The sequence below is a fragment of the Streptomyces sp. MMG1533 genome, assembly GCF_001279775.1.
GTDB lineage: Bacteria > Actinomycetota > Actinomycetes > Streptomycetales > Streptomycetaceae > Streptomyces.
This window is the reverse complement of sequence record NZ_LGDG01000189.1, coordinates 56872-104598: the sequence shown is the minus strand read 5'-3', so window position 1 is coordinate 104598 and position 47727 is coordinate 56872. Positions and strand designations below refer to the sequence as shown.

At 71.5% G+C, this 47727-nt stretch carries 47 protein-coding genes and 2 rRNA genes (1 of these 49 only partly in view); 37 read left to right on the top strand and 12 right to left on the bottom strand.

The genetic code is table 11. The features are described 5' to 3' along the window. The 5 genes from ADK57_RS19300 to ADK57_RS50490 form a co-directional block, all read left to right on the top strand. Positions 1–77: ribosomal RNA gene (locus tag ADK57_RS19300) — 23S ribosomal RNA — on the top strand; the annotation flags it as partial. A gap of 103 nt (positions 78–180) precedes the next feature. Further along, positions 181–297 (top strand): 5S ribosomal RNA (rrf, locus tag ADK57_RS19295). A gap of 391 nt (positions 298–688) precedes the next feature. Beyond that, positions 689–1123: a hypothetical protein gene (locus tag ADK57_RS52270; protein WP_199830624.1), complete on the top strand. Its 435-nt coding sequence runs from the start codon at positions 689–691 to the stop codon at positions 1121–1123. A gap of 123 nt (positions 1124–1246) precedes the next feature. After that, positions 1247–1810 carry a hypothetical protein gene (locus tag ADK57_RS50495; RefSeq protein WP_199830623.1) on the top strand — a complete coding sequence of 188 codons (564 nt, stop codon included), beginning with the start codon at positions 1247–1249 and terminating at the stop codon, positions 1808–1810. Then, positions 1702–2508, top strand: coding sequence for a hypothetical protein (locus ADK57_RS50490; RefSeq protein ID WP_234390297.1), 807 nt, complete (start codon positions 1702–1704; stop codon positions 2506–2508). The genes ADK57_RS50495 and ADK57_RS50490 overlap by 109 nt, the downstream gene beginning before the upstream one ends. A 53-nt stretch (positions 2509–2561) precedes the next feature. On the opposite strand, the gene ADK57_RS19275 is transcribed toward ADK57_RS50490, so the two are convergent. Beyond that, complete coding sequence (locus tag ADK57_RS19275; protein WP_053750718.1) at positions 2562–3854, bottom strand: DUF1015 domain-containing protein; 1293 nt, start codon at positions 3852–3854, stop codon at positions 2562–2564. 72 nt (positions 3855–3926) lie between these two features. Between ADK57_RS19275 and ADK57_RS19270 the strand changes: the two genes are divergently transcribed. From ADK57_RS19270 to ADK57_RS19255, 4 genes are all read left to right on the top strand, one after another. Continuing rightward, a complete protein-coding gene (locus tag ADK57_RS19270; RefSeq protein ID WP_053750717.1) occupies positions 3927–4955 on the top strand; it encodes an HAD-IIA family hydrolase in 1029 nt (342 codons plus the stop codon). 113 nt (positions 4956–5068) lie between these two features. Next, positions 5069–6112 carry a FecCD family ABC transporter permease gene (locus ADK57_RS19265; RefSeq protein WP_053750716.1) on the top strand — a complete coding sequence of 348 codons (1044 nt, stop codon included), beginning with the start codon at positions 5069–5071 and terminating at the stop codon, positions 6110–6112. Continuing rightward, positions 6109–7146, top strand: a complete 1038-nt coding sequence (locus ADK57_RS19260) for a FecCD family ABC transporter permease (RefSeq protein ID WP_053750715.1) — start codon at positions 6109–6111, stop codon at positions 7144–7146. The genes ADK57_RS19265 and ADK57_RS19260 overlap by 4 nt, the downstream gene beginning before the upstream one ends. Beyond that, complete coding sequence (locus tag ADK57_RS19255; RefSeq protein WP_053750714.1) at positions 7143–8054, top strand: ABC transporter ATP-binding protein; 912 nt, start codon at positions 7143–7145, stop codon at positions 8052–8054. Before ADK57_RS19260 ends, ADK57_RS19255 begins: the two co-directional genes overlap by 4 nt. Here the strand turns inward: ADK57_RS19255 and ADK57_RS19250 are convergent. Beyond that, entirely contained in the window at positions 8038–8385 is a 348-nt protein-coding gene (locus tag ADK57_RS19250; RefSeq protein WP_053750713.1) for an SCP2 sterol-binding domain-containing protein, read from the bottom strand. The two genes, ADK57_RS19255 and ADK57_RS19250, sit on opposite strands and share 17 nt — an antisense overlap. Before the next feature lie 42 nt (positions 8386–8427). Here ADK57_RS19250 and ADK57_RS19245 point away from each other — a divergent pair, with 42 nt between their 5' ends. From ADK57_RS19245 to ADK57_RS19220, 6 genes are all read left to right on the top strand, one after another. Further along, positions 8428–8736 carry a hypothetical protein gene (locus ADK57_RS19245; protein ID WP_053750712.1) on the top strand — a complete coding sequence of 103 codons (309 nt, stop codon included), beginning with the start codon at positions 8428–8430 and terminating at the stop codon, positions 8734–8736. Between the two features lie 7 nt (positions 8737–8743). After that, positions 8744–9559: a TlyA family RNA methyltransferase gene (locus ADK57_RS19240; RefSeq protein WP_053750711.1), complete on the top strand. Its 816-nt coding sequence runs from the start codon at positions 8744–8746 to the stop codon at positions 9557–9559. Beyond that, a complete protein-coding gene (locus tag ADK57_RS19235) occupies positions 9556–10461 on the top strand; it encodes an NAD kinase (RefSeq protein ID WP_053750710.1) in 906 nt (301 codons plus the stop codon). The genes ADK57_RS19240 and ADK57_RS19235 overlap by 4 nt, the downstream gene beginning before the upstream one ends. A 235-nt stretch (positions 10462–10696) precedes the next feature. Continuing rightward, positions 10697–12415 carry a DNA repair protein RecN gene (gene recN / locus ADK57_RS19230; RefSeq protein WP_053750709.1) on the top strand — a complete coding sequence of 573 codons (1719 nt, stop codon included), beginning with the start codon at positions 10697–10699 and terminating at the stop codon, positions 12413–12415. 48 nt (positions 12416–12463) lie between these two features. After that, positions 12464–13228 (top strand): hypothetical protein, encoded by a 765-nt coding sequence (locus tag ADK57_RS19225; RefSeq protein ID WP_053750708.1) that lies wholly within the window; start codon positions 12464–12466, stop codon positions 13226–13228. Positions 13229–13492: 264 nt separating this feature from the next. Then, on the top strand, positions 13493–14629 hold the full coding sequence (locus tag ADK57_RS19220) for a glycosyltransferase family 4 protein (protein WP_053750707.1): 1137 nt from the start codon (positions 13493–13495) through the stop codon (positions 14627–14629). 40 nt (positions 14630–14669) lie between these two features. On the opposite strand, the gene ADK57_RS19215 is transcribed toward ADK57_RS19220, so the two are convergent. Then, positions 14670–16310: a PucR family transcriptional regulator gene (locus ADK57_RS19215; RefSeq protein ID WP_053750706.1), complete on the bottom strand. Its 1641-nt coding sequence runs from the start codon at positions 16308–16310 to the stop codon at positions 14670–14672. 115 nt (positions 16311–16425) lie between these two features. On the opposite strand from ADK57_RS19215, the gene ADK57_RS19210 reads away from it, so the two are divergent. Beyond that, entirely contained in the window at positions 16426–17436 is a 1011-nt protein-coding gene (locus tag ADK57_RS19210) for an LLM class F420-dependent oxidoreductase (RefSeq protein ID WP_053750705.1), read from the top strand. Here the strand turns inward: ADK57_RS19210 and ADK57_RS19205 are convergent. After that, on the bottom strand, positions 17423–18805 hold the full coding sequence (locus ADK57_RS19205; RefSeq protein WP_053750704.1) for an FAD-binding oxidoreductase: 1383 nt from the start codon (positions 18803–18805) through the stop codon (positions 17423–17425). The genes ADK57_RS19210 and ADK57_RS19205 overlap by 14 nt on opposite strands. Before the next feature lie 66 nt (positions 18806–18871). Further along, positions 18872–20674, bottom strand: a complete 1803-nt coding sequence (locus ADK57_RS19200; RefSeq protein WP_053750703.1) for a glycoside hydrolase family 15 protein — start codon at positions 20672–20674, stop codon at positions 18872–18874. A 544-nt stretch (positions 20675–21218) separates the two neighbouring features. Here ADK57_RS19200 and ADK57_RS19195 point away from each other — a divergent pair. The 14 genes from ADK57_RS19195 to ADK57_RS19130 all read left to right on the top strand — a co-directional run bounded on the left by ADK57_RS19195 (position 21219) and on the right by ADK57_RS19130 (position 37057). Beyond that, positions 21219–22901, top strand: coding sequence for a CTP synthase (locus ADK57_RS19195; protein ID WP_053750702.1), 1683 nt, complete (start codon positions 21219–21221; stop codon positions 22899–22901). Positions 22902–22983: 82 nt separating this feature from the next. Beyond that, a complete protein-coding gene (locus tag ADK57_RS19190) occupies positions 22984–23610 on the top strand; it encodes an NUDIX domain-containing protein (RefSeq protein WP_053750701.1) in 627 nt (208 codons plus the stop codon). A gap of 161 nt (positions 23611–23771) precedes the next feature. Next, positions 23772–25874, top strand: a complete 2103-nt coding sequence (locus tag ADK57_RS19185; RefSeq protein WP_053750700.1) for a tetratricopeptide repeat protein — start codon at positions 23772–23774, stop codon at positions 25872–25874. A gap of 135 nt (positions 25875–26009) precedes the next feature. After that, complete coding sequence (ald, locus tag ADK57_RS19180; RefSeq protein WP_199830620.1) at positions 26010–27134, top strand: alanine dehydrogenase; 1125 nt, start codon at positions 26010–26012, stop codon at positions 27132–27134. A gap of 401 nt (positions 27135–27535) precedes the next feature. Next, positions 27536–28672: a ParA family protein gene (locus ADK57_RS19175; RefSeq protein ID WP_078973211.1), complete on the top strand. Its 1137-nt coding sequence runs from the start codon at positions 27536–27538 to the stop codon at positions 28670–28672. After that, positions 28657–29244: a hypothetical protein gene (locus ADK57_RS19170; protein WP_078973210.1), complete on the top strand. Its 588-nt coding sequence runs from the start codon at positions 28657–28659 to the stop codon at positions 29242–29244. Before ADK57_RS19175 ends, ADK57_RS19170 begins: the two co-directional genes overlap by 16 nt. A gap of 18 nt (positions 29245–29262) precedes the next feature. Beyond that, positions 29263–30339 (top strand): segregation and condensation protein A, encoded by a 1077-nt coding sequence (locus ADK57_RS19165; protein WP_053750697.1) that lies wholly within the window; start codon positions 29263–29265, stop codon positions 30337–30339. Continuing rightward, positions 30336–31010, top strand: a complete 675-nt coding sequence (scpB, locus tag ADK57_RS19160) for an SMC-Scp complex subunit ScpB (RefSeq protein ID WP_053750696.1) — start codon at positions 30336–30338, stop codon at positions 31008–31010. Before ADK57_RS19165 ends, scpB begins: the two co-directional genes overlap by 4 nt. Further along, a complete protein-coding gene (locus tag ADK57_RS19155) occupies positions 31010–32107 on the top strand; it encodes a pseudouridine synthase (protein WP_053750695.1) in 1098 nt (365 codons plus the stop codon). Before scpB ends, ADK57_RS19155 begins: the two co-directional genes overlap by 1 nt. A 136-nt stretch (positions 32108–32243) precedes the next feature. Continuing rightward, complete coding sequence (locus tag ADK57_RS19150; protein WP_053750694.1) at positions 32244–33206, top strand: sigma-70 family RNA polymerase sigma factor; 963 nt, start codon at positions 32244–32246, stop codon at positions 33204–33206. Next, positions 33203–33757: a TIGR03086 family metal-binding protein gene (locus ADK57_RS19145; RefSeq protein WP_053750693.1), complete on the top strand. Its 555-nt coding sequence runs from the start codon at positions 33203–33205 to the stop codon at positions 33755–33757. The genes ADK57_RS19150 and ADK57_RS19145 overlap by 4 nt, the downstream gene beginning before the upstream one ends. 52 nt (positions 33758–33809) lie before the next feature. Beyond that, positions 33810–35249: an MFS transporter gene (locus ADK57_RS19140; protein WP_078973214.1), complete on the top strand. Its 1440-nt coding sequence runs from the start codon at positions 33810–33812 to the stop codon at positions 35247–35249. A gap of 63 nt (positions 35250–35312) precedes the next feature. After that, a complete protein-coding gene (locus ADK57_RS19135) occupies positions 35313–36044 on the top strand; it encodes an NUDIX hydrolase (protein ID WP_053750725.1) in 732 nt (243 codons plus the stop codon). Continuing rightward, positions 36041–37057, top strand: coding sequence for an ADP-ribosylglycohydrolase family protein (locus tag ADK57_RS19130; RefSeq protein WP_053750692.1), 1017 nt, complete (start codon positions 36041–36043; stop codon positions 37055–37057). The genes ADK57_RS19135 and ADK57_RS19130 overlap by 4 nt, the downstream gene beginning before the upstream one ends. Positions 37058–37061: 4 nt before the next feature. On the opposite strand, the gene ADK57_RS19125 is transcribed toward ADK57_RS19130, so the two are convergent. Genes ADK57_RS19125 through ADK57_RS19115 form a run of 3 tightly spaced genes read right to left on the bottom strand, consistent with a single transcriptional unit; the run spans position 37062 to position 38740 of the window. After that, entirely contained in the window at positions 37062–37472 is a 411-nt protein-coding gene (locus tag ADK57_RS19125) for a Rieske (2Fe-2S) protein (RefSeq protein ID WP_053750691.1), read from the bottom strand. Further along, entirely contained in the window at positions 37469–38053 is a 585-nt protein-coding gene (locus ADK57_RS19120; protein WP_053750690.1) for a DUF6529 family protein, read from the bottom strand. The genes ADK57_RS19125 and ADK57_RS19120 overlap by 4 nt, the downstream gene beginning before the upstream one ends. A gap of 18 nt (positions 38054–38071) precedes the next feature. Then, the gene (locus tag ADK57_RS19115) at positions 38072–38740 is read right to left on the bottom strand and encodes a hypothetical protein (protein ID WP_053750689.1); all 669 of its coding nucleotides are present in this window, start codon (positions 38738–38740) and stop codon (positions 38072–38074) included. A 242-nt stretch (positions 38741–38982) separates the two neighbouring features. Between ADK57_RS19115 and aroH the strand changes: the two genes are divergently transcribed. The 5 genes from aroH (at position 38983) to der (ending at position 43431) form a co-directional block, all read left to right on the top strand. Further along, positions 38983–39345, top strand: a complete 363-nt coding sequence (gene aroH, locus ADK57_RS19110; protein WP_053750688.1) for a chorismate mutase — start codon at positions 38983–38985, stop codon at positions 39343–39345. Beyond that, positions 39342–40427 (top strand): prephenate dehydrogenase, encoded by a 1086-nt coding sequence (locus ADK57_RS19105; protein ID WP_053750687.1) that lies wholly within the window; start codon positions 39342–39344, stop codon positions 40425–40427. Before aroH ends, ADK57_RS19105 begins: the two co-directional genes overlap by 4 nt. Positions 40428–40538: 111 nt before the next feature. Next, positions 40539–41225 carry a (d)CMP kinase gene (cmk, locus tag ADK57_RS19100; RefSeq protein ID WP_053750686.1) on the top strand — a complete coding sequence of 229 codons (687 nt, stop codon included), beginning with the start codon at positions 40539–40541 and terminating at the stop codon, positions 41223–41225. Continuing rightward, positions 41183–41875 carry a lysophospholipid acyltransferase family protein gene (locus ADK57_RS19095; RefSeq protein WP_078973209.1) on the top strand — a complete coding sequence of 231 codons (693 nt, stop codon included), beginning with the start codon at positions 41183–41185 and terminating at the stop codon, positions 41873–41875. The genes cmk and ADK57_RS19095 overlap by 43 nt, the downstream gene beginning before the upstream one ends. A gap of 80 nt (positions 41876–41955) precedes the next feature. Beyond that, a complete protein-coding gene (gene der / locus ADK57_RS19090) occupies positions 41956–43431 on the top strand; it encodes a ribosome biogenesis GTPase Der (RefSeq protein ID WP_053750684.1) in 1476 nt (491 codons plus the stop codon). Between the two features lie 51 nt (positions 43432–43482). Here der and ADK57_RS19085 read toward each other — a convergent pair whose 3' ends face one another. Beyond that, complete coding sequence (locus tag ADK57_RS19085; RefSeq protein ID WP_053750683.1) at positions 43483–43848, bottom strand: hypothetical protein; 366 nt, start codon at positions 43846–43848, stop codon at positions 43483–43485. A 157-nt stretch (positions 43849–44005) separates the two neighbouring features. Beyond that, on the bottom strand, positions 44006–44788 hold the full coding sequence (locus tag ADK57_RS19080; protein WP_053750682.1) for a hypothetical protein: 783 nt from the start codon (positions 44786–44788) through the stop codon (positions 44006–44008). A 538-nt stretch (positions 44789–45326) separates the two neighbouring features. Here ADK57_RS19080 and ADK57_RS19075 point away from each other — a divergent pair. Together ADK57_RS19075 and ADK57_RS19070 are read left to right on the top strand one after the other, a co-directional pair. Beyond that, entirely contained in the window at positions 45327–46007 is a 681-nt protein-coding gene (locus ADK57_RS19075) for a transglycosylase family protein (protein ID WP_053750681.1), read from the top strand. Between the two features lie 115 nt (positions 46008–46122). Continuing rightward, positions 46123–46758, top strand: coding sequence for a transglycosylase family protein (locus ADK57_RS19070; RefSeq protein ID WP_053750680.1), 636 nt, complete (start codon positions 46123–46125; stop codon positions 46756–46758). Here ADK57_RS19070 and ADK57_RS19065 read toward each other — a convergent pair. Further along, positions 46676–47371 carry an ATP-binding cassette domain-containing protein gene (locus ADK57_RS19065; protein ID WP_053750679.1) on the bottom strand — a complete coding sequence of 232 codons (696 nt, stop codon included), beginning with the start codon at positions 47369–47371 and terminating at the stop codon, positions 46676–46678. The genes ADK57_RS19070 and ADK57_RS19065 overlap by 83 nt on opposite strands. Continuing rightward, positions 47368–47727, bottom strand: the end of a protein-coding gene (locus ADK57_RS19060; RefSeq protein WP_053750678.1) for an ABC transporter permease subunit. 2298 nt of this gene lie beyond the right edge of the window; the window shows 360 of its 2658 coding nt (coding positions 2299–2658); the start codon falls outside the window, past its right edge; the stop codon is at positions 47368–47370. Before ADK57_RS19060 ends, ADK57_RS19065 begins: the two co-directional genes overlap by 4 nt.

Genomic DNA, 47727 nt, shown 5'->3' with positions numbered 1-47727 from the left:
CTGGGTTGATAGGCCGGATCTGGAAGCACGGTAACGTGTGGAGGTGACCGGTACTAATAGGCCGAGGGCTTGTCCTCAGTTGCTCGCGTCCACTGTGTTAGTTCTGAGGCAACGACCGTTGCCGGCTTAGAGCAGAACACCAACTGAAAAGTGTGCTTGTTCGCTCGAAACCAATAGGGTTTCGGTGGTTATAGCGTGAGGGAAACGCCCGGTTACATTTCGAACCCGGAAGCTAAGCCTTACAGCGCCGATGGTACTGCAGGGGGGACCCTGTGGGAGAGTAGGACGCCGCCGAACAATCTTTGGAAGGACCCCTGGTCCCCAGCGTTCAGCTGGGGCCAGGGGTCCTTTTTGTTTTTCCGGAGCGCGCCGGGTACCCGGCTGCGCGAGAATGACTTGCAGTACCGAAGACAGGAGTCACCGATGTCCACCAACTCTCCCGACGACCGACCGGAGCGCGACCCGCGGCGACGGGACAGTGGTGACCGCGGCGACCGGGGCGGCTACCGCGGAGACCGTGGCGGCTTCCGTCGCGACAACGACCGCCGGGACAATGATCGTGGCGGTTCGGACCGTGCCAGTAGCGACCGTGCCAGTAGCGACCGCGGTAGTAACGACCGCGGTAGTTACGGCCGTCGCGATGATCGTCGTGATGGCGGGGACCGTGGGGACCGCGGTGGTTTCCGCCGTGACGACAATCGCGGAGGGGCCCCGCGTCGGGACGACCGCCGCGATGACCGTCGGGGCGATGACCGTGGGGATCGCGGTGGGTTCCGTCGCGACGACAACCGTGGTGGGTACAGCGGCGGTCGGCGTGACGATCGGCGTGATGACCGGCGAGAGGGCGACCGTGGGCCTCGTCCGGCGTTCCGTCGTGACGACCGTCCTGCGGGTCCGCGTCGTGACGACCGTCCTGCGGGTCCGCGTCGTGACGACCGTCCTGCGGGTCCGCGTCGTGACGACCGTCCTGCGGGTCCGCGTCGCGATGACCGTCCTGCGGGTCCGCGTCGCGATGACCGTCCTGCGGGTCCGCGTCGCGACGACCGCGATCGTGGCTTCCGGCGTGATGGTGACCGTCCCACCTTCCGACGTGACGACCGTGGCGATCGTGGGGAGCGAGTAGAGCGTCGGGACGACAACCGCGGTGGGTTCCGTCGCGACGACAATCGTGGTGGGTTCGGCGGCCGGCGTGACGACGACCGTGGTGGCCATGGTCGTCGTGATGACCGGCGGGACGACCGTCGTGATGACCGGCGGGATGATCGCCGTGATGGTGGTGACCGAGGCGGTTTCCGCCGTGACGACCGTGACCGTCCCTCCCTCCGCAGCGACGACCGGGACCGCGGTTTCCGCCGTGACGATCGTGGCGATCGCGGCGATCGCGGCGATCGCGGTGGTTTCCGCCGTGATGACCGTCGGGACGACCACCGTGGTGACGACCGTGGGGACCGCGGTGGTTTCCGTCGGGACGATCGGCGCGACGACAGCCGTGGAGACCGGGGCGGCGAGCGCGGTGGGTTCCGTGGTCGGGACGACCGCGGCGGCCCTCGTGGACCGCGGCGTGACGACCGTGGGCGTGACGACCGTGGTGGACGTCCCGGCGGCTTCCGTGGCCGTGACGACCGGCGCGGCGGCGACGACCGGCGTGGTGGCGGGCGTTTCCGGGACGAGCGCGACCGCGACCGGGAGCCGATCAGGCGGCTGCCGATCCCGGAGGACGTCACGGGCGAGGAGATCGACAAGGACGTACGGCAGGAACTGCAGAGTCTGCCGAAGGGGCTCGCTGAGGATGTCGCCAAGAACCTGGTGATGGTGGCGCGGCTCATCGACGAGGACCCCGAGACGGCGTACGCGTACTCGAAGGTGGCCCTGCGGCTGGCGTCGCGCGTCGCCGCGGTACGGGAGGCCGGCGGGTTCGCGGCGTACGCGAACCAGAAGTACAGCGAGGCGCTTGCGGAGTTCCGGGCCGCGCGACGGATGACCGGCAGTGTCGACCTGTGGCCCGTCATGGCGGACTGCGAGCGCGGGCTCGGGAGGCCGGAGAAGGCGCTGGACATGGCCGGCGCGCCCGAGGTGCACAAGCTGGACAAGGCCGGGCAGGTCGAGATGCGGCTCGTCGCGGCCGGCGCTCGGCGTGACATGGAGCAGATCGACGCGGCCATCGTGACGCTGCAGAGCCCCGAGCTGGCGTCCAACTCCGTGCAGCCGTGGACCGCGCGGCTGCGGTACGCGTACGCGGACGCACTGCTGGCTGCCGGGCGCGAGGGTGAGGCGCGGGAGTGGTTCGCGAAGGCCGTGGAGGCCGACAAGGACAGCAGCACGGACGCGTCGGACCGGCTTGCCGAGCTGGACGGTGTGGCGTTCGTCGATGCCTTCGACGAGAGCGAGAGCGAGAGCGAGGGTGAGGGTGCGGACGACGCTGAGTCCCACGACGCACCCGCGCAGGCTGTCGAGGCCGCTGAGGACACCGAGGCCGCTGAGGACGACAAGGACGACACCAAGGACTGACGTCCGTGAGTGAAAGGGCGGGACCCCATGACCGGGTCCCGCCCTTTCGTGTGTCACACGTCCAGTGCGCGCAGCACCAGGCCCGAGGCCGGTTTCGGGCCGAACGACGTCGACTTGCGGGGCATCGTGACGCCCTGGCGGGCGAGGTCGCGTACGACCTCCTCGCGGACGGGGTGCATCAGGATCGCCGTACCGCCGTCGCGTTCCGCCTTCTCGACTGTGGCGGCCGTGTCGTGGATGTAGGCGATGTGGGCGGGGGAGTCCTCGGGGATGTGCCAGACGTGATCGAGGAGGGTGGAGTGCAGGACCGTCGCGTCCAGAGTGCGCCAGGCCGCCGGGCGGTCCGTGGGGATGGTGCGGGCGAGCAGGGCCGGGTCCGGGCGGTCGACGAGGTGGAAGGTGCCGTCGCCGGCCAGCAGGAAGGCGTTGCCCGCGCAGGCCGCGTCGGCCAGGGCGTCCAGGGCCTCGGTCAGCGGGACGTCCAGGTGGCGGACGCGGAAGAGTCCCTCCAGCGGCGCCACGGCCTCCGCGACCGGCAGGCCGTGCAGGAGGCGGTGGATGGCGCGGACGCGCAGGGGGTAGCGGGCCGTGTCGACGAGGAGGACCAGGCCGTAGTCCCAGGGGCTGGGGGAAGGGTGCTCCGCGCGTAGACGCCGGTAGGTGGCCCAGCGGTGGTGGCCGTCGGCGATCAGGGCCTGATGGTGGGCCAGGTCGGAGCGGATACGGGCCAGGTCGGCGGGGTCGGCGACCGACCACAGCCGGTGGCTGAAGCCGTCCTCCGTGGTGGTGGCGAGCAACGGGGGCTGTGCTGCGGTGCGCTCGATGACGTCGGCTGTGGCGGAGGCTGAACCATTTCCGCGGTACGTCAGGAGCAGGGGCTCCAGGTTCGCGGAAGTGGCACGCATCAGCCCGGCGCGGTCTGCGACCACGTGCGGCATGACGTCCTCGTGGGGCAGGACGACGCCCTCAGAGGGCTCCGACAGGCGCAGGGCGCCTATGATGCCGCGCTGGAGCAGGCCGTGGCCGTCGCGCTGCTCGTAGACGTACAGGCCCGGCTCGGCGTCGGCGGTCAGGACGCCCTCGGACAGCCAGCGGCGCAGGGTGTCCGCGGCCTGTTCATTGCGGACGCTGGGAGTGGCGGCCTGGGGCAGGATCAGCCTGACGATGTTGTACGGGTCGGCGGACTGGAGGTGGTGCAGGCCGTCGGGGCGGACCACGACGTCATACGGCGGGGAGGTCACGGCGGCCAGGCTGCCGACCCGGTCGGGGTCGTAGCGCAGGCCTCGGAACGGGGTGAGTTCCAGGCCTCGGCGCGCCGTTGCTTCCGAGTGACCCGCTGTGTTCATCCCGGCATCGTACGTGTGTCAGTGGTATGCGCGATGATCGGGGGAAAGCGAGCGAACGAGGAGCGATGCGGAATGAGCCAGGGCGTCAGGACGAAGCCCGAGGGCAGTGGGCAGGCCCTGAGCGAGGCGTACGACACGGCGCTGCTCGACCTGGACGGGGTGGTGTACGCGGGCGGGAACGCGATCGCGTATGCGGTGGAGTCGCTCGCCACCGCGCGCGCGGGCGGGATGCATCTCGCGTACGTCACCAACAACGCGCTGCGGACGCCTGATGCCGTGGCCGACCACCTCACCGAGTTGGGCATACCGACGGGGGCGTCGGACGTCATCACCTCCGCGCAGGCGGTCGCCCGGCTGATCGCCGAGCAGGTGCCGGCGGGTGCGCGCGTGCTGGTGATCGGCGGGGAAGGGCTGCGGGTGGCGCTGCGCGAGCGCGGGCTCGAGCCGGTGGAGTCGGCGGACGACGATCCGGTGGCGGTCGTACAGGGGTACGGCGGGCCCGAGTTGGCGTGGGGGCGTTTCGCGGAGGCGTGTTACGCCATCGCGCGCGGGGTGCCGTGGTTCGCGTCCAACACCGACCTGACGATTCCCAGTGCGCGCGGGATCGCTCCGGGCAACGGCGCGGCCGTGCAGGTCGTGCGGATCGCCACGGGTGCCGAGCCGCAGGTGGCGGGCAAGCCGTTGCCGCCCATGCACCGGGAGACGGTCCTGCGGACCGGTGCCGAGCGCCCGCTGGTGGTCGGGGACCGGCTGGACACGGACATCGAGGGCGCGTTCAACGGAGGCGTGGACTCGCTGCTCGTCCTGACCGGGGTGACGGACGGACCGCAGTTGCTCGCCGCGCCGCCGCAGCACCGGCCGACGTATGTCGACGCCGATCTGCGGGGGATGCTCACCGGGCAGCCGGAGGTCACCGGAGAGGGCGACGGTTTCGGGTGTGGTGGCTGGACGGCGCGGGCCGGTGCCGAGCGGCTGGAACTCGACGGTGGCGGCGAGGCCCTGGACGGGTTGCGCGCGCTGTGCGCGGCGGCCTGGACGGCGGCCGGAGAGGGTGTGTGCGAGCTGGACGGGGGGAAGGCGCTGGCACGACTGGGTTTGTGAACCGTCGGGCCGGCCACCCGGGGCGGGGCTCCGCTCAGGCGTGTACCCGTGAGCGCGGGAACGTTCGAGACACGGGATCGTGGCTGAATGCGAGGGTAGGCTAACCTAACTGCGTGTTGGTCGACAGTCCTCCCGAACAGCGCGCGGAGACCGCCCCCGCGCCCCCAACCCGCCGGGCGATACGAGCCATTGGGCTGCTCGGCTCCGTGGTGATCCTGGTGCTCGTCGCGCTGGCGAGCATCGCGATCGGAGCGAAGGCGTTGTCCATGGGGCAGGTCTGGCACGGCTTGTTCCAGGACACGGGCACGTACGGCGACGTCGTGGTCGCGGACCGGCTGTCGCGGACCGTGCTGGGGCTGCTCGCCGGCGCCGCGCTCGGCCTGTCCGGGGCCGTGCTCCAGGCGCTCACCCGCAATCCGCTGGCCGACCCCGGACTGCTCGGCATCAACGCGGGCGCGTCCGCCGCGGTCGTCACCGCCATCACGTTCTTCGGCGTCACCTCGCTGAGCGGGTATGTCTGGTTCGCGTTCGTCGGCGCGGCCGCGGTCGGGGCGCTGGTCTGGTTCCTCGGCGGCAGTCGCGGAGCGACTCCGGTGCGGCTGGCGCTCGCCGGCACCGCGATCAGTGCCGCGCTCTACGGCTACCTCCAAGCTGTGATGATCATGGACGATGCGGCGCTCGCCAGGATGCGTTTCTGGACCGTCGGTTCCCTGGCCTCGGCGAGCAACTCGGCCATCCTCCAGGTGCTGCCGTTCCTCGCGGTGGGCACCGTCCTCGCGCTCTCGCTGGCCCGGCCGCTGAACGCCATGGAGATGGGGGACGACACCGCCAAGGCCCTCGGCGCCAACCTGAACCTCACCCGGGCGCTGGCCATGCTCTCCGCGACCGTGCTGTGCGGGGCGGCGACCGCCGCGTGCGGGCCGATCATGTTCGTCGGGCTGATGGTTCCGCACGTCGTACGGTCCTTCACCGGGCCCGACCTGCGCTGGATCCTGCCGTACGCGACCGTCCTGTCGCCGGTGCTGCTGCTCGGTGCCGACGTCCTCGGCCGGGTCGTCGCCCGGCCCTCGGAGCTCCAGGTCGGCATCGTCACCGCGATCATCGGCGGCCCGGTCTTCATCTATCTCGTACGACGGCGGAGGACGGCGCAGCTGTGAGGACCAACCGTGCCATCAGGACGCCGGGCGGGCTCTCGCTCCGTCTGGACGTCCGTACCGTCACCGTCGTCGCCCTGCTGCTGCTCGCCGCGCTCGCCGCGAGCGTCGTGCTGATCGGCACCGGCGACTTCCCGATCCCGGCCGCCGACGTGCTCAAGACGCTCTTCGGCGACGGCAACGCGGGACAGGAGTTCATCGTCAACGAGCTGCGGCTGCCGCGGGTCCTCGTCGGGCTCCTGGTCGGCGCCTCGCTGGGGCTCGGAGGCGCGTTGTTCCAGGCCATCTCCCGCAATCCGCTGGGCAGTCCGGACGTGCTCGGGCTCGGGCAGGGAGCGACCGCCGGCGCGCTCGTGATGATCGTGCTGTTCTCCGGAAGCGCCGCCCAGGTCACTCTCGGCGCGCTCGTGGGTGGCCTGGTGACCGGAATGGCCATCTATCTGCTCGCCTGGAAGCGGGGTGTGCACGGGTACCGACTGGTCCTGGTCGGTATCGGTGTCTCCGCGATCGTCACCGCGATCAACGGCTATCTGCTCACCGTGTCCGACATCGTCGACGCCGCCCGCGCGGTCGTCTGGATGACCGGATCGCTCAACGGGCGTGACTGGGACCAGGTCTGGCCGCTGCTCGTGCTGTGCGCCCTGCTCGTGCCGCTCGTCCTCGCCAACGGGCGCGGGCTGCGGATGACGGAGATGGGCGACGACGTGTCGTACGCCCTCGGGGTGCGCGTCGAGCGCGTACGGCTGCTGCTGTTGGTGGCCGCCGTCCTGCTCACCGCGACCGCCACCGCGGCCGCCGGCCCCGTCAGCTTCGTGGCGCTCACCGCGCCGCAGCTGGCCCGCCGCCTGACCCGCTCGCCCGGCCCGAACCTGGTGCCGTCCCTGTGCATGGGCGCCGCCCTCCTGGTCATCGCCGACTGGATCTCGCAGCGCACGTTCGGCGCCGACCAGCTGCCCGTGGGCGTGGTCACCGGTGTCCTCGGCGGCGTCTATCTGCTGTGGCTGCTGGTCACCGAGCGCAAGGCGGGCCGGATATGAGCCCGCAGAAGGAACTCCGGCCCGAGACGCGCGGCACGGCGAACGAGAACACCCGAAGGAGCACTGTGAACCGCCTCTCCGCCGAGAACGTGACCCTCGCCTACGACCAGCGGGTCATCGCCGAGGAGCTGTCGGTCGAGATACCCGACAACTCCTTCACCGTGATCGTCGGCCCGAACGCGTGCGGCAAGTCCACGCTGCTGCGGGCGCTGTCGCGGATGCTCAAGCCGCACCAGGGCCGGGTGCTGCTCGACGGCAACGTCATCCAGTCGATGCCGGCGAAGAAGGTCGCGCGCACCCTCGGGCTGCTCCCGCAGTCGTCGATCGCGCCCGACGGCATCACCGTCGCCGACCTCGTCGGCCGCGGCCGCTACCCGCACCAGGGCATCCTCCGCCAGTGGTCCACCGAGGACGAGCGGGTCGTACAGGAGTCGATGACCCAGACCGGGGTCGCCGAGCTCGCCGACCGGTATGTCGACGAGCTGTCCGGCGGTCAGCGCCAGCGCGTGTGGATCGCGATGGCGCTCGCCCAGCAGACGCCCCTGCTGCTGCTCGACGAGCCGACGACCTACCTGGACATCCAGCACCAGATCGACGTCCTCGACCTGTGCGCCGAGCTGCACGAGGAGCAGGGCCGCACGCTGGTCGCCGTGCTGCACGACCTCAACCACGCCGCCCGGTACGCCACGCACCTGATCGCCCTGAAGGACGGCAGGATCATCGCCGAGGGTGCTCCGAACGACATCGTCACCGCGGACCTGGTCGAGGAGGTCTTCGGACTGCGCTGCCAGGTCATCGACGACCCGGAGACGGCGACGCCGCTGGTGGTGCCGGCGGCGAGGAAGGCGCGTACGGCGACGAAGCTCGTGGCACCGGAAGCGAAGGTCGCCGCTAAAGAAGCTTCCTGAGACGGAGCAGGTCGCGTAGACCCGCCTCCAGTTTCACCCGGCCCGAACCCCAGGCCTTGGCGAAGTTCAGTTCGCCGTTCACCAGGGCCACCAGGTCGTCACCGGCCAGGGTCAGTCTGATCTGGGCCTTCTCCGGCGGCGTGCCCTGCAGCGTGTCCTGCACCACGATCCGGCCGCCCGTCATGCGGCCGACGAACGTGATGTCCAGGTCGGTGATGCGGCAGCTGACCGAGCGGTCCAGGGCGGCGGCCGTCGCGACGTCGCCTTCGGCGGTCTGCATGTTGTCCGAGAGCTTCTCGAGTGCGGCGCGGCACTCCTCGATCGTGGCCATCGCGATCGACGGTACCGCAGCGGTTCGGGGTAGCGTCTGGGCATGAGCGACACAGTGCCGGAGAACGAGGCACCGCAGGACGCGGTGGTGGAGCCCGAGGACGACCCCGCCGCCCCCGCCCCGCTGAACGTGCCCCGCACGCCCACCGGCAACGCCGAGGTCGACGCCCAGCTGGAGCGGCTCGCCGATGCCGACCACCTCGCCGCCGACGGACACGTCGAGGTGTACGAGGATGTACACCGGGGGCTGCGCGACGCGCTCACCGCGCTCGACGCCCGCCCGGGACCTCCGGCGCCCCTCAACGAGGCCCTTCGGGCCACACCTTCCAGTCAGTACCAGAGCAGGAGCTGAACCGAACGTGGCAGGAGTCGCACGCCGCCGTCTCGATGCGGAGCTGGTCCGCCGGAAGCTGGCGCGCTCGCGCGAGCACGCGAGCCAGCTGATCGCCGCCGGGCGGGTCAGCGTCGGCAAGACCGTCGCGACCAAGCCCGCCACGCAGGTGGAGACCGCCGCGGCGATCGTGGTCTCGGCCGACGAGGGTGATCCCGACTACGTCTCGCGCGGCGGCCACAAGCTCGCCGGCGCGCTGAAGGCGTTCGTACCGGAGGGGCTGGTCGTCGAGGGGCGGCGGGCGCTGGACGCCGGCGCGTCCACCGGGGGTTTCACGGATGTGCTGCTGCGGGCCGGGGCCGCTCATGTCGTCGCCGTCGACGTCGGATACGGGCAACTCGCGTGGTCTCTGCAGAGCGATGAACGCGTCACCGTCAAGGACCGTACGAACGTACGCGAGTTGACGCTTGAAGCGATCGATGGGGAGCCTGTGGAGCTTGTCGTGGGGGATTTGTCCTTCATCCCGCTCGGCCTGGTACTGCCCGCCCTGGTGCGGTGCGTGAAGCCGGATGCCGATCTGGTGATGATGGTCAAGCCGCAGTTCGAGGTGGGGAAGGAACGGTTGGGCAGTGGGGGAGTCGTACGGAGTCCGCAGCTGCGCGCCGCGGCCGTGAGCGCGGTGGCCCGGCGGGCGTGGGAACTGGGGCTCGGCGTGAAGGGTGTCACCGCCAGCCCGTTGCCCGGACCGTCCGGGAATGTCGAGTATTTTCTGTGGCTGCGGTCGGGTGCACCCGAACTGGACCCGGCCGACGTTGACCGTGCAGTGGCGGAGGGGCCGCGTTGACACAGAACCGAGCTCGTACTGTTTTCCTGCTCGCCCACACCGGGCGGCCCGCGGCGATCCGCAGCGCCGAGCTGGTGGTGAAGGGGCTGCTGCGCGAGGGGATCGGCGTGCGCGTCCTGGAGGCGGAGGCACTGGATCTGCCGCTGCCGGACGAGGTGGAGCTGGTCAAGGAGGCGACTCCGCAGTGCCTCGACGGGTGCGAGTTGCTGATCGTGCTCGGGGGTGACGGGACGCTGCTGCGGGGCGCCGAGTTCGCGCGGGCGTCCGGGGTGCCGATGCTGGGCGTCAATCTGGGGCGGGTGGGCTTCCTCGCGGAGGCCGAGCGCGACGACCTCGACAAGGTTGTCGAACGGGTGGCGACGAAGGCGTACGAGGTCGAGGAGCGGATGACCGTCGACGTCGTCGTGCATCGCAACGGCGACATCGTGCACACCGACTGGGCCTTGAACGAGGCCGCCGTGCAGAAGGTCTCCGCCGAGAAGCTGCTCGAAGTCGTGCTGGAGATCGATGGGCGGCCGGTCACCGGGTTCGGGTGCGACGGGATTGTTCTGTCCACTCCGACCGGGTCCACGGCCTACGCGTTTTCGGCGGGCGGGCCTGTGGTGTGGCCCGAGGTCGAGGCGTTGTTGATGGTGCCGATCAGTGCGCATGCGTTGTTCGCGAAGCCGTTGGTGACGTCGCCGGACTCCGTGCTGGCGGTGGAGGTTCTGCCGCACATTCCGCCGGGGGTGTTGTGGTGTGACGGGCGGCGGACCGTGGAGTTGCCGCCGGGGGCTCGGGTCGAGGTGCGGCGGGGGGCTGTGCCAGTGCGGTTGGCTCGGCTGCATCACGCTTCGTTCACGGATCGGTTGGTCGCGAAGTTCGCGTTGCCGGTTTCTGGATGGCGAGGGGCGCCTCACTAGCCGTCTGTGGGGAGTGTCTGAGGAGCGTCGGGGGCTGCGGGTCCGTTGCGGCTTGTCGCGCAACACGCGGCGGAGCCGCAGATCGACACAGCCCCGCGCCCCCGAGGCAGGTCCACTCGCCAGGGTGACAAATGAGGCCTGTGCTCATTCGTTACCTGCACCTTCACACAACAGGGGCGGGGGCCGTCGCACTTCCCCTCCCCGACCTCGTAAGGTCGTGTCCGTGTTGGAGGAGATGCGGATACGGTCGCTCGGAGTCATCGACGACGCGGTCGTCGAGCTGTCACCCGGCTTCACCGCCGTCACGGGTGAGACGGGTGCGGGCAAGACCATGGTGGTCACCAGCCTGGGTCTGTTGCTCGGTGGGCGGGCCGACCCGGCGCTCGTGCGGATCGGGGCCAAGAACGCGGTCGTGGAGGGGCGGATCAGTGTGTCCGCGGGCGACTCTGCCGTCGTACGGGCCGAGGAGGCCGGAGCGGAGCTCGACGACGGTGCGCTGCTGATCAGCCGTACCGTTTCCGCCGAAGGGCGTTCCCGGGCGCACTTGGGTGGACGCAGTGTGCCCGTGGGGGTGCTGGCAGAGCTCGCCGACGATCTCGTGGCGGTGCACGGGCAGACCGACCAGCAGGGGCTGCTCAAGCTGTCCCGGCAGCGGCAGGCGCTCGACCGGTACGCGGGTGGTGCGGTGGCCGGGCCGCTGGCCAAGTACACCGAGGCGTATCGGCGGCTGCGGGCCGTCTCCGTCGAGCTCGACGAGATCACCACGCGCGCGCGTGAGCGGGCCCAGGAGGCCGACATGCTGCGCTACGGCCTCGACGAGATCGCCGGCGTCGAGCCGCGCGCCGGAGAGGACGTGGAGCTGGCGGAGGAGGCGGAGCGGCTCGGGCACGCGGAGGCCCTGTCGTCCGCCGCCACGGCCGCTCACGCCGCCGTCGCCGGTAATCCGGAGGACCCCGAGGGCATCGACGCCGCCACGCTCGTCGCGGGCGCGCAGCGGGCGCTGGACGCCGTGCGGTCGTACGACCCGGCGCTGGCCGGGCTCGCCGACCGGATCGGGGAGATCGGGATCCTGCTGGGCGATGTGGCGGGGGAGCTCGCCGGGTACGCCGACGACCTGGACGCCGATCCGCTGCGGCTCGCGGCCGTCGAGGAGCGCCGGGCCGCACTGACCGCGCTGACGCGGAAGTACGGCGAGAACGTCGCCTCGGTGCTGGACTGGGCCGAGCGCAGTGCCGCGCGGCTGACCGAGTTGGACGGCGACGACGAGCGGATAGGGGAGCTGACCGTCGAGCGGGACGCGCTGCGGGCCGAACTGGGCGGGCTGGCGCAGGCCCTGACGGACGCGCGGACGGAGGCTGCCGAGCGGTTCGCCGCCGCCGTGACCGCCGAGCTGGCCTCCCTGGCGATGCCGCACGCGCGCGTGTCCTTCGACATCCGGCAGACCGAGGACCCGGAGGGCGTCGAGGTGGGCGGGCGTACGGTCGCGTACGGGCCGGCCGGTGCCGACGAGGTCGAGCTGCTGCTGGCCCCGCATCCCGGTGCCCCGGCCCGGCCCATCGCCAAGGGCGCGTCCGGGGGTGAGCTGTCGCGCGTGATGCTGGCGGTGGAGGTCGTCTTCGCCGGGACCGACCCCGTGCCGACCTATCTCTTCGACGAGGTCGACGCCGGTGTCGGTGGCAAGGCCGCCGTGGAGATCGGGCGGCGGCTGGCCCGGCTCGCGAGGACCGCGCAGGTCGTGGTCGTGACGCATCTTCCTCAGGTGGCCGCCTTCGCGGACCGGCAGTTGCTCGTGGAGAAGACCAACGACGGGTCCGTGACCCGGTCCGGTGTGAAGGTGCTGGAGGGCGAGGAGCGGGTCCGGGAGCTGTCCCGGATGCTCGCCGGGCAGGAGGACTCCGAGACCGCCCGGGCGCATGCGGAGGAGTTGCTGGCGACGGCTCGTGCGGACCTCTAGGGCGACGGGCCCTCGGCCGGCTGTGCAGGATCCTCGTAGGGTGGGCGAATGATCAATCGCGCTCGCAGGGCCACCTCGTTCGCAATCGCCGCCGGCCTCACTCGGGCCGCTGCCGTCGCCCTTCGCGCGAAGAAGCCCGGCGGTCGTGAGCGTTGGGAGCGGAAGAACTACGCGGGGCGGACCGTCGAGTTGTACGCCGGACCCGCGTCCGCGCTGGCCGCGGCCGTAGGGGCCGGGCGGGTGCGTCCCGCCGCCGGGTTCGCCGTGCTGACCGCCGGGATGTGCGGGGCGTACGACGACGTTGCCGGGGCGGCTGACGCCCGGAGCGGGTTCCGTGCGCACCTGGCCGCTCTCGGGGACGGAGAGGTCACCAGCGGGGCCGTGAAGCTGTTCGGGATCTCCGCCGCGGGGCTCGTCGCGGGATGCCTGCTGAAGGAGCGGGCGGTCGACAAGGTGCTCGCGGGGGTCGTGATCGCCGGGGCCGCGCATTTCGTGAACCTCGTGGACGTACGTCCGGGGCGGGCCGCCGCGGCGGTCGTCGTGCTCGGCGCGCCCGGGTTGCTGAAGGAAGGGCCCGGGGCTGAGCTGGCGGCGGCCGCCATGGGGGCCGCGGCGGCCGTGCTGCCCGACGACCTCGGTGAGCGCGCGATGATCGGCGACACGGGCGCGCACGCGCTGGGTGCGGCCCTGGGCGCCGCCATGGTCGCGGGCAAGGGGCGGGCCGGGCTGCTCGCGCACGCTGCCGCGGTGGTCGGCGCGGCCGTGTACGGGGACAAGGTGAGCGAGATGGCGCGTTCGGCGGGCGGGTGGTGACGGGACGCGGAGGCGCGCGCTCCTGGGACCGACCTGTGCGGGCACATACGTGCGGAACCAGGCCCTCCCTCACTCGTGTGGGTGACCCTGCTCACCGTGCCGCCGGGCCGGCCGCCTCCCGGCGTTCCCGGAACACCCGTACGTGCTGGCATCCTTGGCGTAGAACGCAGTAACGCGTAGGAAGCGCGCGGTACACCCCTCCGCTCGACACCTTCTGTACGTTTCCTCGTGACCGCCCGACGCCGAACCAGGAGCCCCGGCCACGTGACCCCCGTGAGCAGCCACTCACCGCACGGCCAGTCGCCGCTGCGCACCGTACAGGTGCTGGGCGGAGGCAATGCCGGCAGTAGCGCGCACGTGCGCTCCCTGACCTCGGGGCTGGTCGCGCGGGGCGTGCGGGTCACGGTGTGCGCCCCTTTCGAGGCGGATCGCACCTACGACTTCACCGGGGCCGGCGCCGAACACGTGCACGTGCCGCGCAGCAGCGACCCGGGCTCCGTGGCCGCCCTGCGCCAGGCGTGCACCAACGCCGACCTGGTGCACGCGCACGGGCTGCACGCCTCCTTCCGCGCGGTGCTCGCGCTGAGCGGGCGGCGCACCCCGCTCATCGTCACCTGGCACGACCGGGCGTACGCCGAGGGTGCACGCGCCCATTTCCTGCGCTTGTTGGAGCGGCGGGTGGTGAAGGCCGCCGCCGTGGTGCTCGGCACCACCTCGGCCCTCGTCGACCGGGCGCGCCGGACGGGCGCGCGGGACGCCCGGCTCGCCGCCGTGGCGCTGCCCGGGCCCCGTAAAGCCGTCGAGCAGGAGGACCCGGACCGGCTGCACCCCAAGGTCCGGGCCGAACTCGGCGCCACCGGACGCCCGTTGCTGATGGCGGTCGGCTCCCTCGACCGGCACCGGGGCTACGACCTGCTGTTGGACGCCACGCGCGCGTGGCGCGGCCTCGACCCCGCACCACTGGTCGTGATCGCGGGGGAGGGGCCGCTGCGCGCGGAGTTGCAGCGGCGGATCGAGGACGAGGGACTGCCGGTCCGGCTCATCGGCCGGCGGGACGACGTGACCGAGCTGCTCGCCGCCGCCGACCTCGCGCTGCTGCCGAGCAGCGGGGAGTCACGGGACGTCCTTGCCCAGGAAGCCCTCCACGCGCGTGTGCCGCTCGTCGCCACCGACGCGGGCGGCATCCCCGAACTCGTCGGCGACGCGGCCGAACTCGTTCCGGACGGGGACGCGGAGGCCTTCTCCGGCGCCGTCCTGGGGCTGCTCGGTGATCCCGAGCGGCAGGAGCTGCTCAGGGAGAAGGGCCTGAGGCAGGCGGCCACTTGGCCCACCGAGGACGAGACGGTCGCCCAAGTGCTCAGCGTCTACGACGAGTTGACCCAGCCGCGGCCCCTGATCTAGGAAGCCGGGGCCTGTCGCGGCACTGGGGCCAGTCGCGGCACTAGGGCACCAGCCTCCGCGCCCGCAGCGCCAGGCTCAACGCCAGCACCGTCTGCGGGTCGTCGAGGTCGGTGCCCAGCAACTCGCCGATGCGGGCCAGGCGGTTGTACAGCGTCTGCCGGTTGAGGTGGAGTTCGCGGGCCGTCTCCGCCTTGCGGCCCGCGTGCGCCAGGTACGTCTGCAGGGTGGGCAGCAGCGGTGGCTTGGAGCGGTTGTCGTGGTCGCGGACGGGCCCGATCGCACGGTCCACGAAGGCCGCCAGGTCCGGATGGTCGCGCAGTCGCCACAGGAGCAGGTCGATGTCCAGGCGGCGGGCGTCGTACCAGGGCCGGTCCGACAGCCCCTGTGCCGCCGTCGCCGTCTCCGCCGCGTGCCTCAGACCCGCCGAGGCCGCAGCCCAGCCGCCCGCCACCCCGACGACCACCACCGGCGGCTGCGCCCCGGGCCGCTGCATCCCGGCCCGCTCCACGCCCGCCCTGAGCGCCGCCGCGACCCGGTCCGCGACCGCCGACCGCTCCGACTCCGAACGCAGGCCCAGCAGCAGGGGGACACGGCCTTCGACGGGTCGTACGCCCAGCAGGACCGGCACTCCCACGGACGCGAGCTCCTCCGCGACCGCACGCGCCAGGACCGCCCAGCCGCCGCCGGGGGAGAGCGCGTCGCCCAGCCGCATCACCACCGGCAGCAGCGGGCTGTCGCCCGGCTTGAAGCCCAGCACACGCGCCTGCGCGGGCGCGTCCTCCGCCGCGATGCGCCCCTCGGCGAGGTCGGTCAGGAAATCCCCCCGCCCCCGCGCCGCCAGTTCCTCCTCCTGCCGTGCCTGCATGAGGACCACGGCCAGGATGCCCGCGGCCCGCTCGGCGGCCATCCGGTGCACCGGCGCGAGCGGAGCCCGTACGGGCAGCAGGACGAGGCGGGCACGGACGGAGCCGGTCCCGGGCCCGCCGCCCGGCACGTCCACCAGGACCGAGCCCGTCGGCGGGGCCTCCTTGTGCTGGCCGCGCAGCCCCTCCCACACCTGGAGCGGGTCCGCGCCCTCGGGGCCGGCCCCGGCGGCGTAGAGGAGCAGGCCCTCCGTCGTCTCCAGGAAGACGGGGTTGGCGCTGAAGTCGGCCAGGATGCCGAGCACCTGGGGGATCCCGCCGCCGCCCAGCAGGGCCTCCGTGCATCGGCGGTGCACCTCCTCCGCGCGCTGGAGCAGGGCGTAGTGGCCGTTGACGATCTCGGTGTGGATCTCCTCGGTGACTGCCACGAAGGGCACCTCGCGGTGCAGTTGGACCAGCGGCAGACCGGCCGCGCGTGCCGTGTCGACGAGGGCGGCGGGCAGCCGGGTGAAGCGCGGGCCGAGCTCCACGACGAGGGCGGCGATGCCGCGCTCGGCGAGGGTGCGCACGAACGCGCGCTGTTCGGCCGGACGGGTGCCGAGGCCGTAGCCCGTGGTCAACAGCAGCTCGCCGCCCTTGAGTAGCGAGGCGATGTTGGGCACCTCGCCCGCGTGCACCCAGCGCACGGTACGCCCCAGCCGGTCCGCGCCCGCGAGGATCTCGGGCAGCCCGCTGCGCAGTCCGGGCAGCTCCAGAGCGCGCCGAACGGTGATCCCGGCGCCCTGGCTCTCGAATCGGTGGTCCGTGCGGCTGTCCATACAGCGGACGCTACCTGCGCACACGTTCCGGCAACATCCTCGAGCGGTCGCAGGGACGATCACCGGTGATCGACGCCCTTGATTGGGGCGGGCGCCGCCGGGTAGCGGCCGGGACATGGACATCAGCGTGGTCGCCGTGGGGCGGGAAGACGACAGTCCGGTCGACGAGCCGTTGCGGGTGGCGGTGCTCGCCGACCGGCTCGGATATCGCGAGGTGTGGGCGGGTGAGGGCCCGACCTGGGACTCCTTCGTCCTGGCCACGGCGATCGGGCGGGCCACCGAGCGGGTCGCGCTGACGGCCGGGCCGGTGCCGGTGTCCGTGCGCGACCCGTTCACGATCGCCCGGGGTACCGCGGGCGTCGCGGCCGTCACCGGCCGCCCGGCCGGGGTGGCGCTGGGCACGTCCAGCAAGCGCGTGGTGGAGGGTGTGCACGGGCGGCCCCGGATCCGGCCGGCGGCCGTGATGGAGGAGAGCGCGGCGGCCGTACGGCGCTTTCTGCACGGTGTGCCGGGGGAGCCGGTCGTGCCGGGCAGCTCCTTCCGGCGCCGGCTTGCGCCGCCCGGCGGGCAGCTCACGGTGGCGGCGTTCGGGGACCGTGCGATCGCGACGGCCGCCGCGCACGCCGACCGGATGCTGCTGGACATCGTCTCGCCGGAGCAGGTGAGCGCGCTGCGGGCCAAACTGCTCGCGGCGGCCGAGCGGGCGGGCCGTCCGGCCCCCACGTTGGCCGCCTGGCTGCCCGCCGCCGTCGATCCGGAGCCGGAGTCCCTCGCCCAGGTCCTGGGGAGCATCGCCGGGTATCTGACCGTGCCGGGATACAGCGACATGTTCACCGCGGCGGGTCTCGGCGAGGCGGTGGAGCTGGCCGCGGCCGGCGCCGACCGCGACACCCTGCTGCGCGCGCTCCCGCCCACGGCCGCGGGCGCGGTCGGTCTGGTCGGGGACCTCGACGCCGTACGGGCCCGGATCGACGCCTATGCCGAGGCCGGGCTCGACGAGATCGCGCTGGTCCCGGCCACGGCAGGCGATCCGGCGGGGGAGCGGACGCTGACGGCGCTCAGGGCATGTGTCACATCCCGCGCTGATCCGGCCGGGGATGGGACACAGGCCCTCAGGCCGGCCTGATGTTGTGGTTGAAGCGGAAGACGTTGTCCGGGTCGTACTCGCGCTTCACCGCCGCCATCCGACGGGCGTTCTCGGCACCCAGGCCGGCCACCACGCGCTCCGCGCCCTCGTCGCCGATGAAGTTGAGGTAGACCGCGCCGGTGCTCCACGGGAGGACGTCGGCGCGCACATCCCGGACCCACTGCGTGCACCGTTCGTCGTCGGCCGGGTCCTGCCAGGCCGCGAAGGGGTGCACGGCCCACGGCGCGTCCCGGTACGGCACGGGGTACTCGTGCGGCCCGTCGGCGATCGCGCCGCCCTGCGGGAACAGCACGTGCTGGGTGTTGGACGGTACGGGCATGGAGCGCGCGCGCTCGCAGAAGACGCCCACGAAGTCGTCGGGCGCGTCCGAGATGTACTCCGCCGACCAGTAGTTCCGCAGCCCGGGCGGATCGTCGATCATGCACTGGACGTCGGCGTACGGCATCGCCCCGACGATCTCCGCCTCGTGCGGCAGCGCGAGCAGCGGCTCGGCCAGCTTGCGCATGTCCTCCTCGCCGCCGGCGTACGTCAGCAGCACCCCGCACAGCAGCGTGCCGACCAGGTGCGGCGGTACGAACTCCTCGGGCGGGCCGGTGAGATAGATGACTCCGCCGGCCGCCTCGACCGGCGCGACCGAGATCAGGTCGCGGTAGGTGCGGACGGCCTCGGGACCGTGCTCCGGCAGGTACAGGACCAAGGCGATGGAGAACTCGGGCAGTTCGTACAGCTTCAGCGTGATCGCGGTGGCGATGCCGAAGTTGCCGCCGCCGCCGTGCAGGGCCCAGAACAGCTCGGGGTTCTCGTCGGCGCTCGCATGGATCCGGTCGGCGTCGGCGGTGACCAGCTCGACGCCGAGCAGATTGTCCACGGCGAGTCCGCAGCAGCGGTCCAGCCAGCCGGTGCCGCCGCCGAGGACGAAGCCGCCGACGCCGGTCGTGGAGGCCCGGCCGCCGGTGGTCGCGAGGCCGTACGGCTGGGTGGCGCGGTCGAGGTGGCTCATCGTGGCACCGCCCCCGACCCGTACCGCCTCGGCCGCCGGGTGGACGGTCACCTCGTGCATCCGCCGCAGGTCGACGACCAGCCCGCCGTCGTTCAGCGCCATGCCCGCCACGCTGTGCCCGCCACCGCGGACCGCGATCTTCAGGTCCAGGTCCCGCCCGAAGGACACGGCCCGTACGACGTCGTCCTCGTCCACGCACTGCGCGATCACCGCGGGCCGCCGGTCGATCATGCCGTTGTAGACGGCCCGGGCCTCGTCATAACCCGGATCCCCGGGCGCGAGCACTTCACCGGTCAGATCCTCGCGCAGCGCAGCAAGAGCCGCGCCCGCCTTCGAGAGGGAAGCCATGGCCGCCCCCTTCCGTGCGGGGGTTGGTGGCTTCCAGCCTAGGCGGGCGCGGTGGGCCGGTCCTGTTCAGCCGCCGTACGCCCCCGACGCCGTCAGACGCAGGGCCGTGTCGATGAGCGGGACGTGGCTGAAGGCCTGCGGGAAGTTGCCGACCTGGCGTTGCAGGCGCGGGTCCCACTCCTCGGCCAGGAGGCCGAGGTCGTTGCGCAGGGCCAGCAGCTTCTCGAAGAGTTTGCGGGCCTCGTCCACGCGGCCGATCATCGCGAGGTCGTCCGCCATCCAGAACGAGCACGCGAGGAAGGCGCCCTCGTCGCCGGGCAGGCCGTCGACACCCTCGGCCTCCCCGTCCGTCGGGTAGCGCAGGATGAAGCCGTCCGACGTGGACAGCTCGCGCTGGATCGCCTCGATCGTGCCGATCACGCGCTTGTCGTCGGGGGGCAGGAAGCCCATCTGGGGAATGAGGAGCAGAGAGGCGTCCAGCTCCTTCGAGCCGTACGACTGTGTGAAGGTGTTGCGCTCCTTGTCGTAGCCCCGCTCGCACACGTCACGGTGGATGTCGTCGCGCAGTTCGCGCCACTTCTCCAGCGGGCCGTCCGCGTCACCGGACTCGATCAGCTTGATGGTGCGGTCGACGGCGACCCAGGCCATCACCTTGGAGTGCACGAAGTGGCGGCGCGGGCCGCGCACCTCCCAGATGCCCTCGTCCGGCTCGTCCCAGTGGTCCTCCAGGTAGCGGATGAGCTTCAGCTGGAGCAGGGACGCGTAGTCGTTGCGGGCCAGGCCCGTCATGTGGGCCAGGTGCAGGGCCTCGGTGACCTCGCCGTACACGTCCAGCTGGAGCTGGTGTGCGGCGCCGTTGCCGACCCGGACCGGCCCGGAGTTCTCGTAGCCGGGCAGCCAGTCCAGCTCGGCCTCGCCCAGCTCGCGCTCGCCCGCGATGCCGTACATGATCTGCAGGTTCTCCGGGTCGCCGGCGACGGCCCGCAGCAGCCACTCGCGCCAGGCGCGGGCTTCCTCGCGGTAGCCGGTGCGCAGCAGCGAGGAGAGGGTGATCGCCGCGTCCCGCAGCCAGGTGTAGCGGTAGTCCCAGTTGCGGACGCCGCCGATCTCCTCCGGCAGGGAGGTGGTGGGGGCGGCGACGATGCCGCCCGTCGGGGCGTACGTCAGCGCCTTCAGCGTGATCAGCGAGCGGACCACCGCCTCGCGGTACGGGCCGTGGTACGTACAGTGCTCCACCCAGTCCCGCCAGAAGTCCTCCGTCGCCTCCAGCGACTGCTCGGGCTCCGGCAGCGGCGGCGGCTGCTTGTGCGAGGGCTCCCAGGAGATGGTGAAGGCGATCCGCTCACCCGGGGCGACCGTGAAGTCCGCGTACGTCGTCAGCGACTTGCCGTAGGTCTCGGCCTCTGTGTCGAACCACACGGAGTCCGGACCGGCGACGGCCACCGTACGGCCCTCGTGCTTGTGCACCCACGGGACGACCCGGCCGTAGGAGAAGCGCATCCGGAGCGCCGAGCGCATCGGGACGCGGCCCGAGACGCCCTCCACGATCCGGATCAGCTGCGGGGCGCCGTCACGCGGGGGCATGAAGTCCGTCACACGGACCGTGCCGCGCGGGGTGTCCCACTCGGATTCCAGGATCAGGGAGTCGCCGCGGTAGCTGCGCCGCGCAGCGGTGGGCGGTTCGGAGTCGGCCGCGTGCGCCGGTCCGAGCCGCCAGAAGCCGTGTTCCTCGGTGCCCAGCAGACCGGCGAAGATGGCATGCGAGTCGAAGCGGGGCAGGCACAGCCAGTCCACTGTGCCGTCCCGGCAGACCAGGGCAGCGGTCTGCATGTCTCCGATGAGTGCGTAGTCTTCGATGCGCCCGGCCACGTGCAACTCCAGTCGAACGGCCACGTCACCCCCAGGGAATAGGGGGCTGTCGCTAGTGCGGTCAAGGGGTCTTTGTCATGCGTCGTTGAGCGATGAAGCAAAACAGTCCGTGCTGCTGTGAGGCAAAACGACATCTGTTACTCAACGAACTGACGAGCTCTCGTTGTTCCGGAGCTTACGGGCGGGGGTGGTGCCGTGTTGCCGGCCTGGCTCGCCGTGTTGCCGGCCTGGCTCGGTCAGCGAGTGTCCGAGCAGGATACGACGCACGTAGATGATCTGCGTGCCGCTCCCGACAACGCGAGTGAGCCGAACGGGTGAGCAACGGGTGAGGAACACGTGAGCCTGTGCGGGTCCGTGTCGGCGTGTGTGCAGAGCGTGGCCGGAAGCCATCCCGTCCGGGCGCTGATACCCTGGTAGCCCGTGGACCGGTGGGCACGAAACCCCCGAACCGCAGCGACGGCACCTCCAGAAAAACCCGGGTTCTCCGGGCCGGACATGCCGCACCGCACCCACAGACCGCGACCACGGGAGCCCCCTCTTGGCCATGCCGCCCGCTGCTTTTCGAAACAGCACAGCCACGACGACCAAGCACATCTTCGTCACCGGGGGTGTCGCCTCCTCGCTCGGCAAGGGCCTCACCGCCTCCAGCCTCGGCATGCTGCTCAAGGCCCGCGGCCTGCGGGTGGTCATGCAGAAGCTCGACCCTTACCTGAACGTCGACCCGGGCACGATGAACCCCTTCCAGCACGGTGAGGTGTTCGTCACGAACGACGGCGCCGAGACCGACCTGGACATCGGCCACTACGAGCGCTTCCTCGACCGCGACCTGGACGGCTCCGCCAACGTCACCACGGGTCAGATCTACTCGACGGTGATCGCCAAGGAGCGGCGCGGCGAGTACCTGGGCGACACCGTCCAGGTCATCCCGCACATCACCAACGAGATCAAGCACCGCATCCGCCGCATGGCGACGGACGAGGTCGACGTCGTGATCACCGAGGTCGGCGGCACCGTCGGCGACATCGAGTCGCTGCCGTTCCTGGAGACGGTCCGCCAGGTCCGTCACGAGGTCGGCCGTGACAACGTCTTCGTCGTCCACATCTCGCTCCTGCCGTACATCGGTCCCTCGGGTGAGCTGAAGACGAAGCCGACCCAGCACTCGGTTGCGGCCCTCAGGAACATCGGTATCCAGCCGGACGCGATCGTGCTGCGCTGCGACCGCGAGGTGCCGACCGCGATCAAGCGCAAGATCTCGCTGATGTGCGACGTCGACGAGGCCGCCGTGGTCGCCTGCCCCGACGCCCGCTCCATCTACGACATCCCGAAGACCGTGCACGGTGAGGGCCTGGACGCCTATGTCGTCCGCAAGCTGGACCTCGCGTTCCGCGATGTGGACTGGACGACCTGGGACGACCTGCTCGACCGCGTCCACAACCCCGACCACGAGGTCACCCTCGCCCTGGTGGGCAAGTACATCGACCTGCCCGACGCCTACCTCTCGGTCACCGAGGCGCTGCGCGCCGGCGGCTTCGCCAACAAGGCCCGCGTGAAGATCAAGTGGGTCACCTCGGACGACTGCAAGACCCAGGCCGGCGCCGCCCAGCAGCTCGGTGACGTCGACGGCATCTGCATCCCGGGCGGCTTCGGCGACCGCGGTGTGCTCGGCAAGGTCGGCGCCATCCGCTACGCCCGCGAGAACAGGATCCCGCTGCTCGGCCTGTGCCTGGGCCTGCAGTGCATCGTGATCGAGGCCGCGCGCAACCTGGCCGACATCCCCGACGCCAACTCCACCGAGTTCGACGCGGCCACCGGCCACCCGGTCATCTCCACCATGGCCGAGCAGCTCGACATCGTCGCCGGCGAGGGCGACATGGGCGGCACCATGCGCCTGGGCATGTACCCGGCCAAGCTGGCCGAGGGCTCGATCGTGCGTGAGGTGTACGACGGCAAGGAGTACGTCGAGGAGCGCCACCGGCACCGCTACGAGGTGAACAACGCCTACCGCGCGGAGCTCGAGAAGAAGGCGGGCATCGTGTTCTCCGGCACGTCGCCGGACGGCAAGCTCGTCGAGTACGTCGAGTACCCGCGCGATGTCCACCCGTACCTGGTCGCGACCCAGGCGCACCCGGAGCTGCGCTCGCGTCCGACGCGTCCGCACCCGCTGTTCGCCGGTCTCGTGAAGGCGGCGGTCCAGCGGACAGAGGCCGCGAGGAAGAATTCGAAGTAGCACAACAGTTGTACGTTGGCCGGGGCGTCCGCATTCAAAAGGTGGGCGTCCCGGCCTCTTCGCGCACGTGGAAGGACAGGGCATGACGATCAAGGACACTCCCGAGGCGTGGGAGATCCGGTCCACCGAGACCCCCTTCGTGGGCAACAAGACCTCCGTCCGCACGGACGAGGTGGTCATGCCCGACGGTTCGGTGGTCGGCCGTGACTACCAGGTCCACCCCGGCTCCGTGGCCGTTCTCGCCCTCGACGGCGAGGACCGTGTCCTGCTCATCAAGCAGTACCGGCACCCGGTGCGGCAGAAGCTGTGGGAGATCCCGGCCGGACTGCTCGACGTCCCCGGCGAGAACCCGCTGCACGCCGCCCAGCGCGAGCTGTACGAGGAGGCGCACGTCAAGGCCGAGGACTGGCGGGTGCTGACCGACGTCTACACCACGCCCGGCGGCTGCGACGAGGCCGTACGGATCTTCCTCGCCCGCGATCTGTCCGAGGCCGACGGGGAGCGCTTCGTGGTCGAGGACGAGGAGGCCGACATGGAGCACGCGCGCGTGCCGGTCGACGAGCTCGTCCGGAAGGTGCTCGCGGGGGAGCTGCACAACAACTGCCTCGTCGTGGGCGTGCTTTCGCTGGTCGCCGCGCGCGCCGGGGACGGGCTCGACGCCCTGCGCCCGGCGGAGGCACCCTGGCCCGCGCGACCGTTCGAGTCCTGAACCCACGCACCCCGCCACTGATGTGACCATCGGCTGATCCGATCGGGGGATGTGCCCGCCGTGGTCCACACGGAACGTAGCAGAGCGTGAACTAGGCTCTGGAAACGCCCGAACCGGAGTCCCGGCGGGCTTGCGCGTGCGGTGGGACGGGAGTGTGGCCCGTGACGGATCAGGCGGTGGACGCAGGCGGCGTGCAGCTGTCCTCAGACGCTGCTGCGGGGACTCGATTCCTGGGCCGTACAAGGGAGTTGAAAGAACTCCGCGCCGACATCGAGCGCGCCGGCCTGGACACCATCTCGGGCCGCAAGGCTCCCCGCGCGCGGGTGCTTCTCATCGCGGGCAAACCCGGCTCGGGCCGTACGGCGCTCGCCGAGGAACTCGTACGGCAGGTCGCCGACCGTTACCGGGACGGGGTGCTCCGGGCCCGGCTCAGCGAGCCCGACGGCACGCCCGTCCCGATCGAGCTCGCCGCCCGCGAACTGCTCGTCGCGCTGGAGCTGCCGACGCCCGCCGGAGCCGCCGAGGACGACCTGACCGCGGCGCTCCGCGAGGCCCTCGCCGACCGCCGGATGCTGCTCCTGCTCGACGACGCGGCCAGCGCCGAACAGGTCGACGCCCTGCTGCCGGACACCCCCCAGTGCCTGGTCGTGGCCGTCTCCGGGGGCCCGCTGACCGGGATCGCGGACGTCCGTCCGTGCACTCTGGGCGGCCTCGACACCAAGTCCGCCGTCGAACTGCTGTCCCGGCACGCCGGCTCGGTCCGCATCACCGTCGACCCCCGTGCCGCCGAGGGGCTGGTCGAGGAGTGCCAGGGCCAGCCCGCCGCGCTGACGCTGGCCGGGGGCTGGCTCGCCGCCCGTCCCAAGGCGGCCGTCGCCGACCTCGCCAAGCACCTGCACGCCGACGGTGACGAAGGGAAGACCCCGCTCAGCAGGGTCTTCCGGCTCGCCTACACGTCCCTGCCCGCCCCGGCCGCCCGGATACTGCGACTGCTCTCCCTCGCCCCGGCCGGCCTGGTCGACCCGCACACCGCCTCCGCACTCGCCGGCTGCTCGGTGGGCGGCGCCCACACGACCCTGGACGACTTCGTCGCCCTGGGTCTGCTGCACGCGGTGGAGTCGCCGCTGCCGCAGTACGAGGTTCCGGGCTGCCTCCAGCCCCTGCTGAAGGCCCTCGCCGAGTCCCAGGACCGCCCTGCCGAGCTCCAGCTGGCCCGCGCCCGGATGCTGGAGCGGACCGTACGGCTGCTGCAGTCCTGCCGGGCGATCACCGAGACCGACAGCACCGAGGCGCGCGAGAAGCTCCAGGGCATGCCACGCTCCCTGCGCTTCCCGAGCCCGCGGGCCGCCGCCGACTGGCTGAGCATCCGCAGGCCGGCCCTGCTCGCCGCGGCCCGCCTCGCGGTCGCCGACGGCGAGCTGGACACCCTCGCCCGGCGTCTGATGTCCCAGCTCGTGAGGGCGATGGTCGCCCACTTCGGCACCCAGGCGGCCGCGCCCGACCTGTACGGCATCCACCGCCTCGTCCTCGACGTGGCCGAGCGCCGCGCACTGCCCCGCGAGCGGGCCGCCGCCCTGCTGAACCTCGCCGACCTGGACGCCCGGACCGGCCGCACACAGGAGTCCCTGGCGCGCTACCGGGCGGCTCTGGACGCCGGACGGGAGGCGAACGACCCGTACGCGACCGGCCGCGCGATGGAATCCGTAGGCGGCGCCCACCTGGAACTCGGGGACTACGACCGGGCCGCCGACTGGTACGGCCGGGCCCTCGTCCAGCGGCTCGCGAGGGACGAGCGTGCGGACGCCGCGCGGCTGTACGGCCGTATCGCCGCGGCCCACACGTATGCGGGCCGCTACGGCGAGGCGCAGCGCGACTGGCGGGCCGCGGTCGCCGGGCACCGCAAGAACGGCGATGTGCCCGCCCTCGCACGGGCGTTGAGCGAACTCGCGCGCGTCCAGGAGTACGCCGGACGGCTCGAGGAGTCGCTGCGCACCTGCCAGGAGGCCGTGGAGTGGGCACGTCGCGCCGAAGACGTACGCCTGCAGGCCGCGGTGCAGTTGAGGATCGCCGGCACCCTGGAGCACCTCGGCGATCTCACGGCGGCGGCGTTGCACCGGAGCGCTGCCGAGGGGCTGCTGGGCGAGGAGCTCCAGGAGCCCGACCTGCGGGCCGATACGGAGCCCGAACCGGTGCCGGAACCCCTTGATCCACCGGAACACGACGCTAACGCCTGCGAAATCCGTAGTACATCTGCTGAAGATTGATGCAATGAAAGGCTAGACAGCGGGAACGCCTTCATTAGACTGGCTCTGCCGCACCTTCTCCTGCGGTGTCTCCCGGTGTGCCCCTGCATGCCTGGGTATGTCATGTAATGCCCCACACCCACTGAGCCAAGGACCGTGATCGACGTGAAGGTCGGCATCCCCCGCGAGGTCAAGAACAACGAGTTCCGGGTGGCCATCACCCCCGCCGGTGTGCACGAACTGGTGCGCCACGGCCACCAGGTCGTCGTCGAGCGCAGCGCCGGTGTCGGCTCCTCGATCACGGACGACGAGTACGTCGCCGCCGGCGCGCGGATCCTGGAGACCGCCGACGAGGTGTGGGCCACCGCCGACCTGCTGCTGAAGGTCAAGGAGCCCATCGCCGAGGAGTACCACCGCCTCCGCAAGGACCAGACGCTCTTCACCTACCTGCACCTGGCCGCCTCCAAGGCGTGCACGGACGCGCTCGTCGAGTCCGGCACCACCGCCATCGCATACGAGACGGTCGAGCTGCCCGGCCGCGCGCTCCCGCTGCTCGCCCCCATGTCGGAGGTCGCGGGCCGGCTGGCCCCGCAGGTCGGCGCCTACCACCTGATGCGCGCCAACGGCGGCCGCGGTGTGCTGCCCGGCGGTGTCCCGGGTGTGCTGGCCGCCAAGGCGGTCGTCATCGGCGGCGGCGTCTCTGGCTGGAACGCCGCGCAGATCGCCATCGGCATGGGCTTCCACGTGACCCTGCTCGACAAGGACATCAACAAGCTCAAGGAGGCCGACAAGGTCTTCGGTACGAAGATCCAGACCGTCGTCTCCAACGCCTTCGAGCTCGAGAAGGCCTGCCTCGAGGCCGACCTCGTCATCGGTGCCGTGCTCATCCCGGGCGCCAAGGCCCCGAAGCTGGTCACCAACGAGCTCGTGTCGCGCATGAAGCCGGGAAGTGTCCTTGTCGACATCGCGATCGACCAGGGCGGCTGCTTCGAGGACTCCCGCCCGACCACCCACGCCGAGCCGACCTTCCCGGTCCACAACTCGGTCTTCTACTGCGTCGCCAACATGCCCGGCGCGGTGCCGAACACCTCCACCTACGCGCTCACCAACGCGACGCTGCCGTACATCGTCGAACTCGCCGACCGCGGGTGGGTGGAGGCGCTGCGCCGCGATTCCGCGCTGGCGAAGGGTCTCAACACCCATGACGGCAAGGTCGTTTACCGCGAGGTCGCCGAGGCGCACGGCCTGGAGCACGTGGAGCTGGAGACGCTGCTCGGCTGACCGGCGACGTTAAGTCTCCTTTTGGTAAAGGTCGATACGTCAACAGAGGTCGTCAACACCGCGCACCCGGCCGGACCTTGCCCGACAAGGTCCGGCCGGGTGTGTGTATGGTCACTTTGCGCCTCTAGGTCAACTCGCCTCGAACGTAACCCTTGAACCGATTCGTACACCGGTGAAACCTGCCGTGCGACGGCCGTACGCCCTTGACAGAGGGATGTTTCATTGCCGACACATCCTGCCGGGTCCGGCGGATTGTGTTGCTGCGGACGCCCGACACGCCATAGAGTCGCCAACCGTCGGCATGGTGCCACGCTGACCTGTCTAGAAATTTCCTGGTCACCAAGGAGGTAAGACGACTTGTGAATGAGTCGACATTTTCTCCCGGGGGTGGTCAACCAGGAATGCCTGCACGGGCCGAGGGCCCCGCGGGGTTCGAGGCTGTCGGCTCCGTCGCGGTGCGCACCTTCGCAGCCCACCAGAGTCACCGGACCTCAGGGGTGACTCAGCCAGCACACCAGAGCATGGATGGCCATCACGTGAACGCCATGGCCGGCGACGGAAGTGGCGCGCCCCACAACCACTTCGCCGACTACGACGAACTGCCCGACGGGCACTTCTACGATCCCGACGCCGAGTACGAGCCCGACCCCGAGTACGCGGCCACGCTCGCGCCCGACGCTGCCCGTCAGCGCCGTGAGCGCGTCGGTCCGACCGGTCGTCCGCTGCCGTACTTCCCGATTCCGGGTCCGCTGACCGATCATGGACCCGCGAAGATCATCGCGATGTGCAACCAGAAGGGCGGCGTCGGCAAGACGACGTCGACCATCAACCTGGGTGCCGCTCTCGCGGAGTACGGCCGTCGTGTGCTGCTCGTGGACTTCGACCCGCAGGGCGCGCTGTCGGTGGGTCTCGGTGTCAACCCGATGGAGCTCGACCTCACGGTCTACAACCTGCTCATGGAGCGGGGCATGGCGGCCGACGAGGTACTCCTGAAGACAGCGGTCCCCAACATGGACCTGCTGCCCAGCAACATCGACCTGTCCGCCGCCGAGGTCCAGCTGGTCTCCGAGGTGGCGCGCGAGTCGACGCTGCAACGTGCCCTGAAGCCGCTCATGGCCGACTACGACTACATCGTGATCGACTGTCAGCCCTCGCTCGGCCTGCTCACGGTGAACGCCCTGACGGCCGCGCACAAGGTGATAGTGCCACTGGAGTGCGAGTTCTTCGCGCTTCGCGGTGTCGCACTGCTGACGGAGACCATCGAGAAGGTCCAGGAGCGGCTCAACCCGGAGCTGGAGCTCGACGGCATCCTCGCCACGATGTACGACTCGCGCACGGTGCACAGCCGTGAGGTGCTCGCGCGTGTCGTCGAGGCCTTCGACGACCACGTCTACCACACGGTCATCGGGCGCACGGTCCGCTTCCCGGAGACCACGGTCGCCGGCGAGCCGATCACGACGTACGCCTCCAACTCCGTCGGTGCCGCCGCCTATCGTCAGCTCGCCAGGGAGGTGCTCGCCCGGTGTCACGCCGAGTGAGTCTGCCGGGGGCCGACGAACTGTTCCGTACGACAGGGGGAATGGCGCTTCAGTCGTCCACTCCCCGGCGGGGGGTCAACGGCGAGGCTCGGGTGCCGGCTCCCGCGGGGGAGTCCGACGGGGCCGCGGCCGGGCCGTCCTCGGGTGAGGACGCACCGCAGTCGGTGCCGGCGCGGGGCGGTGACGGCGACGGCGCGGAGCATGTGGCGACCGACGCGGAGCCGACGGAGGCGGGCGAGTCCCGCAACCGGGGCGCGGACCGCTCGGGGCGTCGTCAGGATCCGCAGGAAGGTTCTGCCTCGGGTGCCGCGGCGGCCGCACCGCGCGGGAAGCGTGGACGGGCGGCCTCGCGGCGGCCCAGCGGGCGTGAGCGGCACGACGAGAAGATCACCGTGTACGTCTCCGCCGAGGAGCTCATGGACCTGGAGCATGCGCGTCTGGTGCTCCGGGGCGAACATGGGCTGGCGGTCGACCGCGGGCGGATCGTGCGGGAGGCCGTGGCCGTGGTGCTGGCCGATCTGGAGTCCCGTGGGGACGCGAGCATCCTCGTACGCCGGCTGCGCGGGCGGTAGCGGTAGCCTGCGGGGGCCATGACCTCGAACGACGTTCCCCCCGGCGCCGGCGCATCCGCCGGTGGTCGGCGTGCACTGGGGAGGGGGCCGGGGGCGGTTCCGTTGCCTGTGGAGGCCCCGGCTCCGGTGGAGGAACCTCCCGTTGCGGAGGTACCCGCTCCTCTTGTGGAGGCTCCTGCCCCCGTCGTGGAGGCTCCCGCTCCTGTCGTGGAGCCTCCTGCTCCTGTCGTGGAGCCTCCTGCTCCCGCAGAGCCTCCCGTCCCCGTGGAGGCCGAGGAACCCTCCGACGGTGTCTTCAAGGTCCGGCTCGCCAACTTCGAAGGTCCCTTCGACCTGCTCCTCCAGCTGATCTCCAAGCACAAGCTGGACGTCACCGAGGTCGCGCTGTCGAAGGTGACCGACGAGTTCATGGCGCACATCAGGGCGATGGGGCCGGACTGGGACCTGGACCAGACGACGGAGTTCCTGGTCGTGGCAGCCACCCTGCTGGACCTGAAGGCCGCCCGGCTGCTGCCCGCCGCGGAAGTCGAGGACGAGGCCGATCTCGCGCTCCTGGAAGCCCGGGATCTGCTCTTCGCGCGGCTTCTGCAGTACCGCGCGTACAAGCAGATCGCCGACATCTTCAGCGGACGGCTCGACGAGGAGGCACGCCGCTACCCCCGTACCGTCGGACTCGAACCGCACCACGCCGAGCTGCTGCCCGAGGTGGTCATCAGCATCGGCGCGGAGGGGTTCGCCAAGCTCGCCGTCAAGGCGATGCAGCCCAAGCCCAAGCCGCAGGTGTACGTCGACCACATCCACGCGCCGCTGGTGAGTGTCCAGGAGCAGGCCGGGATCGTCGTCGCACGCCTCAAGGAGCTGGGGGAGGCCAGCTTCCGGACGCTGGTCGAGGACACCGACGACACCCTGACCGTCGTGGCGCGCTTCCTGGCCCTGCTGGAGCTGTACCGGGAGAAGGCCGTCGCCCTCGACCAGGAGACGGCCCTCGGGGAGCTGCTCGTGCGCTGGACCGGCGGGGAGGGTGACGCCCAGCCCATGGTCACCGACGAGTTCGACCGGCCGCCCGAGGCGCCCAAGGAGGAGAAGAAGCCGTGAGCGAGGAGAGCACCGACGTTCCGGCCGGGCTGCGTACCGTCGCCGATCTCGACCTCAAGCCGGCCCTGGAGGCCGTCCTCATGGTCGTGGACGAGCCCGCGACCGAGGAGCACCTGGCGAAGATCCTCCAGCGGCCCAAGCGGCAGATCGGGGACGCGCTGCGGGAGCTGGCCGACGACTACACCGTGCAGGGGCGCGGGTTCGAGCTGCGGCTGATCGCCGGTGGCTGGCGTTTCTACAGCCGCCCCGAGTATGCGGCGGCCGTCGAGGGCTTCGTCCTGGACGGCCAGCAGGCCCGGCTCACCCAGGCCGCGCTGGAGACCCTGGCGGTGGTCGCCTACCGTCAGCCGGTCAGCCGCAGTCGGGTCTCGGCGGTCCGCGGAGTGAACTGTGACGGTGTGATGCGCACCCTCCTCCAGCGCGGTCTGGTCGAGGAGGCGGGCACGGAACCCGAAACAGGTGCGATCCTGTACACGACGACGAACTACTTCCTGGAGCGGATGGGCCTGCGTGGTCTGGACGAGCTCCCGGAGCTCGCGCCCTTCCTCCCGGAGGCGGAGGCGATCGAGGCCGAGACCCAGGAAGCCGTACCGTCGTTCGATCCGGATGCTCCGGACCTGGACGACGGGCCCACGACGAACATGCCTAATACAACGACGACGGACATTTGATGCGAAGCAGCGGTAGCGGCAAGAGCGGCGGGCGCGGTAACCACCGCGGGGCCGGCAACAACAGGGACCAGAAGCAGGGCCAGGGCAAGGGTCAGGGCAAGGGCCAGAGCCAGGGTCAGGGCCGTCCCAGCAAGCCCCGCCCCGAGGAGCGCCGCTACGACGTGGGCCCCGGCGCGTCTCATGAGGGCCCGAAGGCGGGGCGCGGCGGCGCGGCCCGCGGCGGTGCCAAGGGCGGCCCCAAGAAGCCCCAGCAGCGCGGGCGGACGGCTCCGGCGACCTCGCGCGAGTACGAGACGCGGGCCGAGGAGCGCAACCGGGAGCGGTACGCGGACAAGAAGGACGTCAAGCTGCCCAAGACCTTCCCCGGCGCCGAGCTCGAGGGCGAGCGGCTGCAGAAGGTCCTCGCGCGCGCGGGCTACGGCTCCCGGCGGGCCTGCGAGGAGCTCATCGAGCAGGCGCGCGTCGAGGTCAACGGCGAGATCGTCCTGGAGCAGGGCAAGCGGGTCGACCCGGAGAATGACGAGGTCAAGGTCGACGGCCTGACGGTCGCGACGCAGTCGTACCAGTTCTTCTCGCTGAACAAGCCCGCCGGTGTCGTCTCGACGATGGAGGACACCGAGGGCCGGCAGTGCCTCGGCGACTACGTCACCAACCGCGAGACGCGGCTCTTCCACGTCGGGCGGCTCGACACCGAGACCGAGGGTGTCATCCTGCTCACCAACCACGGCGAGCTGGCACACCGGCTGACCCACCCCAAGTACGGCGTGAAGAAGGTCTACCTCGCGCACATCGTGGGCCCGATCCCGCGCGACCTGGGCAAGCAGCTCAAGAACGGCATCCAGCTGGAGGACGGGTACGCGAAGGCGGACCACTTCCGGGTCGTCGAGCAGACCGGCAAGAACTACCTCGTCGAGGTCACCCTCCACGAGGGCCGCAAGCACATCGTCCGCCGCATGCTCGCCGAGGCGGGCTTCCCGGTCGACAAGCTGGTCCGCGTCGCCTTCGGTCCCATCACCCTGGGCGACCAGAAGTCGGGCTGGCTGCGGCGCCTGTCCAACACGGAGGTCGGCATGCTGATGAAGGAAGTCGATCTGTAGTCCCCACGTCCCACGTTCCACGTGCCCACGCGCGTGTGCGGCCGGTTCCGGATTTCCCCGGGGCCGGCCGATTCGTTTTCGCGTTCACGCCGGTCTGTATCCACGAGGAACGGGCTGACGGAAGTGGGGCGTGGGCATGGCTGCGACGACGACGGACCGCGACGAGTTCGTGCGGCTGACCGACCCGTACCGGCGGGAGCTGCTCGCGCACTGCTACCGGATGCTGGGCTCGGTGGACGAGGCCGAGGACCTGGTGCAGGAGACGTATCTGCGGGCGTGGCGGTCCTACGCCGGCTACGAGGGCCGGGCGTCCCTGCGGACCTGGCTCCACCGGATCGCCACCAACACGTGTCTGACGGCGTTGGAGAGCCGTACGCGGCGCCCGCTGCCCTCGGGGCTCGGGGGGCCTTCGGACGCGCCCGAGGAGCCGTTGAGCGCCCCGGCGACGGACGTTCCGTGGCTGCAGCCGCTGCCGGACTCCCTCGTCGACCCGGCGACCGTCGTGGCGGCACGCGGCAGTTTCCGGCTCGCGCTCGTCGCCGCGCTGCAGCACCTGCCCGCACGGCAGCGGGCCGTGCTCATCCTGCGGGACGTGCCGGCCTGGCGGGCGCCCGAGGTCGCCTCGCTCCTCGGCACCTCCACGGCGGCCGTCAAAAGCAGCCTCCAACGCGCGCGTGCCCGCCTCGACGAGGTCGCCCCCGATGAGGACCTCGTCGTCGAACCCGCGGGCGCGGCCGACCGCGAGGTGCTCGACCGGTACGTGTCCGCCTTCGAGAACGCGGACATGGAGGCGCTGCTCGGGCTCCTTCAGGACGGGGTCGAGCTGGAGATGCCGCCGCACCTGGAGTGGTTCGGCGGGAAGAAGGACGTGCTGCGGTTCCTGCGGGCCCGTGTGCAGGAGAAGGGCGGCGTCCGGATGCTGCCCGCGCGCGCGAACGGGCAGCCCGCCGTCGTCATGTACGAGCGCGGGGTGGACGGCGTCTTCACAGCGCACTCCGTGCAGGTGCTCACCGTCGAGGAGGGGGCCGTCGCCCGCATCACGGCCTTCTTGGACGTGGAGCTGGTCGGCCGCTTCGGGATGCCGAAGGCGCTGTCATGAACCCCGGTGAGCTGCTGGAGCGTTCGCTCGCCTACGCACTCGGCAGTGTGGCCGGGGTGGTGCCCCACGGCCTGGGGCGGCGGACGCCGTGCGCCCAGTGGGATCTGGGGGAGCTGCTCGTGCATCTGGACGACTCGCTGGACGCGCTCCACGAGGGACTGACGGGCGGGCGGATCGGGCTCATTCCCGGTGAACCGGGAGCGGATCCCGCGTGCGGCTTCCGCCGACGTGCGTGTGCGGTGCTCGGCGCCTGGGCGGCCGGACCGGCGCAGCGGGTCCTGGTCGGTCAACGGCCGCTGGAGGTACGGCTGATGGTCGCCGTGGGCGCCCTCGAGATCGCTGTGCACGGTTGGGACGTCGACCGGGCCTGCGGGCGGCGACGGCCCGTTCCGGACGCCCTCGCGACCGAATTGCTGCCCGTCGCGCGGTGCGTGGTCGAGGAGGCGGACCGGGGAGTGCGGTTCGCCGAGCCGGTCGCCGTGTCCTCGTCCGCCCGGCCCGGGACCCGGCTCCTGGGCTTCCTGGGGCGCCGCGATTCCTTTCCGGGGTGACGTGGGTCTGCCTTCCGTGAGTGACCTCAAGGACCTCACGGAAGGCATCCTCATGACCGACACCACCGACACCACCGACACCACCGACACCACCGTGCGTGTCTCCGTCCGCAAGCCGCCCGGCGAGCAGGCGCCCCCACGGCGGGTGTGGACCGTGGCGCTCGCCGGACTCGGGGCGCTGCTGTGCTCCCTCGACGTCGTGGTCGTCGCGACCGCGCTGCCCGCGCTGCGGGCCGACTTCGGGGCGAGCCTGTCCCAGCTGGAATGGACGATCAACGCCTACAACCTCGTCTTCGCCTGCCTGACCCTGACCGGGGCCGCGCTCGGCGACCGGTTCGGGCGGCGGCGCATGTACGTCGTCGGACTCGCCGTCTTCACCCTGGCCTCCGCCGCCGCGGCCCTCGCGGACGGCCCGGGCCTGCTCATCACCGCGCGGGTGGTGCAGGGCGCGGGGGCCGCCGTGCTCCTGCCGCTCACCCTGACCCTGATCAGCGAGGCGTTCCCGGCCGAGAAGCGGGGCATGGCCATCGGGGTGTGGGGCGGGGTGACCGGCCTCGGCGTGGCGGCCGGACCCGTGCTCGGCGGGGCGGTCACCGAGGGGCTGTCCTGGCAGTGGATCTTCTGGTTGAACGTGCCCATCGGGCTCGCGATGCTGCCCCTCGCCGCCGCGAAACTCCGCGAGAGCCACGGCACGAGTCCCCAACTCGACTTCGTGGGACTGGTGTTGGCGGCAGTCGGGCTGACGGGCCTGGCCTGGGCGCCGGTGCGGGCCCCCGAAGCGGGCTGGGGGAGCGCCGAGGTGCTGACCGCGCTGCTCGTCGGGGCCGTGTTCGTGGCGGGCTTCCTGGGCTGGGAGCGGAGGGGCGCCCGGTATCCGATGCTGCCGCTCGGATACTTCCGGCGGCGGGCCTTCTCCACCGCGAACGCCGCCGCCTTCCTTCTCTTCGGCTCGCTGCTCGGCGCGCTCTTCATGATCACGCAGCTCTTCCAGTTCGGGCTCGGCTACTCGCCGCTGGAGGCCGGCGTGCGCATCCTCGTGTGGAACGCCATGCCCCTGCTGGTCGCACCGGTCGCGGGCGCGCTCGCGGACCGGTTCGGCACCCGTCCCTTCATGCTGACCGGCCTCGCGTTGCAGGCGACGGGGCTCGGGCTGCTGGCCTGGCAGGTCGAACCCGGCGTCGGATACGGGCAGATGGTGGTCCCCCTGATCGTCGCGGGCATCGGCATCTCCATGGTGTTCCCGAGCGTTGCGAACGCCGTGACCTCGTCCGTGCCGCTGAGCGACGCGGGTGTCGCCGCCGGCGTCAACAACGCGCTGCGCGAGCTGGGCGGGGTCTTCGGGGTCGCCGTCGCCGCGGCCGTGTTCACGACGTACGGCGGCTACGGCTCACCGGCGGCCTTCCTGGACGGGTGCGCGCCCGCGCTCTGGGTCTCCGCGGGGGCCGCGGCGGCGGGGGCGGTGGTGGCGGCGTTCGCGCCGGGTCGCCGGTAGGGGGTTGTGGAGACACACCCACCCTCTTTATAGTCGTACTGACCATAAAGAGGGTGGATGCGGATGGGCAGCGACAACGAGGTCTACGACAAGTACGCCTACGAACCCTTCGCCGTCACCGTCGACCTCGCCGTCCTCACCCTTCGCGCGAGCGCGCTGCACGTGCTGCTCGTCGAGCGGGGGCAGGAGCCGTACGCCGGGCGCTGGGCCCTGCCCGGTGGCTTCGTGCAGCCGGACGAGTCGGCGGAGACGGCCGCTCGGCGGGAGCTGGCCGAGGAGACCGGGCTCGCGGATGTCTCCGGGCTGCATCTTGAGCAGTTGCGGACCTACAGCGAGCCCGACCGGGACCCCCGGATGCGGGTCGTGTCGGTCGCGTTCGCCGCCCTGCTCCCGGACCCGCCCGAGCCGCACGGCGGCAGCGACGCGGTGCAGGCGCGCTGGGTGCCGTACGACGCCGCCCGGCCGCTCGCCTTCGACCACGACCACATCCTGGCCGACGCCCACGAACGCGTCGGCGCCAAGCTCGAGAACACCTGCCTCGCCACCGCCTTCTGCCCGCCCGAGTTCACGCTCGGCGAGTTGCAGCAGGTCTACGAGACCGTGTGGGGCACCACGCTCGACCGGCCCAACTTCCGGCGCAAGGTCCTCGCCACACCCGGGTTCGTCGAAGCGGTGCCCGGTGCCGCCCGGCTGACCGGCGGTCGTGGCAAACCCGCCGCGCTGTACCGCGCGGGCCCCGCCACCGCTCTGCAGCCCCCTCTCCTCCGACCGTCCCGGGAAGGACGTCCCGCATGACCACGACCCTCACCAAGCGCGCCGCCACGGGCTCGCTCATCGGGCTCGCCCTCGGTGACGCGCTCGGATACCCGACCGAGTTCCACGGCGTGTCGACGATCATCGACAGGTTCGGGCCCTGGCGGGCCATGTCGCTGCCGACACCCGCTCTCGTCACCGACGACACGCAGATGACGCTGGCGCTGGGCAAGGGGCTGCGGACGGCCATGGACCGGGGAGTGCTCGGGCCCGACATGGCCGAGCCCGTACGGCAGGAGTTCATCGCCTGGAACCGCTCCCCGGAGAACAACCGGGCTCCGGGCAACACGTGCCTGCGGGCCTGCGCCCTCCTAGAGCGTCCGGACCTGCCCTGGCAGGACGCCAGCCAGATCGGCTCCAAGGGCTGCGGCGCCAACATGCGGGTCGCGCCCCTCGGGCTGGTCCCCGGCCTGAGCGACGAACAGCGCGCGGGCGCAGCCCAGTTGCAGTCCGCCCTCACGCACGGGCATCCGACGGCACTCGCCGCGTCCGACCTCACCGCGCACGCCGTACGGCTGCTCGCGCACGGCGCCGAGCCGGCCGAACTGGTCGGGCTGCTGCGGTCGTACGCCGAGGAGAACCGCAGCCGGTACCACGAGCGCTGGCTCGGCGACCTGTGGACGCGGAGCCAGGACCCCGGCCCCGAGCACTTCATCGCCCGGGGGTGGGACGAGTGCCTGGCGATCCTGGGGCGCCTCCAGGACGCCCTGCGCTCGCCCTCGCCCGAGACCGACCCGTGCCTGGCCACCGGGGAGGGATGGATCGCCGAAGAGGCCATGGCGACCGGGCTGTTGAGCTTCCTGCTCTTCGTCGACGAGCCGGTGACGGCCCTGCGCCGGGCCGCCTGCACGGCCGGCGACTCGGACTCGATCGCGTGCCTGGCGGGCGCCTTCGCGGGCGCGTATCTGGGTGCGGATGCCTGGCCGGCCGAGTGGGCGGACCGGATCGAGTACCAGGGGGAGCTGGTGACCCTCGGGGCGCTCTGGGACGCCTGACGCGTCAGGCCAGGGTGATCGAGTCGCCTTCCACCGCGATCTGCTTCGCGGGCAGCGGCTTCGTCGCGGGCGGGTTCTCCACCGAACCGTCGGTGATGCTGAACTTGCTGCCGTGGCAGGTGCAGTTGATGGTGCCGTCGGAGACGTTGGCCACCGGGCACTGCTGGTGGGTGCAGATGTTGGAGAAGGCCTTGAACTCGCCCTCCTTCGGCTGGGTGACGACGATCTTCTCGTCCGCGAAGATCTTGCCGCCGCCGACCGGGATGTCGCCCGTCTTCGCCAGCACCTGCCCGGCGGTGGCGTCCACCGAGGACGAACCCGAGTCGTTGTCGTCGCCGTACTCGCTGCATCCGACGGTCAGTGCCGCCGCACCCGTCGCGAGGAGAACCGTGCGCCGCGTCGGGCCTTGAGTCATGTCGTCACTCCGAAGGTGCGGAAGAACCAGAGGGCAGAGGTGAGCCAGATGATCGTGAGCGCGGTGAAGACCAGGCCGCCGACGATGGGCAGCAACCAGCCGGGGAGTCGCTCCGAGCGGAGCAGCAGCATCTTGGCACTGAAGGCACCGAAGAAGAAGCAACCCAGCAGAGAGTGCCACATAACGCGCGATTCATATGTCTGATAGCCGAAAGCGTACAGACAGTGCACCGCGACCGGTACCGACACCAGGAACGCCACCCGGCCCGACCAGCGGTGCAGGGTCGCGGACCAGCGCGGGCCCGGCAGCCTGCCGTACACCATCGCCGCCGAGACCACCTGGACGAGTGCGAAGAAGAACGCGACGGTGGCCAGCCACGACTTCACCGCCCCGGTGCTGTTGAAGCCGGCCAGGTTGAAGGCGGTCCCGGCCGGGTCGTGGACCTTCCCGTACACGCCCAGGCCCACCGCCACTGCGGCGGCGACCAGCGCCGGGACCAGATAGCGGGCCGGGTGCGGGCGGCCGTGGCCGGATTCCGGGGAGGGGAAGTTCTGGGTGGCGGCGTTCGGGTCGACGGTCATGAACGACTCCGGGAAGGGTCAAGGGGTGACGGGGCGTGCCGTGAGCTGCTGTCCGTCGACCGTCACCGCGCCGGTCTCCGGGTCGATCCGCGGTGCTTGTGAGGGTTCGCCGTCGCGGGTGAGGATGCCGACCTGCCGGCCGTCCGGCAGGACGATCCAGCCGCCGTCGACCTTCGCGCCGCGCACCGTCGCCGTCGCCCGGTACAGCCCGGACGGCTTCTTCGCCTTGTCGGCGGTGAAGGCGTACCGGCCGCCGTCGACGTCGACGGTGCCGCTGATCCGCTTGCCCTCCTTGAGGGTGCCGTTCAGCCGGGCGCCCTGCTTGCCGGTGAGCTTCATCGTGCCGTCGTCCTCGACGTCGCCCTTCAGCCAGGACTCCTTCGCGCGGCCGTCGCAGAAGTACGCGATCGCCTTGCCGTCGCGCAGTGTGACGGCGACTGAGGCGGAGTCGTCGGTGGTGCGGCCCGCGTAGTCGGCGTCGGGGATCGGGGTGCGGGACGGGGACGGGGACGGTGAGGGGGGCGCGGTGGTCCCGGTGGGCGCCGGGGAGGGCGTGGCCGCCTCCGGTGACTCCTCCGCGTACGAGGTGGAGGCGCTCTTCGTCCCCGTCGTCGCGTTGAGCGACAGCATGAACAGGCCCAGCAGCAGTCCTGCGAGCAGAGTGACAAGTGGTCCGGAACGCTTCATGAGAGGCCTCCCCCGAGGCGAGCTTCCTGCCATGAGAGCGGACCGGGGGGTCTGCCGTCCAGAGGCGCACGGGGGCTTTCTCACCCCAAGTAGCGGAATTGGGCGATACGGGTGACCTTGGCGGAGTTCGTCGCGGGACACGCGTGCCGTCTCAGCGGTCGGGCGCCGCGCACCGGCTCCAGGCGCGCTGACTAGGCTGGACGTACCAAGAGCCGACAGATACATCAGCAAGGAGCAGCATCGTGGCGGTACGAGCGGTGAGGGGAGCCGTCCAGCTCGAGCGGGACGAGGCCGGCCACATGGACGAGCAGGTCGGGGCCCTGCTCACCGCGGTCCTGGAGCGCAACGGCCTCACCCCGGACGACCTGATCAGCATCTGGTTCACGGCCACGCCCGACCTGCACAGCGACTTCCCGGCCGCCGCGGCCCGCAAGCTCGGCATCGTGGACGTCCCGCTGATCTGCGCCCAGGAACTGGACATCGAGGGCGCCATGCCCCGCGTCGTCCGCGTCCTCGCGCACATCGAGTCCGACCGGTCCCGCGCCGACATCGCGCACGTCTACCTCGGTGCCGCGGCCGCCCTGCGCAAGGACATCGCCCAGTGAGAACCGCCCTCGTCATCGGCACCGGACTCATCGGTACGTCCGCGGCCCTCGCCCTGTCCCAGCGGGGCGTCGTCGTCCACCTCGCCGACCACGACCCGGAGCAGGCCCGTACGGCGGCCGCGCTCGGCGCCGGCACCGACGAGGCGCCCGGGCAGCCCGTCGACCTCGCGATCGTCGCCGCGCCGCCCGCCCACGTGGCCGGGGTCCTCGCCGACGCGATGCGCCGGGGCGTCGCCCGCGGCTACCTCGACGTGGCCAGCGTCAAGGGCGGCCCGCGCCGTGAGCTGGAGGCGCTCGGCCTCGACCTGTCGGCGTACATCGGCAGCCACCCCATGTCGGGCCGCGAGAAGTCCGGCCCGCTGGCCGCCACCGGCGACCTCTTCGAGGGCCGCCCCTGGGTGCTGACGCCGACCCGGGACACCGACACCGAGGTGCTGAACCTCGCCCTGGAGCTGGTCTCGCACTGCCGTGCCGTGCCGGTGGTGATGGACTCCGACGCCCACGACCGTGCCGTGGCCCTCGTCTCCCACATGCCCCACCTGGTCTCCAGCATGGTCGCCGCGCGCCTCGAGCACGCCGAGGAGGCCGCCGTACGGCTGTGCGGGCAGGGCATCCGGGACGTGACCCGGATCGCCGCGTCCGACCCCGGGATGTGGATCGACATCCTGTCCGCGAACCCCGGGCCGGTCGCCGACCTCCTCGCGGACGTCTCCGCCGACCTCGACGAGACGGTCCGGGCGCTGCGGGCCCTGCAGTCCTCCGACGAGGACAAGCGGCGCGAGGGCACCGCCGGTGTCGAGGGCGTCCTGCGACGCGGCAACGCGGGACAGGTCCGGGTCCCCGGCAAGCACGGGTCCGCGCCGCGGGCGTACGAGGTCGTGGCCGTCCTCATCGACGACCAGCCGGGCCAGCTGGCCCGCATCTTCGCGGACGCGGGGATGGCCGGGGTCAACATCGAGGACGTACGCATCGAGCACGCGACCGGGCAGCAGGCCGGTCTGGTGCAGCTGATGGTGGAGCCGAAGGCGGCGCCGGTCCTGACGGCGGCGCTGCGGGAGCGGGGCTGGGCCATCCGCCAGTAGGAAGGCCTGCGGCATCCGCCAGTAAGGAGGCCTCCGGCGAGCCAGTAACCTTGTGCGGGGCGCTTTAGCGTCCCCGCACACTCCCACCACGCACCAGGAAGGTGTCCCCCCGTGGAAAACGGCGCCGCCCAGCCCGTGATTGTCGCCATAGACGGCCCCTCCGGCACGGGCAAGTCGAGCACGTCGAAGGCCGTCGCCGCCCAGCTCGGCCTGAGCTACCTCGACACCGGCGCCCAGTACCGGGCGATCACCTGGTGGATGGTGAGCAACGGGATCGACACCGACGACCCGTCGGAGATCGCGGCGGCGGCCGGCAAGCCCGACATCGTCTCCGGCACCGATCCGTCGAACCCCACGATCACGGTCGACGGCACGGATGTGGCCGCCCCGATCCGCACCCAGGAGGTCACCTCCCAGGTCAGCGCGGTCAGCGCGGTGGCCGAGGTGCGCGCCCGGATCACCGAGCTGCAGCGCTCCATCGCGGCCACCGCCGAGCAGGGCATCGTCGTCGAGGGCCGTGACATCGGTACGACCGTGCTGCCCGACGCCGACCTGAAGATCTTCCTCACCGCATCGCCGGAGGCACGCGCCGCCCGTCGCAGCGGTGAGCTGAAGGGGGCCGATGTCAACGCCACCCGTGAGGCCCTGATCAAGCGGGACGCGGCCGACTCCAGCCGTAAGACCTCGCCGTTGGCCAAGGCCGACGACGCGGTCGAGGTGGACACCACCGAGCTCACGCTGGCGCAGGTCATCGAGTGCGTCGTCACGCTCGTCGAGGAGAAGCGGGCCGGGAAGTGAGCGCCTCGTCCGTGCCCTCGGAGAAGGGTGCCGAGGTCGGGCGGCGCATCGGCGTCGGCCTGATGTACGGCCTGTGGAAGCCGCGTGTGCTCGGCGCCTGGCGGGTCCCGGCGACCGGCCCGGTGATCTTCGCCGTCAATCACTCCCACGTCATCGACGGCCCGATGGTCATGGGTGTGGCGCCCCGGCCCGCGCACTTCCTGATCAAGAAGGAAGCGTTCATCGGGCCGCTCGACCCCTTCCTGCTCGGCATCGGGCAGGTCAAGGTGGACCGCGACACCACCGACCGCACGGCGATCACCCAGGCGCTGGGCGTGCTGGCGGGCGGCGGCGTCCTCGGGATCTTCCCGGAGGGCACTCGCGGCGAGGGCGACTTCGCCGCACTGCGCGCCGGGCTCGCGTACTTCGCCGTACGCGGCGGTGCCCCGATCGTTCCGGTCGCCGTACTGGGAAGTTCCGACCGGCCCGGACGGTTGGTAAAGGGGCTGCCCCCGCTGCGCAGCCGAGTCGACGTCGTCTTCGGCGACCCGTTCGAGGCGGGCGACGGCAGCGGACGACGTACGCGCAAGGCGCTCGACGAGGCGACCGAACGCATCCAGAAGCAGCTCACCGCACACCTGGAAAACGCCAGGCGGCTGACCGGCCGTTAGGCGACACTGAGTAGTGGATCAACTCGGACAAACGGACCGGGTGTTCCACCGATCACCACGATGAACGAGGTACGGACTTCATGAACGACCACATCCACTCCGACGGCTCGGGCGAGGAGCACGACCACGGGGCGCTCGGCGACGTCGAGTACGCGGAGTTCATGGAGCTCGCCGCGGAAGAGGGCTTCGACGTCGAGGACGTCGAGGGGGCGATCGAGGCGGCCGGTCACGGGCCGCTGCCCGTTCTCGCCGTCGTCGGCCGGCCGAACGTCGGCAAGTCGACTCTGGTGAACCGCATCATCGGCCGCCGCGAGGCCGTCGTCGAGGACAAGCCCGGTGTCACCCGCGACCGCGTCACCTACGAGGCGGAGTGGGCGGGCCGCCGCTTCAAGCTCGTCGACACCGGCGGCTGGGAGCAGGACGTCCTCGGCATCGACGCCTCGGTGGCCGCACAGGCCGAATACGCGATCGAGGCGGCCGACGCGGTCGTGTTCGTCGTGGACGCCAAGGTCGGCGCGACCGACACCGACGAGGCGGTCGTACGCCTGCTGCGCAAGGCCGGCAAGCCCGTCGTGCTGGCCGCCAACAAGGTCGACGGCCAGAGCGGCGAGGCCGACGCGGCCTACCTGTGGTCCCTGGGCCTCGGCGAGCCGCACCCCATCTCCGCGCTGCACGGCCGCGGCACCGGCGACATGCTGGACGCCGTCCTGGAGGCCCTGCCGGAGGCGCCCGAGCAGACCTTCGGCACCGCTGTCGGCGGCCCGCGCCGCATCGCGCTCATCGGCCGCCCGAACGTCGGCAAGTCCTCGCTGCTGAACAAGGTGGCGAACGAGGAGCGCGTCGTCGTCAACGAAGTCGCGGGCACCACCCGCGACCCGGTCGACGAGTTGATCGAACTCGGCGGCGTCACCTGGAAGTTCGTCGACACGGCGGGCATCCGCAAGCGCGTCCACCTCCAGCAGGGCGCCGACTACTACGCCTCGCTGCGCACCGCGGCCGCCGTCGAGAAGGCCGAGGTGGCGGTCATCCTGATCGACGCCTCCGAGTCCATCTCGGTCCAGGACCAGCGCATCGTCACCATGGCCGTGGACGCGGGCCGCGCGCTCGTCATCGCCTACAACAAGTGGGACACCCTCGACGAGGAGCGCCGCTACTACCTGGAGCGTGAGATCGAGACCGAGTTCGCGCAGGTCGCCTGGGCGCCCCGGGTGAACGTCTCGGCGCGCACCGGACGCCACATGGAGAAGCTGGTCCCGGCGATCGAGACGGCACTGGCCGGCTGGGAGACCCGCGTCCCCACGGGCCGCCTGAACGCCTTCCTCGGCGAACTGGTCGCCGCCCACCCGCACCCCGTCCGGGGCGGCAAGCAGCCGCGCATCCTGTTCGGCACCCAGGCCGGCACCAAGCCCCCGCGTTTCGTGCTCTTCGCCTCCGGCTTCATCGAGGCGGGCTACCGGCGCTTCATCGAGCGCCGTCTGCGCGAGGAGTTCGGTTTCGAGGGGACGCCGATCCACATCTCGGTGCGGGTGCGCGAGAAGCGCGGCAAGAAGAAGTGACGCACGCATGAAGGAAGGGCGGCCCCGTCGGGGCCGCCCTTCCTTCATGGCTCAGATGCCTCTGCGGGGCCCGGGCGGCAGCGCCGCCGGAACGTGGTGCATCCCGGTGCTGTGCTGCTGCCCGATCTGCCCCACGCGCTGCCACTGCGACTGCTGGCGGGCGCTGTAGGCCCCCGCGCTGTAGGCGCTGTACGAGTTGCTGAACGAGCCCGTGGCGTGCGGGATGTTCCCGAAGGCGGTGAAGCCCAGCTCGTCCTCGCCGCTGCGGTCACCCGGCAGCGAACGGAACGACTTGACGTACTCGGCGTAGAGCGCGTCGTAGATCGGCGTGGCCGAGTGGCCGCCCGGAGGATCCTGAGCCACTCGCGCAGACGGGAGCGACGGGAACTGGCGGCGGGGAACATCGTAGTTGTGCACGTATGTCCAAACGACCCCGCACTTGAAGAGATGCGGTTGTGTTGCCGGCCTTCAGGGGCGCGGGGCTGCATCGATGTCCGGCGCCGCCTGTGGGCGCGACAAGCCACGGATCACCCGCAGCGCCGATGAATGCGCAGCCCCCTCCCGCTGGGCGCGATCACGTCCCCGCAAGCGGCATCGCGGCCGCAACCAACTTCCCGTTCGCCGCAGCCTTGTCCAGCGCGTCCCGCAGCAGATCCTCCCGAGGCTGCCGCCCGATGGACCCCACCGGCGCCGCGAACATCAGCACCTGCTGGTGCTTGTTCGCCGCGGCCCGCCAGCTCTCGGTCACCTGCAACGGCTGATGCGCCTGCCACCACGCCACCGGCTGCCCGCCGTTCACCGAAGGCTGAAGCACCGCGTGCAGCTGCCCCACGGCCAACAGCACCGACCACCCGTGCAGCACGGGCGGCGCGGACTCGATCGCCGTCAGCGGCATGAATCCCTGCTCGATGAGCAGCGGCAGGAAGTCGTCGCCGGCCCCCGTCGCACCGGGCCGCACGATCGGCGCGGTCGGCTCGACCACCAGCGCCGGGTGCAACTCCCCGGCGATCAGAACGAGTCCGCTCGTCACGCCGAGCACGGCCTGCTCGGGTGCGATCTTGTCCGGCTCCAGTTCGGGGGTGCCGCCGGTGATGGACTTCACCGCTCCCTGGAGCTGCTCCTCGGTGACCTGGACGACCTGGGAGGGCAGGCAGCCGGCGTGGGCGAAGGCGAGGACGGCGGTCTCGTCGCCGATGAACAGGACGGTGCTGGTGCGCTCCTGTCGGGAGTCGCCCTGGGTGCGACAGGACGTGCAGTCGTAACTGCCGGGCGCGTTCTCTCCGGCGAGCAGCCGGTCGGCTTCTTCGTCGCCGATCTCGGCGCGTACCTCGTCGCTGACGTCGAGCATGCGCGGCACGGGTGGCTCCCTCGGGATGTGGTGCATGGCGGGTCCGGGTGGCTCCCGGCCCGTGAACCGGGCGGGTCCCGGGCTCATGAAGAAGACAACGGGCGATCTGTGGCGGGAGTCACGCTCCACGGCGAACGGAATCGAACCATCCACCGCGCAGGGTCACCTGTGGTACGGAATCCGGCACTCACCGTCAATTCCTTGGAAAGCCAAGGAAGTTGGATCGGTGAAGTGGGTCACAGACCGCCGAGGTGGCTGGTCGACAAATCAGGAAATCAGGTAATGAAGTGGGTGGCCGAAAGTCGCCGATACCTGGGGTAACGGCGAACTGGCCTGGAATGACGAGGAGTTGGTTGATGCCGGCCGGTCACCCTCTCTACATTCCTCCGCCGTGTGCATCGAGCACCGCTCGGGTTCGTCCGCCGGCCGTACCAAGCCAGGTCACAGCACAGCCTCCGGCGGACGGGGCGGAGCACGACGACGGCGTACGACACGCCGGCGTCGCGCCCCGCCTTGGGGGACCCCGGGTCCGTCGAGAGGGACCTACATGTCCGAATGTGCCGATACCACTCGCGGCAACGTTCGCAAGACCCGTACGAAGGCGGTTCTCGCCGGGGCGGCACTGCTCGCCCCGCTCGGGCTGCTGGCCGCGACCGGCAACGCCGCGGCGGCCGACGGCGGGGTGTGGGACCGCATCGCCCAGTGCGAGAGCGGCGGCAACTGGCACATCAACACCGGAAACGGCTACTACGGAGGACTCCAGTTCTCCGCCTCCACCTGGCGCGCGTACGGCGGCACGGCCTACGCCCCGACCGCCGACCAGGCCACCAGGTCCCAGCAGATCGCCGTCGCCACCAAGGTCCAGCGGGCCCAGGGGTGGGGCGCGTGGCCGACCTGTTCGACGCGGGCCGGAGCATCCGGGAGCGCACCCGCGGCCGCGGCCGGATCCACCTCGGGATCGACATCGGGATCCACCTCGGGGTCGACATCGGGGTCGACATCGGGGTCGGCCACCACCAAGTCGGCTCCGTCGAAGGCGCCGGAGCGCTCGACGCAGAACACGTCCCGCGGCTCGTCCCGCGGTGACTACACCGTCCGCGCGGGCGACACGCTGAGCGCCGTCGCGGCCCGGCACGGAACCACCTGGCAGCGGCTCTACGCCGCCAACAAGGCCGTCGTCGGCGAGGATCCCGACGTGATCGTGCCCGGGCAGCGCCTCGATCTCTGAGCCGCTCCCCCTCCCCGGGTACGGGGTCCCGCCCGGTCCGCCGACCGGGTGGGGCCCCTGCGCGCATCGGACGCGCCGCAACGGGCGTACGGCACGTGCTGCCTAGCGTGGGCCGATGCACCCGAAGCCGATCAGGCCGGCCCTGGCCACGGTCCTGTTCTCCGTCCTTGCCGCCGCCCTTGCTTCCGCCCTTGCTTCCGGCGCCGCGCACGCGGCACCGCCGCCACCGGCTCCCGGACCGTCCTCGAAGCACGTGCTCTACGACTGCGCCGAGGACCAGTGGCCCTGGGGCTGCATTGCCGAGTGCGAGAGCAGCGGGCGCTGGAACGTCAACACCGGGAACGGCTTCTACGGGGGACTGCAGTTCTGGCAGCCCACCTGGGAGGAGTTCGGCGGGCTGAAGTACGCCCCGCGCGCGGATCTCGCCACTCGGCAGGAGCAGATCGCCGTCGCCCAGGAGGTGGTGGCCGCGCAGGGCTGGGAGGCCTGGCCGGTCTGCTCCAAGAGGTACGGGCTCAAGGGCCGTATGCACACCGTGAAACCCGGCGACACGCTCTCGGCGCTCGCCCGCAAGTACGGTGTCAAGGGCGGCTGGCAGGCGCTGTACGAGGCCAACAAGGACATGATCGGCCAGGATCCGGCCCGGCTGAGCGTGGGCACGCTGCTGGTCATCCCGAAGGGCTCGGCCCGCTCCTCGGCCGTGTTCGGGCCGCCGCTTCCCCCCTCCGGAGCTCGCCCGCCTCTCCGCTGAACAGCACCGCCCCGCGGCGCAGTTCGTAGACCACCGCCGCCCGGCCGTGCAGTACGGGCGGCAGCCGCTGCTCGGCGACGACCACGCACGCGTCGAGCGAGGCCAGCAAGGTGTACGTGCGGGCCGCGACCGTGGGTGACATGCCCTGCGAGGGTTCGTCGACGAGCACCACGCGCGCGCGTGCCAGCAGGGCACGGGAGAGGGCGAGCATGCGCTGCTCGCCGCCGGAGAGGGTGCCGGCGCGGCGCGCGAGCAGGGGCGCGAGCTGCGGATAGGCGTCCAGGGCGACGTCGTACGCCGTCGCGGCGAGTTCGAGGTTCTCGCGCACGGTGAGGGAGCCGAACACCGCCTGCCGCTCGGGGACCAGGCAGAGGCCGCGGCGGGCCCGCTCGAACGCCGGTACGCGGGTCACGTCGGTGCCCTCCCAGAGCACCGCCCCTCCGGACAGCGGCACGGTTCCGGCCAAGGCGCGCAGGACGGTCGTCCGGCCGGAGCCGTTGCGGCCCAGCAGGACGGTGAGGCCGGGGCCCGGGGCGGCGAGGGTGACGCCGTGCAGGGCTTCCAGGGGGCCGTAACGCACGCGCGCGTGGCGCAGCTCCAGGGCCACGGTCATGCGGGGGCCTCCTGGGCGCCGAGGGCGTCGAGGACGCGGGTGGGCGGACCCGAGGCGACGATGCGGCCCGCCGTCATCACGTGCACGACGTCGGCGAGGTCGGCGACCAGATCCAGGTCGTGCTCGACGACGAGCAGGGCGGTGCCGTCGGCGGCGAGAGCCTTCAGGACCTTGGTGAGCGCGGCGACTTCGGAGGTGTCCAGGCCGGCGGCGGGCTCGTCGAGCAGCAGCACGCGCGGGCTGCCCGCCAGGGCCCTGGCCAGTTCGACGCGGCGCAGGGTGCCGGTCGGCAGGCCGGCGGCGGGCAGCGCGCGGACCGGCCCGTCGAGCCCGAGCAGCCTGAGCGCCCGCTCCAC

Bases quoted from the DNA above. Each gene is read 5' to 3' on its own strand.
- ADK57_RS19225 (WP_053750708.1), top strand. From the start codon at position 12,464: ATGATCAATCGCGCTCGCAGGGCCACCTCGTTCGCAATCGCCGCCGGC.
- ADK57_RS19130 (WP_053750692.1), top strand. From the start codon at position 36,041: ATGACCACGACCCTCACCAAGCGCGCCGCCACGGGCTCGCTCATCGGG.
- ADK57_RS19150 (WP_053750694.1), top strand. From the start codon at position 32,244: ATGGCTGCGACGACGACGGACCGCGACGAGTTCGTGCGGCTGACCGAC.
- ADK57_RS19065 (WP_053750679.1), bottom strand. From the start codon at position 47,371: ATGACCGTGGCCCTGGAGCTGCGCCACGCGCGCGTGCGTTACGGCCCC.
- ADK57_RS19275 (WP_053750718.1), bottom strand. From the start codon at position 3,854: ATGAACACAGCGGGTCACTCGGAAGCAACGGCGCGCCGAGGCCTGGAA.
- ADK57_RS19155 (WP_053750695.1), top strand. From the start codon at position 31,010: ATGCGAAGCAGCGGTAGCGGCAAGAGCGGCGGGCGCGGTAACCACCGC.
- ADK57_RS19115 (WP_053750689.1), bottom strand. From the start codon at position 38,740: ATGAAGCGTTCCGGACCACTTGTCACTCTGCTCGCAGGACTGCTGCTG.
- ADK57_RS19070 (WP_053750680.1), top strand. From the start codon at position 46,123: ATGCACCCGAAGCCGATCAGGCCGGCCCTGGCCACGGTCCTGTTCTCC.
- ADK57_RS19255 (WP_053750714.1), top strand. From the start codon at position 7,143: ATGAGCCCGCAGAAGGAACTCCGGCCCGAGACGCGCGGCACGGCGAAC.
- ADK57_RS19270 (WP_053750717.1), top strand. From the start codon at position 3,927: ATGAGCCAGGGCGTCAGGACGAAGCCCGAGGGCAGTGGGCAGGCCCTG.
- ADK57_RS19145 (WP_053750693.1), top strand. From the start codon at position 33,203: ATGAACCCCGGTGAGCTGCTGGAGCGTTCGCTCGCCTACGCACTCGGC.
- ADK57_RS19175 (WP_078973211.1), top strand. From the start codon at position 27,536: ATGCCTGCACGGGCCGAGGGCCCCGCGGGGTTCGAGGCTGTCGGCTCC.
- ADK57_RS19135 (WP_053750725.1), top strand. From the start codon at position 35,313: ATGGGCAGCGACAACGAGGTCTACGACAAGTACGCCTACGAACCCTTC.
- ADK57_RS19250 (WP_053750713.1), bottom strand. From the start codon at position 8,385: ATGGCCACGATCGAGGAGTGCCGCGCCGCACTCGAGAAGCTCTCGGAC.
- ADK57_RS19245 (WP_053750712.1), top strand. From the start codon at position 8,428: ATGAGCGACACAGTGCCGGAGAACGAGGCACCGCAGGACGCGGTGGTG.
- ADK57_RS19075 (WP_053750681.1), top strand. From the start codon at position 45,327: ATGTCCGAATGTGCCGATACCACTCGCGGCAACGTTCGCAAGACCCGT.
- ADK57_RS19140 (WP_078973214.1), top strand. From the start codon at position 33,810: ATGACCGACACCACCGACACCACCGACACCACCGACACCACCGTGCGT.
- ADK57_RS19125 (WP_053750691.1), bottom strand. From the start codon at position 37,472: ATGACTCAAGGCCCGACGCGGCGCACGGTTCTCCTCGCGACGGGTGCG.
- ADK57_RS19190 (WP_053750701.1), top strand. From the start codon at position 22,984: ATGACGATCAAGGACACTCCCGAGGCGTGGGAGATCCGGTCCACCGAG.
- ADK57_RS19120 (WP_053750690.1), bottom strand. From the start codon at position 38,053: ATGACCGTCGACCCGAACGCCGCCACCCAGAACTTCCCCTCCCCGGAA.
- ADK57_RS19195 (WP_053750702.1), top strand. From the start codon at position 21,219: ATGCCGCCCGCTGCTTTTCGAAACAGCACAGCCACGACGACCAAGCAC.
- ADK57_RS19205 (WP_053750704.1), bottom strand. From the start codon at position 18,805: ATGGCTTCCCTCTCGAAGGCGGGCGCGGCTCTTGCTGCGCTGCGCGAG.
- der (WP_053750684.1), top strand. From the start codon at position 41,956: ATGAACGACCACATCCACTCCGACGGCTCGGGCGAGGAGCACGACCAC.
- ADK57_RS50495 (WP_199830623.1), top strand. From the start codon at position 1,247: ATGACCGGCGGGATGATCGCCGTGATGGTGGTGACCGAGGCGGTTTCC.
- ADK57_RS19210 (WP_053750705.1), top strand. From the start codon at position 16,426: ATGGACATCAGCGTGGTCGCCGTGGGGCGGGAAGACGACAGTCCGGTC.
- ADK57_RS19165 (WP_053750697.1), top strand. From the start codon at position 29,263: ATGACCTCGAACGACGTTCCCCCCGGCGCCGGCGCATCCGCCGGTGGT.
- recN (WP_053750709.1), top strand. From the start codon at position 10,697: ATGCGGATACGGTCGCTCGGAGTCATCGACGACGCGGTCGTCGAGCTG.
- ADK57_RS19215 (WP_053750706.1), bottom strand. From the start codon at position 16,310: ATGGACAGCCGCACGGACCACCGATTCGAGAGCCAGGGCGCCGGGATC.